Raw genomic sequence first — 55,686 nt, 5'->3', positions numbered from 1 at the left:
GCCCTTCCAGCACCATCGCGTTGGCCAGGCCGCCCGCCTCGCACATCGTCTGCAGCGCGTACCGGGCCCCGCGCATCCGCATCGCGTGGACCAGCGTGGTCGTCAGCCGCGTGCCGCTCGCGCCGAGCGGGTGCCCGATGGCGATCGCACCGCCGTGGACGTTGACCTTGGAGAGGTCGGCGCCGGTCTCCTGCCGCCAGGCGAGGACGACGCTGGAGAAGGCCTCGTTGACCTCGAAGAGGTCGATGTCGTCGAGGTTCAGTGAGGCCTTGCGGAGCACCTTCTCGGTGGCGGGAATGACGCCGGTGAGCATGAGCAGCGGGTCGGATCCGGTGACGGCGAAGCTGTGCAGCCGGGCCAGCGGCCGCAGGCCGAGGCGGGCCGCGGTCTCGCTCGACGTGATGAGCACGGCGGACGCGCCGTCGTTGATGGGGCTGGCGTTGCCCGCGGTCACGTTCCAGTCGATCTGCGGGAAGCGCTCGGCGAAGTCCGGGTCGTAGTAGGAGGGCTTGAGCCCGGCGAGGACCTCCGTGCTGCTGCCGGGCCGGACGCACTCGTCGCGCGTCACGCCGTCCAGCGGCGCCACCTCGTCGGCGAACAGCCCGTTCTCCCATGCCGCGGCGGCCTTCCGGTGCGACTCCACCGCGAAGGCGTCCATCTCCTCGCGCGAGATCGACCACTTGGCCGCGATGAGCTCGGCGCTGATGCCCTGCGGAATCAGCCCCTCGGGATACCGCTCGGCGACTCCCGGCCCGAAGGGGTCCTTGCCCGCCGGCACGTTCGACCACATCGGTACGCGGCTCATGGACTCCACCCCACAGGCCACGACCAGGTCGTACGCCCCCGAGATGACGCCCTGCGCCGCGAAGTGCACGGCCTGCTGGGAGGAGCCGCACTGGCGGTCCACCGTCGTCGCGGGCACCGACTCGGGGAAGCCCGCCGAGAGGACGGCGTAGCGGGTGGTGTTCATGGCCTGCTCGCCGACCTGGTCGACGGTGCCGCCGATCACGTCGTCGATCAGCGCGGGATCGACGCCGGAGCGCTCGACGAGGGTACGGAGCGTGTGGGCGAGGAGTTCCACGGGATGGACGTGGGCGAGCGCACCGTTCGGCTTGCCCTTGCCAATCGGGGTGCGTACGGCTTCGACGATGACTGCGTCACGCATGGTCTGGCCCCTCGGAGTCATGGGTTTGTTTTCCAAACTCGCTAAGTGACTCCACAGTAGCCCAGTGGGTTGGAAGAACCAACCCACCCCCTAGACTGGGTCGCATGAAGGACGCCCGCCCCTGCTCGATCGCCGACACGCTCGCTCTCGTCGGCGAGAAGTACTCCCTGCTGGTCCTGCGCGAGGTAACTATGGGCGCCACGCGCTTCGACCAGCTGGTCCGCAACATCGGCGCCCCGCGCGACGTGCTCACGACCCGCCTGAAGCGGCTGGTCGACGCGGGCGTACTGGAGAAGGTCGCCTACAGCGAGAAGCCGCGGCGCTTCGAGTACCGGCCCAGCCGGGCCGGTCTGGAGCTGGAGCCGGTGCTCCTCACGCTCATGGCGTGGGGCGACCGCCATCTCAACGACGGCGATCGCCCCATGGTGCTCGAACACGTCGGCGGCCCCGGACACACGGGCGGCCACGAACTGGTCCCCGTCGTCACCTGCGCGGAGTGCGGCGAGAAGGTCCGGCACGACGACCTGACGGCCCACCCGCAGGTCCCGGGGTGGACGGTGACGGGACCCGCGGTGGCATGAGCCAGAAGCGGCTTACGTCCCCCGGTACACGTCGAGCCGCCCGCACATCCCGAACTTCCCGTACGCCGACGGCTGTTCGGCCCGCACGGCGGCGTCGGCCAGGTGGGACACGTCACCCCGCTCCAGCCGGTCGAGCTGCTCCCCGGTCGCCGCGGCCGCCGCCTCGGCACCCCGCCGCCACCGCTCACGCCACTCGGCGAGCCGGGGGCGTACGAGCTCGGCGGCGGCCCGGTGGAACGCGGCGAGCGGCTCGGGCCCGTCCGCCTCGCGCAGCGCCTGGTAGCCCTCCAGCGCGAGGTCACGCCGGACGCGGGCGATCCGTTCCTTCTCCTCCTCGGGCGCGTCCGCCGGAATGACGGTCGCGGCGGCGTACGTCTCCGGATCGGTCAGGTACTTCGGCGGCAGCGTGAGCACCGCGTCCCCCGCCTCCGGAAGCCCGCTGTTCTGCATGAGCACGGTGATGCGCAGATCGTCCTCGTTGACGAGCCGGTGGATCGTGCCGGGCGTGAACCAGGCCACCGTGCCGGGCGCGAGCGGCGTGACCTCGTACCCGGAGGTCGTCAGGGTCTGCACCGCGCCCCGGCCGTCGGTGACGACGTACGCCTCCGAACAGGTCAGGTGCAGATGGGGAGTTCCGCCGCACGCCCCGTCCGCGGCGGGCCAGTCGTAGACCGAGAGATGCGAGACGGCGACGCCTCCGGGGAGTCCGGCGAAGCCCTCGGCCGCGCTCACCACGGGTGCTCCGCCAGGTACTTGGCGATCTCCTCGCGCTCCCAGGCACCGTCTGCGACGACGACGCGGTAGCGCCGGGTGAGGGTCTCGCCGGGCGCGAGCTCCAGCTCGTCGAAGAAGGCGAAGGAGGGGGCGACGGCCGCGAAGGGCTCGTTGCGGACGAACCAGTGGGCCGGGTGCGCGCCGCTCTCGCCCGTGTGGTCGTTCTCCGGGGCGTGCGCGAAGACGAGCGTCGCGAACCCGTCGGTGACGTCGTGCTCCCCGGAGTACGCGAGCCAGGGCGCCTGCTGCCCCATCACGTCCGGCCCTTCGCCATCGGGGCCGATGATGCGCCCGTCCCGGAAGGCGCGCGGGCCGCGCCAGAACAGGCCCGTGTACCCCGCCATCTCCCGCCCGGCCGTCGTGGGACTGCCGAAGCGCAGGGGTTCGTCGCGGCGGTTCGTGACGGCGGTCGTCCAGGTCAGCGCCCAGGATCCGGACGCCGCGTCCACGTCGTGCACCTCGACGCGGCGCTCCTCCTCGGCCCACAGCGAGCCGTCGTACGGATGCCAGGTGAGCCGCTCGGCGATGACCGCGCCGTCACCGCCGACGGTGTCGACCTGGTCGAAGGTGACGTGCGCCATCGACCCGACGCGCTCTGGGAGTTCGAGATATCCCTTTCCGTGAACGTATGTGTTGCCGCCCCACAGGTTCGACCCCGACAGATGCGAGGCGGTCATCTGCAGGCCCTTGTGCCAGCGGTGGTCGTTGGGCCGGTAGTCCGTGACAACGTTGCCCGCCAGCGTCCTGAGCGGATGCAGATACGGCTTCGGGGCCTCCCAGGCGGCCTCGGGACCGTAGACGTAGCTCAACAGGTCGACGCCCGTGGTCGGTTCGGTGATCGTGATGCGGTCGCCGTGGGCGTGGACGATGCGCAGGCCGTCCGGTGCGGTCATGCCGATGCCTCCTCGTACGTCGCGGGTGCCCAGCCGGGCGCGCCACCATGCAGGGCGATGTAGTAGGGGTCTCCGGGGCCGATCTCGCCGGCGCGGACGGTCGTGTCCGTGAACGCCGACTTGTAGAGCGCGGTGATCAGCTCCAGACTCGTGCGCCCGTCGGCGCCGCTGCTGCGCGGCCGCTCGCCCGCGCGCATGCTGGCGACCAGGTCACGCAGCTGGGCCAGGTGCGAACTCGGCACGTCCACGCCGAAGGCCTGCCAGGCCGCCACGTCCTCGGCCGCCGCGTCCGGCACGGGGGTGATACGCCAGTTGTCGTTGCTGTGCCCGTAGAGATGGGTGAGCTCGACCGTCGCACGCTCGCAGTCGATGCGGATCCGGCTGACCTCGTCCGGGCTGAGCACGCTGTTGACGATGGTCGCGAGCGCTCCGCTCTCGAAGCGTACGAGGGCCGTCGAGACGTCCTCCGTCTGCACTTCGTGCACCAGCCGTCCGGCCATGGCCCGCACCTCGCTCCACGGTCCGAGCAGGTCGAGCAGAAGGTCCATCTGGTGGATGCCGTGTCCCATGGCGGGCCCGCCGCCCTCGGTCTCCCACTTACCGCGCCAGGGCACGGCGTAGTAGGCGGCGTTGCGGTACCAGGTGGTCTGGCAGTGCGCCACGAGAGGCCGGCCCATGGCCCCGTCGGCGATCAGGCGCCGTACGTGCCGGGCGCCCGAGCCGAAGCGGTGCTGGAAGACGATGGAGGCATACGGACCGCCGTCGGTGCCCTCCTCCGCCTCGACCGCGTCGAAGTCGGCGAGCGTCGGCACCGGCGGCTTCTCGCACCACACCCAGGCGCCGGCGCGCAGCGCGGCGACCGTCTGCTCGCGGTGCAGGGTCGGGGGGGTGCAGATGGAGACGAGGTCCGGGCGCTGTTCGGCCAGCATCCGGTCGAGATCGGTGTATCCGTGCGGGACACCGCCGTCCGCGCAGAAGCGCTTCACCGCGTCGGCGTCGATGTCGACCGCGGCGACGATCTCCACCTCGCCCTCCGCGGCGAGTGCGGCGAGCGCGGGCAGATGGCTGCCGGAGGCGATGGCTCCGGTACCGATGACGGCGGCCTTGATGCGGCGGCCGGCGAGCGGTGCCGCGAGCCGCCTCTCATGTTCGGTGCTCTCGTGCTGCCGGCTCTCGTGCTCGATGTTCTCGTGCTCGGTCGTCTTACTGGTGGTGGCGTCGCGGGGGGTACGCATGGACGTGATCAGCACTCCATCGGACGTGACAGCGGATCTGGCAGACGCCTGCCCATCGCGGTGACCACAAGTGGCCTTCCCGACAGCAAGCGCTTTCACTCCTCGCGGAAACGTAAGCGGCGGCATCGCGGCGGGTCAACACCCTGGTCACCGTCGCGGGGTCTCCGCTGTGGAGGCCCAGGCGTCGCACGCTTCCCACGGGGCGCTACGCTGCCCCGGGCGCGCCTGATCACCGCAAACGACAACACGGCACGTCCGTCCGGCCATTCGCTCCCCTCCCGCCATCAGCACTTGGATCACGTAACTTCATGTCTTGGTTTGAATCCCTCATCCTCGGACTCGTCCAGGGGCTGACCGAGTTCCTGCCCATCTCCTCCAGCGCGCACCTGCGGTTGACCGCGGCGTTCGCGGGCTGGGAGGACCCGGGAGCCGCCTTCACGGCGATCACCCAGATCGGCACGGAGACGGCGGTGCTGATCTACTTCCGCAAGGACATCGTGCGGATCATCTCGGCGTGGTTCCGCTCGCTCACGAACAAGGCGATGCGGAGCGACCACGACGCGCAGATGGGCTGGCTCGTGATCATCGGCTCGATTCCGATCGGTGTGCTGGGAGTCACGCTCAAGGACCAGATCGAGGGCCCGTTCCGCGATCTGCGCATCACCGCGACCACGCTGATCGTGATGGGCATCATCCTGGGTGTCGCGGACCGGCTCGCGGCGCGCGACGAGACGGGCGGGAAGCACCGGGCGATCAAGGAGCGCAAGACGCTCCAGGAGCTGAGCGTCAGGGACGGTCTGATCTACGGCGTCTGCCAGGCGATGGCACTCATCCCGGGCGTCTCCCGCTCCGGCGCCACCATCAGCGGCGGCCTCCTCATGGGCTACACCCGCGAGGCCGCGGCCCGCTACTCGTTCCTGCTCGCCATCCCGGCGGTGCTCGCCTCGGGGCTCTTCGAGCTGAAGGACGCGAGCGAGGGCGGTCACGTCACGTGGGGCCCCACGATCTTCGCGACCATCATCGCCTTTGTGGTGGGTTACGTAGTAATCGCATGGTTCATGAAGTTCATTACGACCAAGAGCTTCATGCCCTTCGTCTACTACCGCATCCTGCTCGGCATCCTCATCATCGTCCTGGTCAGCATGGGCGCGCTGAGCCCGCACGCGGCGGAGTCGGCGGGCTGACGGTAGCCCGCCTCCCCAGTTGAAAAGCCCTGTACATGACGAAGCCGCCCGCCTGATTCCCCCGTGGCGGGCGGCCCGTGCTCGGTGTCCAGAGTTCGGACTCGGCGGCGGCGACGTAAGTGTCCTGGGCCGCTGGACGACACCGGCCTGAGCCGGCGACGGGATTCGAACCCGCGTCTCTCTCTTGAGAGGAGAAGTAGCCGCTGCCTTCGCACCTGGACGTGAACCACCGTAGCGGGGCGGGGTCTTGGGGGCACCTGAATAAAACGCAGCGGTCCTACGACGGCTCGCCGGCGGACGATCTGCCGGCCCGCCGGGTCACCCCTCCGGGAACGCCTTCGCCCACGGCTCCCGCTCGATCCGCAGCCCGTTGGCCACGTACGCGATGGTGCGATACCAGCCCGCCAGGACCAGGAACTCCAGCGCCTCGGGTTCGTCGAGGTGGGCGCGGAGGGCGGCCCAGGCCTCGTCGGTCAGCCGGGCCCTGTCGTGGAGTTCGTCGACGGCCCGGAGGAGGGCCGTCTGGCGCGGACTCCAGGCCGGATCGGCCGGGGCACCGGTCGCGGTCAGGGGGATCTGCTCGGCGCTCAGGCCGGCGGCCTCGGCGTACGTGGCCATGTGGACGCCCCATTCGTACGCGCAGCCGCAGCGGGCCGCGACCCGGGCGATGACCAACTCGCGATCGGCGTCGGAGAGCAGGCCGTGGACGAGCAGGCCCGCGCCGAGGGCTCGCATGCGGGAGGCGAGGTCGGGGTGGCGTTGCAGGACCTTGAAGAGCATCAGGGGTTCGCGGGTGACGCCGGGCGGCATCCAGCGGCGTAACGCGCGGTCGGTTTCGGGATCGTAGGGCGGCGTGACGCCGTCGATGCGCTGCTTCATGCCTCCCCACCCTTGCGCTTCTAAAATCGAAGCGCAAGGGTGGGAACGCAAAGGAACGGACGGAAAGTTGTCGGTTAAGTGAGGCAAGGCGCGGCAACCGGCGCGGAGGGGAGGCACCTTGGGCACGGCACCCCGTCCCGGCCGCCCCGTGCGCGGTTCGGCCACCGGCCGTCCCGTGATGGCCGCGCTCGACCTCCTTGGCCGCCGCTGGACGCTCCGCGTGATCTGGGAACTGCATTGGAGTGGCACGCCGATCGGTTTCCGCGATCTCCAGCGCCGCTGCGACGCCATGTCCTCCAGCGTCCTGTCCGCCCGCCTCAGCGAACTCCGCGAGGCAGGCATCGCGACCCCGACGGACGACACGACCTGGCGCCTCACTCCCCTCGGCGAGGACCTCGTGACAGCCATGGGCCCGCTGCTGGACTGGTCGCGCACCTGGGCCGAACAGCGCTGAGGCGCGCAGCCGACCACGCCGTTATCCAACTCAACAGGCCCTAAACGTTTATGGCGTGACCAACCACATACGGCATGGGTAGTCATCCGGTAGCGGACCGTCAGTCCTTGGCCCTACCCTGGTGCGCATGTCCCCCAATTCCGTGACCCCTGGTTCCGCGCGGTCTGCTGCCGTGCTGAATGAGCAGATCCGCGCGTTATGGATACGCGCGGGCGGCTCCTTGTCGGCCCAGGAGAGGGCCGAGTACGAGCTGCTGGTCGTGGAGTGGGCCGCGGCGGTACGCGACGAGGTCATCGAGGCGGCGTGAACCCTGGGGCACTGTGCGCTCCGGTACGGGGCCTTGCCTCGGCCCCTGCGCCCGGTGGCGCGGGGCGGCGATGGGCGCCCCGCGGCGGCCGGTTGGAGAGCCTCGGCGCCCTGTCCGGCCCCGAACGCTCGGCCCGGTCCGCAGAATGACGATCCCTGCCTGAGCCCTGGTCCTAGTCCGGCTCCGGACCGCTCCCGGTCGAGTCCCCCGCCCGCACCTGCTCCCGCACCGCCGCGGCCGGCGGCGTCGCATGCTCCACCCCCACAATCCACCCGGCCGCGTACGGCGCCGCCGCCTCTCCGGAGGGCCCGGGTCGCGACGGCCGATACGGCCGGGTCGCCCCATCGCACGGCTTGCCGCTGAGGTCAGTTCGGCGGGACGACGGTGATGACGACGTTGCCGGTCTTCCGTCCGGTCTCGACATACCGGTAGGCGTCGACGATCTGCTCCAACGGGTAGCGCCGGTCGATGACCGGCCTGAACTCTCCCGTCTCGATCAGGTCCCGGAAGTACCGCACCATCTCCTGGTCCTGCACCGGAAAGGGGAACTTCACCTTCCTGCCGCGGAACAGGGGCGTGACGAGCGGCAGGAGCAGGTTCTGGCACCAGGGACCCAGTTCCGAGGACAGATACACCCCGCCGGGTTTCAACAGCCGCCTGCACCGGCCGAACGTGCTCTTGCCGACCGCGTCGAACACCGCGTCGTAGCTTTGCTCGTCCCTGGTGAAGTCCTGGGCCGTGCGGTCGACGACCCGGTCCGCGCCCAGGCCCTTCAGCAGCTCCAGGTGCGCCGTGTCACACACGGCGGTCACGGTGGCCCCGCGATGTTTCAGAAGCTGCACCGCCGCCGAGCCGATGGCGCCGGTCGCGCCGTGGACGAGGACGTCCTGCCCGGCCCGGATGCCCGCCTTCCTGATGAACGCCAGCGCGTAGTGCGCGCCCTCGGTACCGGGAGCGGCCTCCTCGAAGGTCACGCCCGTCGGCATGGTCGCGATGGCACCGCCCTGAGGAACCGACAGGTACTCGGCATGGCTTCCGAACGCGCCCTCGTTGTACCCGAACACCCGGTCGCCGACCGCGAAGGACGTGACGCCGCTGCCGACCGCTTCCACCACTCCCGCGTACTCGGTGCCGAGCACGGCACGCCGCGGGCGGGCGAGGCCGGTCAATGCGCGCATGAAGAAGGGCCTGGCCGCCCGGTAGGCACAGTCCGTCCGGTTGACCGTCGTCGCGTGCACCTTCACCAGAACGTCCTGGTCCTCGATCGAGGGTTTGTCCACCTCGGCGACGCGGACCACGTCGGGCGGCCCGTACCGGCTGTGCACTGCTGCTTTCATGGGCGAACCCTAGCCGCGATGCCGGGCGACGACAGCGCTGTCCCACGAGGCGGCAGGACGGTTACGGTCGGGGCCATGGACAGTGATGTCGATGATCTCCTGGCAGAGCAGATCGCCTACTACCGGGCCCGTGCGGGCGAGTACGACCGGGTCTATGCCGAGCGCGAGGACCTGCGAGGGCTGCTGGCCGCGGCCGACGAGCTGCCGATCGTGGGGGACGTGCTGGAGCTGGCCTGCGGGACGGGTCAGTGGACCCAGGTGCTGGCCGGGCGGGCCCGCTCGGTGACCGCTGTCGACTCGGCGCCCGAAGTGCTGGGCATCGCCCGTGAGCGGGCCGCGTCTCCCAAGGTCCGGTTCCTCCAGGCCGACGTGTTCACGTGGCAGCCGCAGCGGCGCTACGACACCGTGTTCTTCGCCTTCTGGCTCTCTCATGTCCCGCCGTCCCGGATGGCCGACTTCTGGAACACCGTCGCTGCCGCACTCGCACCGAACGGCAAAGCGGTCTTCATCGACGAAGGCCCCGCCGAGGCCGCGCGCGAGGACGTCGCCGCGACGGTGCGCCGGCTCGACGACGGCAGCCGGTACCGCATCGTGAAGGCCTTCCACGACCCTGCGACGCTCACCGGCGATCTTGCCGGGCTTGGGTGGTCGGCCGACGTCCGTTCGCTGGGCAACTTCATCGTCGGCATCGCTGAACCGACCGCCAACGCCGGCTGAGTAACCGGAAGCGCATGGGGGCAGGTTCCGTTCGTCCATACGGCGCACGGCCAGTGAATATCCCGGTAAACCCCTTGGCGCGATCCTCCCCGTGGCCAACACTGAGCCGATGACGCAGCGTGTGGAACTGGCGGCCGTGATGGACAAGCTCGCGGTCGACGGACTGATCACCGAGTACGCGGTGGCCGTCGACGACGGGGACTGGGAGGCCTACCGAGGGCTGTTCACGCCGGACGGGCGGGCCGACTACCGGTCGGCGGGCGGTATCGAGGGGAACGCCGAGGAGATCGCCGGGTGGCTCGCCCAGACCATGGAGATGTTCCCGATGCGACAGCATCTGATCGTCAACCGGCTGGTGCGGTTCGGGCTGCTGGAGCAGGACACGGGCGACACGGCCCGGGTCCAGGCCGACTTTGTCAATCCGATGCGGTTCGCGGGACACGACGGCGGATCCACCGAGCCGGACCTCGTGTGCGGCGGCCGCTACGACTTCGGGCTGCTGCGTACGTACAACGGCTGGCGGCTGCGCGAAGTGGTCGTCCATGAGAAGTGGCGCCGGGCCGCTCAGACACGGCAGGAGCCCGCCGCCCACTGAGCCGCCGGATGCCCCCTCCGCGAGCAACTCCCGTCCGAGCGGGCACCCGTCCGCGAGCGTCCGAGCGGGCACCCGTCCGCGAGCATTCCCACTCGAGCGGGCGCCCCGCACGAGGGCCTGCCCGCCTGAGCCGGTGCCCCCTTACGGAGATCGTCCCGGTGCGCGCACACTGGAGGCACGCACCGGGCGTCCGGGGGTCGAGGGAGGCGCTGCATGAAGCTGTCCGCCGCTGACTGGCGCCGACGTCTCGGCTCGCGCTGGTGGCGCGGTGCCGCGGCCGCACTCGCCGGGGCGCTGCCGATGCTGAGCTTCCCCGCGCCGTCCCTGTGGTGGTTCGCGTTTGTCGCGCTGGTGCCGTGGATCCTCCTCGCGCGGTCGGCTCCGACGGGCCGGCGGGCGGCGTACGACGGCTGGCTGGGCGGGCTCGGCTTCATGCTGGCCGTGCATCACTGGCTGCTGCCGAGTCTGCATGTCTTCACGCTGGTCCTAGCGGCGCTGCTGGGCGCGCTCTGGGCTCCGTGGGGCTGGCTGACCCGCCGGTTCCTGGCCGGAGTGCCCTCGCCCGGCCGGATCGTGGCGGCCCTCTTCGTGCTGCCCTCGGGCTGGCTGATGGTCGAACTCGTGCGCTCCTGGGAGGGGTTGGGCGGGCCCTGGGGTCTGCTCGGGTCGAGCCAGTGGGACGTGGAGCCCGCGCTGCGGCTGGCCTCGGTGGGCGGGGTGTGGCTGCTCAGCTTCCTGATCGTCGCGGTGAACGTCGCGGTCGCCGTCCTCGTCGCGGTACGGCAGTCCCGTATCCACGCGGTCGCCGGACTGGTCGCGACGGCCGCGGCCACCTCGGCGGCGTGGGTCTGGTCGCCGCGCCCGGACGTCGACGACCAGGTACGGATCGCCGTCGTACAGCCCGGCGTGATCGACGGCGTCGGCAAGGCGGAGAAGCGGTTCGCGAGCGAGGAGGCGCTCACCCGGCAGCTGGCCGGGCAGGACGTGGACCTCGTCGTGTGGGGCGAGAGCAGCGTCGGCTTCGACCTCGCCGGACGGCCCGATCTCGCGGGCCGGATCGCCGCGCTCTCCCGCGAGGTCGGCGCCGACATCCTGGTCAACGTGGACGCACGCCGCTCCGACCGGCCCGGCATATACAAGAGCTCGGTCCTGGTGGGTCCGCAGGGCCGGACCGGCGACCGCTACGACAAGATGCGGCTCGTGCCGTTCGGCGAGTACGTTCCGGCCCGTTCCGTCCTCGGCTGGGCCACCTCGGTGGGCAAGGCGGCGGGCGAGGACCGCATGCGCGGCACCGAGCAGGTGGTGATGAACGTCGGGAACGGGCTGCGGGTGGGCCCGATGGTCTGCTTCGAGTCGGCGTTCCCCGACATGAGCCGCCGTCTGGCACGGGACGGCGCCGATGTCCTGCTGGCGCAGTCCTCGACGTCGACGTTCCAGCAGAGCTGGGCGCCCGAGCAGCACGCGTCGCTGGCGGCGCTGCGAGCCGCCGAGACGGGCCGGCCGATGGTGCACGCGACGCTCACCGGCGTCTCCGCGGTCTACGGCCCGAGCGGTGAGCGCGTCGGCTCCTGGCTCGGCACCGACGCGAGGACGTCCGCGGTGTACGACGTGCCGCTGGCACACGGTGTCACCCCGTACGCGCGGTTCGGCGAGTGGCCGGTGTACGCGGCCCTGCTGATCCTGGCCGCCCTGGGCGCCACCGAGGGCGTACGGTCGCTGCGGCTCAGGCGGAGCGCTCCGTCACCGCACGTACCACCCGCTCGCACAGCTCATGGGTCGCCAGCGCATCCCGGGCACTGAGCACCTTGGCCGCGCGCACGGCATCGAGGAAGGCGAGCACGGCCTGCTCGATACCGCGCTGCCGGGCCACCGGCACCCAGTCGCCGCGGCGTCGTATCGTCGGCTGCCCCTTGTGGTCGATGACCTCGGCGAGATTGACGACCTGACGCTTCGTGTCCTGTCCCGACACCTCGAGGATCTCCTCGTTCGAACCGCTCAGCCGGTTCATCACCCCGAGCGCGGTGAACCCCTCCCCGGCCAGCTGCAGCACGACATGGTGGAGCAGTCCGTCCTCCACGCGCGCCCGCACGGTCACGTCGTCGACCGGCCCCGGCACCAGGAACCGCAGCGTGTCCACGACATGGATGAAGTCGTCGAGGATCATCGTGCGGGGTTGCTCCGGCAGGCCGACGCGGTTCTTCTGCATCAGGATCAGCTCGCGCGGATGGTCCGCGCACTGCGCGTACCCGGGCGCGTAGCGCCGGTTGAAGCCGACGGCCAGGCTGGTGTCCCGCTCCTCCGCGAGCCGCACCAGCCGTTCGGTGTCGGCGAGTTCGTACGCGATCGGCTTGTCGACATACGTGGCCACGCCCGCCTCCAGCAGCCGGGTCACGATCTCGGGGTGCGCGTGCGTGGGCGCGTGCACGAACGCCGCGTCGAGGTCCTGCGCGAGCAGCTCGGAGAGGTCCGTGTGACGCTGCCCGGCCGGGAGGTGGAAGCTGTCCGCCACCCGCGTCAGCGTGGCGGGCGTCCGCGTGTGCACATGCAGTTCGACCCCCGGCCGGGTGGCCAGCACCGGCAGATACGCCTTCAGCGCGATGTCGCCGAGTCCGATGCAGCCGACCTTCACAGGGGTCTCCTCCACGAGTCCGAGGGGTCAAGGGCCTACGCGCGTCTCGTCGGAAGCATACGGCGACTGCGGCGGCCGCCAGTCGGCGATTCCGTCGAAACTCCGCAGGAAGAGGGCGGGTCCGGCTTTGGACACCACGGCGACCGTGGCATTGCGCAGGGCCGTCCCGGGACGGTTCCGCACCATGTCGACGCGGGCGACTCCGACGGCCTTGCGGGCGATGGCGGTCGTACGGGGCTTGCGTGCCGCCGTGTAGGCCACCAGGTCGGACCTGTGCGGGGCGGCGATGACGGCCGGGATCGGGTCGTGCCAGTCGCCGAAGAGCCATAAGAGTTCGGCCCGTTCGTCGTCGGGTGCCCGGCCTCCGGCGCAAAACCCGGTGAGGACCCGTCTCCTCTCGGCGATGATGCGGGCATGACGACTGAGCGCAGCGAACCCGCGACCGACGCCGGTGAACGAGCCATGCTGGAGGGCTGGCTCGACTACCACCGCGAGACCCTCGCGTGGAAGTGCGAGGGCCTGGACGACGCCCAGCTCAGAACCGCCGCGGTGCCGCCCTCCGAGCTCTCCCTGCTCGGTCTGGTCCGGCACATGGCGGAGGTGGAACGCAGCTGGTTCCGCAAGGTCCTGGCGGACGACGACCCCGGGCCGATCTACTACAGCGACGAGGACCGGGACGGCGAGTTCCACCTCACCGAGGAGGACACCTGGGAGGAGGCGTACGCCACCTGGCAGCGGGAGATCGGGATCGCCCGGGAGAACGCGGCACGCTTCGCCCTCGACGACCTGTCCGAAGGCAGGAGCAGATTCACCGGCAAGCCCTTCAACCTGCGCTGGATCTACACCCACATGGTGGAGGAGTACGCGCGCCACAACGGTCACGCAGACCTGATCCGCGAGCGGATCGACGGGGCCACCGGCGACTGAGGGCACGCCGCCCGGACGTTCACCCATGCGGGGCATCCTCCGCTTGTCAGCTCCCCAAATGGGGGCGGACACAGCAGAGTTGAGCGGGTGCATCGAACCGCGACCACCGCAACGCTCCTGGTCACCGTGGCCGTCTCGGCTGTCTCGGGCTGTGTGACCGTCCAGCGACCACCCTCGCCGGGCGTACCGTCCGCGCCCTCCCCGGCCCCGGAGCCGCGCCCGGACGGCAGAGCCGAGACCCCGGTCGTGCAGGCTCCCGCCCGTGAGGCCCTGGAGCTCATCGGCCCGTCCCGGCGCCCCTCGGCCCCCGCGGCCACGCCCCGCCGTACGCCGGCTTCGACCCCCGCCGCGGCCCCGGCGGACCCCCCGCGCCGGCCCCCCGCCGATCCGCCCCGGCGCCCGAAGCCCCAGCGGCCCGAGCACCATGCCGTACCGCGGCTGCCCGTGCCCACAGCTCCGGTGGACACGGACGTGTGCTCCTTGGGCCGGGCATACGGCGGGTGGAAGGCGGACAGCCCGGAGGCGGCCATCTGCCAGGAGGTGTACGGGCGTTGACCACCGCGGGCCGCGAGCTCTGACGTATCAGCACGGCCCGTCCCCGGCGGTGTTGTCCGTGCCCCCGTCGCCAACGTCCCCGGACGGACGCCTAGGGCCGCTGCCGCGGCGGCCCCAGTGTTTCTCCTCCCGGCCCTCTCCCCTGCCCCGGCGTCGGCTCGGGTGCCCCGCCCGACGGGCCCTCCTCGTCCAGCCTCAGCTCCAGGCGCCCGATGCCCGCCCGGATCCCGTCCCCGTAGGCGTCGTCGCCGAGGACGCCCACGGTGTCGCGGGCCCGGCGCAGATGGCTGCGGGCGGCCTCGGAGCGGCCGAGCTTCACATAGTCGGCGGCGAGGTTCAGATGCAGGGAGGGGTAGAAGGCCCGAACCGCGAGGGACTGGTGGTGCTCCGCGAGTCGCGCGTCCGTGAGCTCGTCGGCCGCCGACAGGGCCCGAAGGTCCCAGGCGAGTTCGTCCGAGGGGTCGTCCTGCGCGTCGGCCATGTAGTGCGCGAGCGTGCAGCGGTGCAGCGCGTCGCCCTCCTCACCGATCTCCGCCCACAGGTCCAGGAAGCGGCTTCTGGCCTCCTCACGGTCACCGCCGTGGAGGAGCATGGCGACCTGCCCGATCCTGGTCATCATCGCGTCCGCCGCCGCCTGCTCCTGCTGCTCCGCCACCGGGCCGTCCTCCACGCTCGTCCGCCGGCCGCCACACCCGCACCGGCCGTTGCCACCTCTCCCGACGCTAACGGCAGGCACTGACAATCGAGCTCAGGCGGCCCCGCAGACCCCGTACGCCGCTGGGCCAGGCCGGTGACGGAGGGGGAGGGGCAGGTGACCGACGAGCCAGGCCGGTGACGGACGGGCCGGTGCCCCACGGGCCAGGCCAGTGTCCGACGGACCGGTGACCGACGGGCCAGGGCCGGTGCCCGACGAACCGGTGGCCGACGGGCCGACCGTGGCCGGACGGGCCAGTGGCCAACGGGCCGGCTCCGGCGCGCGGCCGGACCGGCCCTGCGGGCAGCGTGTCAGCCCAGGTCGGGGATCCGCCAGTCGATCGGGGCGTGGCCCTGCTTGGCGACCGCCTCGTTGATCTGCGTGAAGGGACGCGAGCCGAAGAACTTCTTCGCGGACAGCGGCGAGGGGTGCGCACCCTTCACCACGATGTGCCGCTCCTCGTCGATGAGCGGGAGCTTCTTCTGGGCGTAGTTGCCCCACAGGACGAAAACGGCCGGGTCGGGCCGGCCGGCCACGGCCCGGATCACCGCGTCCGTGAACTTCTCCCAGCCCTTGCCCTTGTGCGAGTTGGCCTCGCCGCCGCGGACCGTCAGCACCGCGTTGAGCAGCAGGACGCCCTGCTCGGCCCACGGCATCAGATAGCCGTTGTCCGGCACCGGGTGGCCGAGCTCCTCCCGCATCTCCTTGTAGATGTTGCGCAGCGAGGGCGGGGTCTTCACGCCGGGGCGGACCGAGAAGCACAGGCCATGGCCCTGACCCTCGCCGTGGTACGGGTCCTGGCCGAGGACGAGCACCTTCACACGCTCGTACGGCGTCGCGTCGAGCGCGGCGAAGACCTCCTCGCGCGGCGGGTAGACGGGACCCTTCGCGCGCTCCTCCTCGACGAACTCGGTGAGCTCCTTGAAGTAGGGCTTCTGCAGTTCGTCGCCCAGGACGCCGCGCCAGGACTCGGGCAGCATGGCGGTGTCGGTCACGTGAACTTCCTCCGGTGTGCGCTCACTTCACGGCCGCGGAGCGTGCGGCCATGGGTGGCCGCGCAAGGCGCGGCCACCGTCAGAGCACAGAACCTACAGGCGCCCACTGACAGTCGGGCCCGAGGCCAGGGCTACCAGCTGGTCTTCCAGTACAGCTCCGACATCACCATCATCGTCGCCGGGTCGATGGCCGACTCGGCACCGCCGATCTCCTCGTTCGCGGCCACGTGCTGCTTGCCCTGCCAGAGCGGCAGCAGCCGGGCGTCGTCCAGGAGGATCTGCTGGGCCTCCTTGAACTCCGCGGCCACGGCCCCGCGGTCGCTCTCCTGGCGCGACTCGGGGATCAGCTCGTCGGTGATCTTCGGTGCGTCGTACGGGGTGCCGAGCGCGTTCTGCTTGCCCACGAAGGGGGCGATGAAGTTGTCAGCGTCGGGGAAGTCGGGGAACCAGCCGCGCCCGAACACCGGGTACTCGCCCTTCTGGTACCCCTCCACGTAGTTCTTCCAGGGGCGGCTCTTGAGCGTGACGGTGAACAGGTCGGTCGCCTCGAGCTGCCGCTTCAGCTCCTCGAAGGCCGGCTTGGTCTGGGAGCCGTAGCGGTCGGTCGTGTACCAGAGCTGGAGCGGGACGCGCTCGGTGATGCCGTCCTCCTGGAGCATCTGCTTGGCCTTGGCGGTGCTGGGTTCCCCGAAACTGTCGAAGAAGCCCGTGGTGTGGCCGACCAGACCCTTGGGGATCATGGAGTACAGCGGCTCGACGGTGTCCTTGTAGATGTTGTGGGCGAGCGCCGGCCTGTCGATGACCTGGGCGATCGCCTTGCGGACCGCGGGCTTCTTGGCCCACGGGTCCTTGGGGTTGAACACCAGGTAACTGATCTCGGTGGTGGGGTTCTCGATGAGCTGGAGCCCCTCCTTCTTGTTGTTGGCCTGGATGTCCACGATGTCCGAGGCGCCGAGACCGCGGTAGACGACGTCGATCTGCTTGTCCTTGAGGGCGTCGACCACCTCGGACGACCCCGGGAAGTAGCGGATGGTGACGGCGCTGTTCTTGAGGTCCGCGATGCCCTTGTAGTTGCCGTTCTTGACGAGCTTGGCCTGCTTGCCCTCCTCGTAGGACTCCAGGCTGTACGGCCCCGCGCCGGTGATCTTGCCGTCCTCGCGGAGCTTGTCCGCGGGGTACTCCTCAGGATCCACGATCGCCATGGCGGGCGTGGACAGCACGAAGGGGAACGTCGCGTCGGGCTGGCCCAAGTGGAAGACGACCTCGAGGTCGTTCTTCACCTCGACCCGGTCGAGGCTGGTGAGCAGGCCGGCGGGGCCGCCGTTGACGTTGATCTTCTTGATCCGGTCGATGGAGTGCTTGACGGCCTTGGCGTCCAGCTTGTGTCCGTCGGAGAACTTCAGGCCCTCGCGCAGCTTGCAGCTGTACACCGTGCTCGAGCTGTCGGTGAACTGGCAGCTCTCGGCGGCGTCGGGCTCGGGCTCGGAGGCGCCGGCGGGGAAGTTCAGCAGGGTCTGGTGGACGTTGCGGAACAGCTCCCACGAGCTGTCCCAGGAGGCCGCTGGATCCAGCGTGCTCGGCGCACTGGTCGTCCCCACCACGATCGGCCGCCCTTCGTCGGAGGAGTCCGAGGAGAAGAGACCGCATCCGGCGACCAGGGATATGGACGTGAACGCCCCCAGCTGACGCAGGTATCTGTCCCGCTTGAACACGCGCACGCTCCTCGATCGGCCATACCACAAGGGTGGCCAGACGATACCGCAGCGCCCGGCCGGTTGGGCCTCCACCCTGGCAGGGCTCTTGATCAGCGAGTATGTCCGTACGGTGTCGAAACGGTGTCCTTCCTTTTCAGGCCCCTCACCGGGGGGGCGCCCGCGCGGTTTCGGCCAGACCGCCCGGGCGCCTTCCCCCGCTCTCGGCTTAGCTCGAGCGGGGGACCCCGCCGCCGTCAGCCGACCCCGGCGTTGAGGAAGATCCCGCCGTCGACCACGAGGGTCTGCCCGGTGATCCAGTCCGACTGTTCCGAGGTGAGGAACGCGGCGGCGCCCCCGATGTCCGACGGCATCCCGAGCCGGCCGAGCGGATAGGCCGCGGCCGCCTCCGCCTCCCGGCCCTCGTACAGGGCCTTGGCGAACTGCGTCTTGACGACGGCGGGCGCGATGGAGTTGACCCGCACCTTGGGTGCGAACTCGTGCGCCAGCTGGAGCGTCAGGTTGATCATGGCGGCCTTGCTGATGCCGTACGCGCCGATGAAGGGCGAGGCCGAGACGCCGGCGACGGAGGAGATGTTGACGATCGCCCCGCCGTTCTCGCTCTGCCAGGCCCGCCACGTCTGCTGCGCGAAGCCGAGCGCCGAGACGACGTTGGTCTCGAACACCTTGCGCGCCACGCCCAGGTCGAGCTCGGCGATCGGGCCGAACACCGGGTTCGTACCGGCGTTGTTGACCAGGAAGTCGACGCGGCCGAACGCCTCCATGGTGCGCTCGACGGCGATGGCCTGGTGGGCCTCGTCGTGGGCCTTGCCCGCGACGCCGATGACTCGGTCGGCGCCGAGCTTCTCGACGGCCTCCTTGAGCGCGTCCTCGTTGCGGCCGGTGATGCACACCCGGTCGCCGCGGGCGAGCAGCGCCTCGGCGACGCCGTAGCCGATGCCGCGGCTCGCGCCGGTGACGAGGGCGACCTTGCCCGAGAGTTCCACAGTCATGTCCCTGTCCCCCGGCCCTAGTTGAGCGGTCCGCCGGCCACGTACAGCACCTGGCCGGAGACGAATCCGGCGGCGTCGCCCGTGAAGAACGCGATCGCGTTGGAGATGTCGTCCGGGTTGCCGACGCGCTGGACCGGAATCTGGGTGGCGGCCGCGGCCTGGAACTCCTCGAAGCCCATGCCGACCCGCTCGGCGGTGGCGGCGGTCATGTCGGTGACGATGAAGCCGGGCGCGACGGCGTTCGCGGTGACGCCGAACTTGCCGAGCTCGAAGGCGAGCGTCTTGGTGAAGCCCTGCAGACCGGCCTTGGCCGCGGAGTAGTTGACCTGACCGCGGTTGCCGAGCGCCGAGGACGAGGAGAGGCTGACGATCCGGCCGAACTTGGCGTCCACCATGTACTTCTGGACGGCGCGCGTCATCAGGAAGGAACCGCGCAGGTGCACGTTCATGACCGTGTCCCAGTCGGACACGCTCATCTTGAACAGCAGGTTGTCGCGGAGCACGCCGGCGTTGTTCACCAGGATCGTCGGCGCCCCGAGCTCCTCGGCGATCCGCGCCACGGCGGCCTCGACCTGCGCCTCGTCGGAGACGTCGCAGCCCACCACGATCGCCTTGCCGCCGGCGGCGGTGATCTTCTCCACGGTGTCCTTGCACGCGGCCTCGTCGAGATCGATCACCGCGACGGCGCGGCCCTCGGCGGCCAGTCGTACGGCGGTCGCGGCGCCGATACCGCGCGCGGCACCGGTGACTACGGCGACGCGCTGCTCAGTGGTGGACATTGCTGGTTCTCCTCGCCCTTGGAAAGCCTGTTCGACAACCTTGCGGAAGCCTGGAAAGCCTGCGGCTCGCACGGCACGCACCTTTGGTGAGCAACCGCTTAGTACCTTCAGCAGACGTGACGCTAGAAGCCTTGGCACCCAGTGTCAACGGCATGCCCTGTCCGTGTGATCCATTACCTGACCAGCAGGTCGAGCAGCCGCCCCACCTCGACCGCGGGATCCGCCGTGAGCCCGGTGTGCACGGGCCCCGGCTGCACGACCGTGGAACGGGGCGCGATCAGCCAGCGGAAGCGCCGTCCGGCGTCGTCGCGCGCGGCCTGTCCCGCCGCCTCGCCCCCTGCGCAGACGCCCTCGACGGCCCGCAGGGCGGCGCGCACGCCGGCCGCGTCCGCCTCCGGGTCGAGGGCCCGCAGCCTGGTCTCGTCGAGATGGGTGCGGGCGGCCACGAAGGACTTCGCGCGGCAGTACACGAGCACGCCCGCGTTGAAGCACTCCCCCCGTTCGACACGCGGCACGACGCGCAGCAGCGCGTACTCGTAGACGTCACGGCCGTCGCGCTCGGTCACTTCGACCCCTCCTCGATACGGATGCGCTCGTGAATAGTGGCGGCGCGGGCAAGCAGCGGCTTCGCATACGCATGCCTGAGCGTGTCGGCCGAGTCGAACCCCGGCTCGTCCCGGATCCACTCCTCAGGGATCGCCGCGGTCACCTCGGCGAGCAGCTCCTCGGTCACCCGAGGCGCCAACTCCGCGGCAGCGGAGGCGATATCGGGGCCGAAGGGCGCGAGGGCGTGGTCGGAGGCGTCGTACGGCTTGGCCGCGGAGGCCTGCGCGAACGGCCAGTTGTGGTGCCAGATCATGGTGGCCCCGTGGTCGATGAGCCACAGATCGCCTTGGCGGACAAGCATGTTAGGGTTCCGCCACGATCGGTCGACATTGTTGACCAGCGCGTCGAACCAGACGATCTTCCCGGCTTCTTCCGGGCTCACCTGGTGCGCGAGGGCGTCGAATCCGATCGCCCGGGAGAGAAAGTCCATCCCGAGGTTCAGCCCGCCGCTCGACTTAAGCAATTCCTGTACCTCCTGGTCCGGTTCGCCGAGTCCGATGACCGGATCGAGCCCGATCGTGACCAGTCCCGGTACGCGCAGGCCCAGGCGACGGGCGAGTTCACCGCAGACGACCTCCGCGACGAGGGTCTTCCGTCCCTGTCCGGCGCCGGTGAACTTCATGACGTACGTGCCGAGATCGTCGGCCTCGACGAGCCCCGGCAGCGAGCCGCCCTCACGCAACGGCGTGATGTAGCGGGTCGCGCTGACTTCCTTGAGCATCGCCCCAGGTTACTGGGGCGTTCCCCGTCCACTCACGCGAAGGGATCACCTGTGTCCGCCGAAGACCTGCCCCTGCAGTACGCCCGTACGAAACGCTTCTCCCTCGGTGTGCCCCGCGGCTTCACTGTCTCGCCCGACGGCGACCGCGTGCTCTTCCTGCGCACGGCGAGCGGCCGCTCCACGACGGGCCTGCTGTGGCTGTACGAGGACGGCGAGGAGCGGCTGCTCGCGGACCCGCTCGCGCTCGGCGACGGCGGAGAGGTCCCGGAGGCCGAGCGGATCCGCCGCGAGCGGGCCCGCGAGACGAGCGCCGGCGTCGTCTCGTACGCCACCGACGCGGCCGTCCGTCTGGTCGTGTTCGCGCTCTCGGGCACCCTGTGGGCCCTGCGCACGGACGAGGGCACCCCGCGCCGGATCCCCACGCCGGGCCCGGTCGTCGCCCCGCGCCCCAGCCCCGACGGCTCCCGCATCGCGTACGTCAGCGAGGGCGCCCTGCGCGTCGTGCGCACCGACGGCACGGACGACCGCGCGCTGGCCGAGCCGGAGGACCCGGAGGTGACGTACGGGCTCTCCGACCACGTCTCGTCCGAGTCGCTGAACCGTACGCGGTCCTTCTCGTGGTCGCCTGACGGGGACGCGCTGCTGGTGGTGCGGGTCGACAACTCGCCCGTCCAGCAGTGGTACATCAGCGATCCGGCGCAGCCCGAGCGTCCGCCGCGCGCGGTCCGGTACCCGGCGGCGGGTACGGCCAACGCGGAGCTGTCGCTGCACGTGCTGGGACTCGACGGCCGGCGCGTCGACGTGGACCTGCCCAAGGAGGCCGAGTCGCACCCGGCGGGCGAGTGGACCGACCCGGCCTTCGAGTACGTCGTGCACGCGAGCTGGGACAGTGCCGGGCCCTCCGCCGTCGTGCAGACCAGGGACCAGCGTTCGGCGTACCTGCTCCGGATCGACCCGTCGACAGGCGCGACCACGACGCTGCACCGCCAACGGGACGCCGCCTGGCTGGAGTTCGTACCCGGCACACCGGTGCGTACCCCCGCCGGCGGCCTCGTCGTGACCACCCAGGAGGGGACCCGCGGACTGCTGATGACGGGGACGGGCGTGCGCACACCTGAGGGCATGTACGTCCATGAACTGCTCGGCGTGACAGGCGATCGGCTCTACTTCACGGCGTGCGAGGAGCCGACCGAGGCGCACGTCTGGTCGTACGAGCCGGGGAGCGGCTTCGCGCGGCTGACCGACGAGCCGGGCGTGCACAGCGCCGCCGTCGGCGGTGACACGGTCGTCCTGGACAGCCGGACCATGGACGGGCAGACGGTGACCGTGCTGCGGAACGGCGAACCGGCCGGGCGGATCCGGGTGCTGTCCGAGCGGCCCGTGACCGAGCCGCGCCCCCGCTTCCTGACACTCGGCGAGCGGGAGCTGCGGGCGGCGCTGTACCTGCCGGAGTCGTATGAGCCGGGCGCGCGGCGCCTGCCGGTGGTCGTGCACTCGTACTCGGGGCCTGGTTTGCAGACCGTCGTGAAGGCGGCCGCCTGGCACCACGCGGTGAACCAGTGGTTCGCCGAGCAGGGCTTCGCGGTACTGACCGTCGACGGACGGGGCACCCCGGGGCGCGACCGGGCATGGGAGAGGGCCGTCCACGGGGACCAGCTGACGCCCGTGATCGAGGACCAGGCGGACGCCGTGCGCGCGGTGGCGGAGCTCTTCCCGGAGCTGGACACGGGCCGTGTGGCCATCCGCGGCTGGTCCTTCGGCGGCTACCTCTCGGCGGGGGCCGTACTGCACCGGCCCGATGTGTTCCACGCGGCCGTCGCGGGCGCGGCCCCGACCGATCTGCGGCTGTACGACACGCACTGGAAGGAGCGGTTCATGGGGCACCCGGACGTGCAGCCGGAGAACTACGAACGCTGCTCACTGGTGGCGCACGCGCACAAACTCACCCGCCCGTTGATGCTCGTCCATGGGATGGCCGACGACAATGTGGCGCCCGCACACATGCTGCGGTTCTCGGCGGCGCTGCTCGCGGCGGGCCGTCCGCACACCGTGCTCCCGCTGGCGGGCGCGACCCATCTGGTGACGCAGGAAGGTGTGACAGACAGCCTGCTCCGGCTGGATCTCGATTTCATCAAGAAGGCGCTGAATTCCTGAGCCACCTGAACTACCAGGGTGAAGGACCCGTACCTCTGGTTGGATCAACGCACATCTGAACAAACGCGCATCTGCACATCTGTGGAAGGGACCGCCACTATGTCCAGCGAATCGCTTCAGCCTGCGCCGGCGCTCTGCCGTCGCACCCTCTTGGCGGCGCTAGGCGGGGCCGGTATCGCCGCCACGCTGACCGCGTGCGGAGGCTCCGACGACAGCTCGTCCGGCTCGTCCGGCTCATCCGAGTCATCCGGCTCCAGCGGGGAAGCGCTGGCCAAGACCACCGACATACCGGAGGGCGGCGGCAAGGTGTTCGCCGACCAGGGCGTGGTCGTCACGCAGCCGACGGCCGGCGAGTTCAAGGCCTACTCGACCGTCTGCCCGCACCAGAAGCAGCGCGTGAACGCCGTCGACAACGGCGTCATCACCTGCCCCGCCCACGGCAGCCAGTTCAGCGTCACGGACGGCAGTGTGAAGAAGGGGCCCGCGACCAGCGCGCTGACCGCCGCGAAGGTCATGGTCGACGGAGACTCGATCATGCTCATGTGATCCTGCGCGGGCGCTTGAAACAGGCCAGCACCTCGTCCGTGGTGGTGACGGTGGCCACCAGGGCGAGCGTGTTGCGGATCATCGCGGGGGTGTAGTCGGAGGGCACCCCCGCGATGGCGTCCCTGGGCACGACGGCGGTGTAGCCGCGGTTCACGGCGTCGAACACGGCGTTGGGTATCGCCACGTTGGCCGAGACACCGGTGACGATCAGCGTGCGGCAGCCGAGATTGCGCAGCATCGGGTCGACGTCGGTGCCGGCGAGGGGCGACAGACCGTGCAGACGGCGTACGACGAGGTCCTCCTCGGCGACCTCGATGGGCGGTGCGACGCGTACCGCGGTGGTTCCCGCCAACTGCTGCACCGGCAGGCGTTCGGCCGCGCGGAACAGCCGGGCGTTGTGGTTGGCACCGCGGCCGTCGGGACGGCGTTCGGCGATCGCGTGCATGACCTGTACGCCGCTGTCGTGGGCCGCGGCGACGAGGCTGGCGACATGGGCGAGCGCGCCCGAGGCGCGGGCCTCCTTGGCGAGTTCGGGCAGCGCGCTGTCCGGGCCGACGACGCCCTGCTGGCACTCGACGGTGAGCAGGACCGTGGTCGCGGGATCGAGGAGTTCGCTGAGCTCTTCGTACGACGGCATGGCTCCCCCTGTCGCGGGCTTGGCGGGCGAGCGTAGCCACCATTGCGCGCGGACGGAAGACGGCCCATGCTTTTCTGACGCCACGTCAGAAAAGTCGGAGAAGAGGGAACCGTATGGCCGTCACTCAGCGCCGGGGCCGAAGGATCATGATGACATCCGACGAGCTGGACGAGTTCCTGACCAGCCAGCGCACCTGCCGCGTCGCGACCGTCTCCGCAGACGGCGCCCCGCACGTCAGCACGCTCTGGTTCGCCTGGGACGGCACCTCCCTCTGGCTGTACTCGATCACGCGCAGCAAGCGGTGGGCCGACCTGCGGCGCGACCCCCGGGTCGCCGTGGTCGTCGACACGGGCGAGGAGTACGCGGAGCTGCGGGGCGTCGAGCTGTCGGGCACGGTCGAGTTCGTCGGCGAGGCGCCGCGCACGGGCGAACCCTGCCCCGAACTCGACGCCGTGGAGCGGTTGTTCGCCCGCAAGAACTTCGGTCTGGACGAGATGCCGCACGACGGCAGGCACGCGTGGATGCGCCTGACGCCGGAGACCACGGCGTCGTGGGACTTCCGCAAACTCGCTTCACTGTGAAGGCCCACACCAGTCACCAGTTCGCTTCGCTGTGAGGATCCCCTCGATCACCAGCTCGCTTCGGCGTGAGGATCCCCCCGATCACCAGCTCGCCTCGCAGTGACAGCCCACCGTGACTACTCGCGCTCCGCTCCCGCCGACCGCAACGCCTCCACCGCCGCCCGGATCGACGGGCGGCGGTCCGCGTCCGCGCGCCACACCGCGTACACGTGCCTGGTGACGCGGTGGCGGACCGGCACGGTACGCACGCCGGCCGGCACCGGACCGCGCCCGAGGCGGGGCGCGACGCACACACCGAGCCCGGCGGCGACCAGCGCGAGCTGCGTGTGGTGCTCCTCCGCACGGTGTGCGACGACCGGCTCGATGCCCTTGGCGCGGAGCGTGAAGAACAGCCACTCGTGGCAGAACTCGCCCTCGGGCCAGGCGATCCACTCGTCGTCCGCGAAGTCCTCGAGGTCCACCTCGGCCCGGTCGGCGAGCGGATGACCGGCGGGCATCGCCACATCCGCGGGATCGTCGAGGAGCGAGGCCTTGGCGAGCCCCTCGGGCACGGGCAGCGGCTTGTTGTACCAGTCGAGCACGACCGCCATGTCGACGTCGCCGCGGATCACCGCGGAAACGCCGTCCGCGGGCTCCAACTCCTGTGAACGGAGCCGCAGTCCCGGGTGCTCGGCCCGCAGCGCCGCGAGCGCGGCGGGGAACAGCCCGCGCGCCGCGGTCGGGAACGCGGAGAGTCGCAACTCCCCCACCACCTGCCCGCGCTGCGCCTCCAGATCGGACTGGGCGAGCTCGACCTGGGACAGGATGCGCGCGGCATGGTCGGCGAGCAGCCGTCCCGCGTCGGTCAGTCGCACGCCCCGCCCGTTCTTGGCGAGCAGCTGCTGCCCCACTTCCCGCTCCAGCTTGGACATCTGCTGGGACACCGCCGAGGTCGTCACATGCAGCCCCTCGGCCGCGCCACTGACCGAGCCGTGCCGGGCGAGGGCGTCGAGAGTGCGGAGGCGCTCCAGGTTCAACATATAAGCAATGCTACGAGATACTCGGCGACAAATCTCGCTTGTGCTACGAGATCGCCTCCGTCATCGTGTTCGGCATGAGCGCCGCCGCCGATTCCCGCACCTCTCCGGCCCCGCCCCTTGCCGCGGCACCGCACCGTCGCGCCGCTCTCGACCGGCGCGTTCGCTTCGGGATCCTGACCCTGATCTGGGGCTTCAGCTTCCTACTGATCAAGGTGGGCACGGAAGGGTACGCGCCCTTCCAAGTGACGCTCGGGCGACTCGTGTTCGGGACCCTGGTGCTCGCGGTCGCGATGGTCTGGAAGCGGGAGCGGCTGCCACGCGGGGCCCGGACCTGGGGGCATCTCACCGTCGCGGCGTTCCTGATCAACGCCCTGCCGTGGTCACTGTTCGCGTACGCCGAGCTGACGATCCCGTCCACACTGGCAGGGATATGCAACGCGACGTCGCCGCTGTGGGGCATGGCCCTGTCGCTGGTCGCCCTCTCGGAGGACCGGCCCACCCGCAGCCGGGTCGCGGGCCTCGGCATCGGCTTCCTCGGGGTCCTGACGGTGCTCGGCGCCTGGCAGGGCTTCCACGGCCTCGAAGCCAAGGGCACCACGATGGCGCTGCTGGCCTCGCTCAGTTACCCGATCGGCTGGATCTACGTCCGCCGCACACTGGCCGGCTCCAGCCACTCGAACCTGTCACTGACCGGTGCCCAACTCCTCCTGGCCACCGCTCAGTTGGCTGTGGTCACCCCCCTCTTCACCACGCTGCCGACCCGCTTCGCGGTGGTGCCGCTGCTCGCGATCGTCGCGCTCGGCACTCTGGGCACGGGCGTCGCCATGCTGGTCCAGTACGGCCTGGTCGCCGAGATCGGCCCCACGACGGCCCAGATGGTCACGTACTTCATCCCGGTCATCGCCACCGCCGCGGGCGTCGCGATCCTGGGCGAGTCGCTGACCTGGTCGACGCCGGTGGGCGCGGTCATCGTGCTGGCGGGCGCGGCACTCACGCAGTCCAGGCCCAAGGCCTCGCCGTAACCGTCCACGACGACGGCACAGGACTCGGCCCCGTACGCCCATCCCCTTCGTCCGGCCCTTGAGGATTCAGACGTAGCGGCGCGCGGGTGCTGGTCCGACAGCGGCAGCAACCGCATCCGCCACCGTCCCGACCTCATCCGGCGCGAGCGTCGAGACCGTGATCCGCAGTCCGGGCGGCGCGCTCATCCGGAAGCGGGCCCCGGGTGCGACGGCCCACCCGGAGTGCAGCAGCCGCGCGACGGCCCCGGTCTCGTCCGGAACGGGCACCCACACGTTCATCCCGCTGCGCCCATGCGCCTCGATGCCGTGCTCCGCGAGCGCGCCGATCAGCGCGTCCCGCCGCCGCCCGTACGCCGCCGCGACGGCGCGCACGTCCACCGCACCGTCCGACCACAGCCGCACGAGGGCCCGCTGCAGCAGCCGGCTCACCCAACCCGGTCCCAGGCGCTGCCGCCCCTGAACCCGGTCCATGGTGACGGAGTCGCCGGTGAGCACGGCGAGCCGCAGATCGGGCCCGTACGCCTTCGCCGCCGAGCGCGTGAACGCCCAGTGCCGGGTCACACCGGCCAGCGGATGCAGGGGCAGGTCGACGATGCGATGCCCGTGGTCGTCCTCGATGAGCAGGGTCCGCGGGTACTCCTCGAGCACGGAACGCAGCGCACGCGCGCGCGTGGCGCTCAGCGCGGCACCGGTCGGGTTCTGCGCGCGGTCGGTGACGACCAGGGCCCGGGCCCCGGCAGCCAGGGCGGTCCGTACGTCGTCGGGCATCGGCCCTTCGTCGTCGACGCCGACCGGAACGGCCCGCAGCCCGAGCGCCGGGACCAGATCGAGCACACTGCGCCAGCCGGGATCCTCGACGGCGACCGCGTCTCCGGGCCTGAGGTGGGCGGCCAGCACACGCTCGATGCCGTCGAGTGCCCCCGAGGTGACCACGACCGGCCCGTCCGGTACGCCGTCCGCGACCAGGTCCGCGCGCGCGATCCGCGCCAACTCCGGTTCCACGGCGGCCGCTCCGTAGAGCACCGGTTCGCGGTCCGCGAGTGCCGCGGCCGCCGTGAACGCCTCGGCGAGCGCGGGCAGCAGAGCCGGGTCCGGGTTGCCGTCGGACAGGTTCCGCACCCCGGGCGGCACATCCAGGCGGGACAGCTCGCGAGCGGTCGTCACCGGTTTGGGCCGTACGCGACTGCCGCGTCGGCCCGCGGTCTCGATCACCCCACGCTCACGCAGCGTGCGATAGGCGGCCGCGACGGTATTGGGATTCACGCCCAACTCGACCGCCAACTCCCGCATGGGCGGCAGCAGTTGACCGGGCTCCAGCTCCCCCGAACCCACCGCTCGCTCGACACTGGCCGCAATCTCGGCTGCGCGTTTTCCCTCGATCCGATACTCTCCTAGCACAAAGAAGAGTATGCACTAGTGCAATATGCCACGCAAGGCGAGCGCGGCGTACACCGCATACACGCGAGAACAGACGACGGCAGATGCCGACAGATGACGACGGAGACCTGGAGAGCACCATGACGGAGACGGCCGCCCCGCACCCCGCCACGTACACCCCGACCGACCGCACCGTCCCCACCCGCTCCCGGGAGCGTGCCGCGTACGAACACGAGATGGTGCACTCGATCCTCGACGAGGGGTACGTCTGCCACCTGGGCTTCGTCCGCGACGGGGCGCCGGTCGTGCTGCCCACGCTGTACGGCCGGGTCGGCGAGCGGCTCTATGTGCACGGCTCGACGGGTTCGCGTCCGCTGCGGATGGCGGGTCAGGCCGACCCCGGCCTGCCGGTCTGCCTCACCGTCACGCACGTCGACGGGCTGGTGCTGGCCCGCTCGGCCTTCCACCACTCGATCAACTACCGCTCCGTGGTGGTGCACGGCGTCGCCCACCAGGTGACGGACCCGGACGAGAAGCGGGAGGCCCTGGACGCGCTGGTCGACCATGTGGTGCCCGGCCGCTCGTACGACTCCCGGCCCGCCAACGCCAAGGAGCTGGCCGCCACCGCCGTACTGCGCCTGGAACTCGCCGAGGTCTCCGCCAAGCTGCGCACCGGCGGCCCGAACGACGAGCCCGAGGACCTCGGCCTGCCGCACTGGACCGGAGTCCTCCCGCTCCGCAAGGGATACGGCACTCCGGTCCCCGCGGACGACCTGGCCCCCGGAATCGAGGTCCCCGACTACCTGGCGACCCTCTGATGCTCATACACCCCTGGGACGCACCCCGCGACGACACCGAGTGGCAACAGTGGCTGGCCGCCCACGACTTCGGGCAGCTCGCCGTGAACGGCCTGCCCGGCGAGCCGCCGCACGTCCAGCCGATGCACTTCGCGTACGACCCCGAGCGCGGACCGCACGGCGTGGCCCTCGCCCATCTGGCCCGCCCGAACCCGCTGTGGCCCGCCCTCCTGGCGAACCCGGTCGTGACGCTGAGCGTCGTCGACGACTACGTGTACGTGCCGGGCCCCTGGCAGGCTCCGCCGGACACCCCCTCCGAGCACGGGGTGCCGACGAGCTTCTACGCGGCCGTCCAACTCCGCTGCACCGCCCGGGTGGTGGACGACCCGGCGGAGAAGGCCGAGCTCCTCAACCACCAGGTCGGCCACTTTCAGCCGGAGGGCGGCTCGGCCCGCGCGACGGCCGGCGAGGCCCCGTACGGCCGCCTCCTGTCCGGGATCCGCGGCCTGCGGCTCGAAGTCACCGACGTACGGGCGAAGTTCAAGTACGCGAATCACAAGCCGGAGGAAATCCAGAACCGCATTGTGGCCGAACTGACCACAAGAGACGGTCCGGGTGACGCGACGGCACGGGAGCACCACCTGCGGCGACGCAACGGGTGAGGTCGGGGCGGCACCGGACCACTCGGAGGTGACCGGCCGTGTGGGCCTTACGGGGGTGGGGCCCACACGGCCGGTACCGGCAGCCCCTCAGACGGGTACCAGCGGCTCTTCGGCCCCGTACCGGCAGCTCGTCAGAGCAGCGCCGGCTCTTCCCGGGGCTCCCTCCTCGCGGCCCCCGCGCCCCTCGCCTTCGCGACCGCGAGCCCTGCGACCGACCCGAGCATCAGCAGCGTGCCCGCGACGGTCGCGGCGGTCAGCCGTTCACCGAGCAGGCCCACGGCCAGTACCGCCGCGCTCACCGGCTCGAGGAGCATGATCACGGAGACGGTCGCCGAGCGGACGACGGCCGCGCCCGCGAAATACAGGGCGTAGGCGAAGGCTGTCGGGACCGCGGCGATGTACGCCACCAGCGCGATGACCCGGACCGGTTCGGCCGTGTGCGGCACCAGCCCCTCGGCGAGACCGAACGGCAGCAGGCACAGACTCGTGACGGCGAACGCCCCCACCGTGGTGGAGGAGACGTCGGCGCCGCCGTCGCGCCCCCACCACCGGGTCAGGAGCGTCATCACGGAGTACCCGGCGGCGGACACGACGGCGAGCCCGACACCCGACGGCCGGACCGTCGCGCCCCCGCTGCCGAGCACCAGCACCGCGAGCCCGGCGAGCGCGCCGACGACGGCACCGACACCGCCGCGCCCGAGCCGCTCCCCCATGGTCAGCCGTGCCCCGAGCGCGATGAGCACCGGACCGGCGCCGAGGGTGACGACGGTGGCCACGGCCAGCCCGGTGGACTCCACGGCGGCGAAGTACGCGGTCTGGAAAATCGCGAGCCCCAGGCCCGTTGCTCCGGTCCGCAGCAGGCTCGTACGAAGGCGGAGTCGTTCGGTGGAGCGCGGCCGCCGCCGCAGCAGCCGGACGGCGAGCAGCAGGGCGAGTCCGCCCGCGCAACGCCAGAAGGACAGGGCCACGGGGCCCATGTCGCTCGCGCGGTAGACGAGTGAGGCGACCGCGCCCGCGGTGCCCCAGGCGGCACCGGCGACCGTCAGATAGAGGAGGCCTCGCCCGATGGGCAGGCCGGAAGCAGCATTCGACACGTGTTCTCTCCGCAGATCCGCAGAAGTTCGGGAAGGACCACGTCGCGCGTCGTGCACCGTGCATGCGGCACGTCGGCGCGGAAGGTCCTCGGACTTCGTCTGCGGGCAGCACCGTTCGGCCCGACCGACGGTCAGGCGTGAATTACCGGAGGGCCCGCCTCAGGCGGCCGGAGGCGGAAGAACGAGTGCGTCCGAATGCATGATCAGCAGCCTAGGTGGCGCGGCCCCGCGCCGACAACTCCCTTTCGGCCTCGCCTCCGCCGCTCGCCACCGGCGTCTGCGAGGCCTTGGCGGGCGTGGACGACTGCGCGATGAAGGCGCCGCACAGGACCACCGCGCCGCCGATGATCTGCGGTGCGGAGAGGTGCTCACCGAGCAGGACCCAGGCGAGTACGGTCGCGATGACCGCTTCCAGACAGGCCACGACACCGGCCACCTGCGGCGAGAGCCTGCGCACGGACTGTACGCCGGTCACGTAGGCGACGACGGTCGCGATCAGCACGATCCAGCCCAGCAGCAGCGAGGCAGCGACGGACGTGCCGTCCAGGTCCGCGCTGCCCCCGAGGACCGACCAGTCCATCCCCCACGGCCGCGCCACGACCGTCAGGACGAGCGCACCGACGAGCAGTCCGTACGCGATGACGCCGAGCGGATCCGGTGCCTCCTCGCCCGCGTCGCTGCCCTGGTCGGACAGGACGAAGTAGCCGACCTGGCAGCAGGCGGCGCCGAGCGCGAGCAGCAGTCCGAGGACGTCGAAGCTCAGCCCGGTCCACACCTCGACGACACAGGCGAGACCACCGACGGCGAGCACGACTCCGAGGGCCGCGGCACGGGTCACGGGCCGCCGCTGCACGAACCGCACCCAGCCGAGTACCAGCGCGGGCGCCAGGTACTCGACGAGCAGCGCCACCCCGACGGGGATCCGGGAGATCGAGGCGAAGTAGAACGCCTGGACGCCGGCCACGGCGAGCAGTCCGAACCCGGCGAGCAGCGCGGGGCGCTCGCGCAGCAGCCCCCGGTGCCGCACGGCCAGCGGCAGCATCACCAGAGCGGCACCCGCGACACGCAGCCACACCACGTGCAACGGGTCGAGGCCCGCCTCGATCAACGGCTTGGCCGCGACCCCGGACCCTCCGAAGGCGACCGCCGACGCGAGCGCGAGCCCCAGGCCGACGCCCCGTCCGCGGTTGCCCTGACTGCTCTCAGACGTATGCACCGGCACATGATGACAGGCGACGACATGAGCGTCACCCCCAATGACACCTGTCTCAACGACTGGACGCGCCGCGCCGACGCACACCATGAAGTCGCCTGTGGCCCAGGGCTCGGCCCACGCTCGACTCGGTTCACCGGAGTTCGACGAGGAATCCGGAGCTCCGGTGAAGAGCCGGAGCCCGATCAAGAGCCGAAGCCCGATCAAGAGCCGAAGCTCGATGAAGAGTCGGAGCTCGATGAGGAGCCGAAGCTCGATGAAGGTGAAGGAGACCCGGCCCGGCTCGGCGCCCGGTCGGCCTCAGGCCCTCAAGCCCTCAGGTCCTAAGACCCTCAGGCCTCGATGCCCTGCCCCGCCGCGCTGTCGATGCGTGCCAGCAGCTCGCGCACGTCGACCCCCGCGCGCCCCAGCACCTCCACGGCCCGCGACTCGGGCTCGGCGACGATCGACGCGAGCAGATCGACCGCGTCCGCGAGTTCGTCACCCCGCCGCACGGCCCGCTCGTACGCGGCTTCCACGGCGCCTGCCGCCACCGGCGACCACCCGTCCTCGGTCACCGTCGGCACGGCACCGGAGTCCTCTACGGAGCCCTGCCAGCGCAGTCCGTAGCCGATGCTGCGCTGGACGAGATAGCCGAGCAGCCGGGCGACCTGCGGGTCACTGTCGAAGACCGCGCGCACGTGGGGGTCGGACTCCAGGAGTGTATGCAGCAGATGAGCCGTGTCGATCAGCCGGTCCCCGTCCCGAAGCGCCCTTCTGCGCGCACCGGCGACCACCGCTGCCAGTTCCTCACTGAGCCTGGCCTCGATGTCCACGCGGATCGGACCACGCTCGGCGGCCTGCTGGTGGGGGATTCGGGGTTGCACATCCCCTACCCCATCAGTCCCTTCAACTCTGGACATCCTCGTGGGGAAGCATCTTCGCGTCCGACACAGGGTGGGCGTCCCTGCCTGACTCTCCTCCTTACGGATGACTATCTCGCGGTTTTCCCTGATGGGGCGCGCGCCGCCTTGCCCCGCGCCCCTCGCGCAACCGCGTCGCTCCGGCGCTCGTCCACAGGAGCATGGAGAGCAGGTGCTGGCTGGTGGCCCTGCCGGCGATCGACGGCAGACAGTACGTGTACCGGGTCTACGCCCCCGAGGACGCGCTGCTCGCCGACCTGTTCTGGGAGGCGTGGCACTGCCACGACGAAGGCCCCTTCCCGCGCGCGTGGGACCTGTTCGACGCTGCGGTGATACGGCGGGTCGGCTGAGCCCGGCCGTCTCCCCAACTCCCCCTCCCCGGGGCCGTGGGGACCGCACTTCCACACTTCCTGACGGTTCATCAGTATTGAATGTTCAAGGCCCTGCGGCTACGTTCCGCGACACCGTAGCCCGCTGCGCCCGGCGCAGCACCCGAGACGAAGGGGTGGTCGCATGGCCGAAGTCAGCGCGGAAGCACGGATAGAGGCGCCCGCCGAGAAGGTCTGGGCGCAGCTCACGGACTTCTCCTCGTACGGCGAGTGGAACTCCACCCACACCAGCTTCCCGAAGGGCGGCCCCGAGACCCTCGAAGTCGGCGGCACCTTCGAGGAGAACATGAAGCTCATGGGTTTCCCCGCCGAGGTCAACTGGACCATCGAGGAACTGGAGGCGGCCCGCACGCTCGCGATCCGCGGCAAGGGCCCGATGGCCGTGACCGTCGCCACGCGCTACACGCTGACACCCGACGGCGAGGCCACGAAGGTCCGTATCGACGGCGAGTTCACGGGCGCCGCCGTCTCCCTGATGGCGGGCAAGCTGAAGGACTCGGCGACGGCAGCCCTGAACGAGTCCCTGCGCAAGCTCGGCGGGCTGGTGGCCTAGCGCGGCAGCACACCGCGCCTGCGCCAACACACGCTTAGGGGGTACTTCGAAGTCGAAGTACCCCCCATTGGCGAGCCATCAGTCCTCGTCGGCGAGGATCAGATACAGCTTCTTGCGCGCTTCGTTGATGACGGACAGCGCCTTCTCGCGCTGCTCCTTGCTGCCGGTCTTCCAGACCTGCCCGAACGCCTCCATCAGGCCGAAGCCGGCCTGCCGGATGTCGCTCAGCGCCTCCCAGTCGACACCGCGCCCGGCGTCCTCCCAGGGCGCTTCCGGACCCTCGTCGGCCGCGGCGCGACCCGCCTCGGTCAGCGAGAACAGCTTCTTGCCGCCCTCGGTCGCGCTGCTGATCAGACCCTCGTCCTCCAGCAGCTGAAGGGTGGGATACACCGAGCCGGGGCTGGGCTTCCACGCTCCACCGCTGCGCTCGACGATCTCCTGGATCATCTCGTAGCCGTGCATGGGCCGGTCCTTGAGCAGGGCCAGAATCGACGCGCGTACGTCGCCGCGCCGCGCCCTGCCGCGCGGTCCGCCCCGGCCTCCGCGCCCACCCCAGGGACCCGGGCCGGGGCCACCGAAACCGGGCCCGAAGGGACCGAAGGCCGCACGCAGCCCCTCGAAGCCGCCCCGACCGGGGTGGCCGGGCCCGCCGTGTCCACGTCCATGACCGGGGCCGAAGCCCGGTCCGTATTCCTCTCCGTGGGAACGCATCGCAATCACTCCATTCCATCGTTGATCGGTCGCGATGCGTCAACGATATATCGGAATAGTTCGGTGGGCAAGCCCCTGCCGACATGTCCCCACCGACAGAGCCGACGTGCGCCCACCGACAGCAGAGGGCCGTCGCCCACCCCCCAACCACCCCGCCATCCCGGTCCACCCATCCCGGATTGGCCTTGGCCCACGCCTCTGATCGGCGCCTAGCGTCTGCCTCATGCGGATTCGAATCGTCGACGCCTTCACCGACCGCCCCTTCGCCGGCAACCCGGCCGGGGTTCTCCTCCTCGACGCCTCGACGTCCTTCCCGGACGACGCCTGGCTCCAGAACGTGGCCCTGGAGGTCAACCACGCCGAGACGGCGTTCGCCCACCCCCTCCCGGAGGGCGGCGAGGCCGACTGGGCGCTGCGCTGGTTCACCCCCGCCGCCGAGGTCGCGATGTGCGGCCACGCGACACTCGCCACGGCTCATGTGCTGGCCACCACGGGCGCCGCCCAGGGCCCCGTACGGTTCGCGACGAGGAGCGGCGTGCTCATCGCCACGGCGCAGGACGACGGTTCCATCACGCTGGACTTCCCGACGGCTCCGCTCACCCCGGTCGAGGTCCCGCAGGGCGTCGCCGAAGCGCTGGGCGCCGAGCCGCGCACCACCCACGACACGGGACCGAACATCGGCGACCTGCTGATCGAACTCGCCGACGAGAAGACCGTGCTGGGCCTGACCCCCGATCTCAAGTCCCTGGCCCGCTACTCCGAGCGCGGCATCATCGCCACGGCCCGCGCCGAAGACCCCTCCCACGGGTACGACTTCGTCTCCCGCTGCTTCTTCCCGAACCTCGGCATCGACGAGGACCCGGTCACCGGCAGCGCCCACACGGCGCTGGCCCCCTTCTGGTCCGAGCGTCTCGGCCGCACCGACCTCACGGGCCTCCAGGCCTCGCCCCGCTCCGGCCGCGTCCGCACCGCGCTCCACGGCGACCGCACCCTGCTCATCGGCCGCGCGGTCACCGTCATCGAGGGCGAACTTCTCGCGTGAACCACCCTGAGCGCGCGTAGGCGGCACGAAGCCCGCCTGAGCACGTGAACAGCACAGGGGGCGTACGACCGTCTCGTACGCCCCCTTCACATGCCCTTCTGCCCGCCGTCCGCATCCGCTCACGCGGTCGGCAGCCACCCCACCTTCCCCGCCAGCAGCGCGTATCCCACGAAGGCCCCGATGTCGAGGAGCGAGTGGGCGACCACCAGCGGCCCGACGCGGCCCCAGCGCCGGTACAGGTAGACGAAGACCACGCCCATCACCATGTTGCCGATGAACCCGCCGATGCCCTGGTAGAGGTGGTACGAGCCGCGCAGCACCGAGCTGGCCACCAGGGCCGTGACCGGCGTCCAGCCCAACTGGCCGAGGCGGCGCAGCAGATACCCGACGACGATGACCTCCTCCAGGACCGAGTTCTGGATCGCGGAGAGGATCAGCACCGGGTACTTCCACCACACGTCGGGCAGCGCCTCGGGCACCACGGTGAGGTTGAAGCCAAGCCCGCGGGCCGCCAGGTAGAAGGCGATGCCCGAACTGCCGATCACCGCGGCGATCGCCGCACCGCGGGCGAGATCCGGCCACGGTCGGGTGCGGTCGAAGCCGATCACGCGCAGCCCCTTGCCCTCGCGCAGCAGGAAGTGTGCGACGAGGGCGACCGGCACCAGCGCGGTGGCGATGCCGAACAGCTGCCATGCGAGATCAAGCCAGGGACGGCCGGGTGCGGCCGAGGCGTTGAGCGTGGCCGCCTGGTCCTTGAGGCCCCCCGGTTTGGTGACCGACCCGACAAAGCTGATCAGCGCGGAGACCCCGCTCGCCCCGAGCGAGACCCCCAGTACGAGGAGCGTCTCGTCGCGGAAAATCCGTCGCACAGGCCGCTCCTCCGGAAAAGAATCGGCCATCGGCCCCGCCTCCGCCTGCACTCCTGCCTCCAGTTGAGTAATCCCGCCTCATCCCCATCTTCGCCCCGCTAGGGTCTCGAAAGAAGTTGCGAAGATCGTGCGCGACAAGCCGTCGGGGGACGGACGCCGTGGGGACGTACCTCCCCCTGTGCCATACCATTCGGCCATTTCCCGGCTCCAAAGACTCCAGGTTCGACCGAGGAGGGGCACGACCGCCATGGGACGTCACAGCTTGCCCGACGGGTTCCGGACGGGCGCCACCGGCCCCCGGCCGCGCACACGGCGCCGCAGCGTGGCGCTCGCGACGGCCCTCGTGCTCGCCGTCGCCGCGGGCACGGCGGCCGCGGTCGAGGGCGGCCTGCTCTCCTTCGGCTCGTCCTGCTGGGACAGTGCCGTACGCCTCAGGATCGCCGCCGCTCCGGACATCACGCCCGCACTGAAGGACGCGGCCGAGTACGCCCGGGACAACGACGTGACGTCCGACGGCAACTGCCTCGACGTCCAGGTGACCGCACGGGAGGCGTTCAAGGTCACGGACGCCCTGCGGTCGAAGGACAAGGGCGCCACCGACTTCGAGGCATGGGTGCCGGACTCGGGCGTGTGGGTGAACCGGATCATGGCGGACGACAGGTCGACTCCGGTGACACCGGCGGGGAACGTCGCGTCGTCCCCCGTCGGCGTCGCCATGATCCCGACGGCCGCGAAGTCCCTCGGATGGCCCGCCAAGACGTACAGCTGGACCGAGTTGGCGAGTGCGACGACGACGAGCGACAGTCTGAAACTCGGGGCGGGCGACCCCGCGCGCAGCGCGACCGGCCTGCTCGCCCTGACTCAGCTCACCCACGCCGCGGCCAAGGCCAAGGACGGCGACACCCAGGCGGCCGCCACCACGAAGGCCCTCTCACAGCGCATCTCCGACAGCGACAGCCAGGTCCTCGACACCCTCCCGCGCGACCTCTCCGGCACCGAGCAGGGCAACCCGAAGCGCAACCAGGCGCTGATCCTCTCCGAGCAGGCGGCGTTCGCGTACAACGCGTCGGCGGACAGCGGCGACGACCTCGACCTCTTCTACCCGAAGGACGGCTCGCCCCGGCTCGACTACCCGTTCGCGCTGGTCGACGAGCCCTCGCTGACCACGGACGAGAGCCGGGCCGCGCTGCGGTTCATGACCCTGCTCGGCGAGCCCGACGGCCGGAAGATCCTGGAGAAGCGCGGCTTCCGTACGGACGACGACGAGATCCCGGACAGGCTGGTCACGCAGGCCGGCGGCCGCGCCCCGCAGCCATACCGGGAATTGCCGGCCGAACCGGCCTCGGACAAGGAGATCGAGGAGGCCCTCGGCATGTGGACGATCACGGTGCAGAGCGCCCGCCTCACCACGGTCGTCGACGCCTCCGCCTCCATGTCGGATCCGGTGCCGGGCACCAGCGAGTCCCGTATGGAGGTGACCAGGGCAGCACTGCTGCAGGCCCTGGCCACCTTCACGCCGGAGGACGAGATCGGGCTCTGGAAGTTCTCCACGAAGCTCGACGGCAAGCGCGACTACCGCGTCCTCGTACCGACCGAGCGGCTCGGCGACCGTGCGGGCGACGGCACCCAGCGGGACCGGCTGTCGGCGGCCTTCAGCGGCCTGAAGCCGGTCCCGGACGGCGCGACCGGCCTGTACGACACCGCGCTGGCCGCGTACAAGGCCGCCATTGCCTCCTACGCGCCGGGGAAGTTCAACGCGGTCGTGCTGCTGACCGACGGTGTGAACCAGGACCCGGGGAGCATCTCGCGCTCCAGCCTCGTCGCCGAGCTCCAGGAGCTCAGCGACCCGGAGCGCCCGGTGCCGCTGATCGCGGTCGCCGTCGGCCCGGAGGCCGACAGGGACGAGCTCGACGACATCGCCGAGGCGACCGGCGGCTCGGGTCATCAGGTCACCGACCCGTCCCAGATCCACTCGGTGATCCTCAAGGCCGTCGTGCGGGCGGGCAGCCAGAGCTGATCGCCCGTCACCTCAGCGGAACGGCGGGCTCCGGTAACCCGACCGGCCAGGTGTGCACCGGCTCACCTAGGTGCATCAGCTCGCAGTACCGTTTCGTCGTGGCGGCCAGCGCGGCATCCCGCCCCATACCGCTCTCCAGCGCCCGGTGGAACGTACGGGACTGCCAGGACGCTCCGTTGACCCCGCGCTTGCACCGCTCCTCGATCACACCGAGGTAGAGGTCCCGGTCGGCTGGCTCGACGCCCCACGCGTCCAGGCCCGCCGCCGCGAGCGGCAGCAGTTCGTCCCGTACCAGCTGCACCGCGGGCACCCGGGTGGTCCCGCCGTACCTGCCGCGCCGCGGCCACTCCATCCGCGCGTCGATGCCGTACCGGCAGGCGTGGTCGAAGTTGGCGGCGGCCGCCTCGAAGGGCAGCCGGTTCCACACGGGCCGCGTCTCCTCGGCGAGGGCGCGTACGAGCCCGTAGTAGAAGGCTGCGTTGGCGATGACGTCGGTGACGGTGGGGCCCGCGGGCAGCACGCGGTTCTCGACGCGCAGATGCGGGACGCCGTCGTCGATGCCGTACACCGGACGGTTCCAGCGGTAGATGGTGCCGTTGTGGAGCACGAGTTCGGCGAGCCGGGGTATGCCGCCCTCGTCGAGGACGCTCTGCGGGTCCTCCTCGTCGCAGATGGGCAGCAGAGGAGGGAAGAACCGCAGGTTCTCCTCGAAGAGGTCGTACGCCGACGAGATCCACCGTTCCCCGAACCAGGTGCGCGGACGGACGCCCTGCGCCTGGAGCTCGGGCGGACGGGTGTCGGTGGACTGCAGGAACAGCGGGGGCCGCGACTCGCGCCACAGCTCACGGCCGAACAGGAAGGGCGAGTTGGCGCCGATCGCGACCTGTACGGCGGCCACCGCCTGCGCCGCGTTCCACACATCGGCGAAGCGTCCGGGCGTGACCTGGAGGTGCAACTGCACGGAGGTGCAGGCCGCTTCGGGCGCGATGGACGCCGAGGTGCAGCTGAGCCGCTCCACACCGTCGATGTCCAGCGCGAAATCCTCACCGCGGGCGGCCACGATCTGGTCGTTGAGCAGCGTGTAGCGATCCACGTCGGAAAGGTTCGCGGAGACCAGGTCGTCACGCGCGAGTGTCGGCAGAATGCCGATCATCACGATTCCGGCATCTACCTCGTTGGCCTTCCGATGGGCATATGCAAGCGAGGTGCGCAACTCCTCGGCGAGCCGGTCGAATACACGCCCGCCGAGCCGATGGGGAGCAATGTTGACTTCCAGATTGAACATGGCGAGTTCTGTTTGGAAATCACGGCTCGCGATGCGTTCGAGTACTTGCGCATTCATCATTCTCGGCATGCCGTCGGGCCCTGCGAGATTCAGCTCGATCTCCAGGCCCATGAGATTCTTGGGTCGGTCGAACCGCTTCTCCGCCAGCAACCGCGCCAGCCCCGCCAGGCACTGCTGGAGCTTGGCGCGGTAGCGCTGCCGATCGGACAGGCCGATCGGCCCCGCCACGACCTTCTCCCCCATCGAAGTGTCCCTCCTCGACTGGGCAGCCCGACGAACCGGCCGCTGGTGTCCCGGGTCACGGGGGATGATGCCCAGGCAATGTGATCGATAACGCCCTGGACAGGCCCCCCGGGCGCTACTCTGAACGCAGTTGCCCACAGGCACATTCACTAGGCATGGGGCAGCGAGCGGTTTCGACGATCGGCAGTGTCGTGAAAAACGCCGACGAGAACCGGCCGTCCACTTCGGAGGCATATTCCGAGGTCATCGACGGGTACCCGCGGTGAACCAGGACCAAACACGCGTAACGGCGACCGAATTGTCTCTTGCCTTTAATGTGCGGAACGGCTAGATGAAACATCGTCTGAACACGTTTCGTATAAACTCCGCGAACGAGGCAGAGAGTTGGCGCTCGCGGTCATTGCCCCCGCCCCTCTGACCCCGAGAGCTGACAGTGTCGTCCGCCCCCGCCCTCGCGCCGCCATGCCTGTCGAATGAGAGGCGACCCACCATGCCGCTGCATGTCCCCCCGGCTCCCGCGCCCGCTGTACGCACCGTCCTCACGGCCCTCGGTTCCCCCACCGCGGTCCGCGAGGCACGCACCCCGTCCCTGCGCAACGCGCAGGGACCCGCCACTCCCGAACTCCCGCTGCCCGTCCACGTCCTCGACCGGATCGGCCCGGCGGGCGCCTCGGCCACCCGCCTCGCCGGATGGCGCTTCCTGATCCGCTGCGGCGAACGCGCCGTAGCGGCCGCCGAGACGAGGCTGACCCCCGACGGCTGGGCCTTCTCGCACTTCTTCGAGGGTCCGTACGTCACCGCCACCGAGCGCGCCCTGCGCCAGGCCGAGACGATGACGGGCTCGTACCAGGCCCGTCTGCTGTCCGTCCCCGAGCTCTACATGCTCACGCTGTGGCTGCACGGCGACTGCACGGCCGACGGCTCCGAGGGCCACCCCGCCGCCACCGACCTCCTGGTACCGCTGGCACCCGCCCCGCCCGGCATCGCCGCGCACCGCCCGCACCGCGTTTCCGAGCTGCTGCCTGTGCTGACCCACCGGCTCACGTCCACGCAGACGCCCGGCCCGCTGCTCGGCTCACCCGCCTGAGCGCACCTCCGCTTCCGTGCCCCGCGGCCCCACCCCGGCCGCGGGGCACGCTGCTGCCCGCGGTGAGCCGGGGAGACGCCATTGCGCGGAGTGACGCCAGGAGGACGCAGCGCACGCCCAGTCCTTCTGGACTAGCCCCATCCGACCACTGAGAACCACCCGAAGAGGCGCCCCAGTTGGAATGAACCGTCCGCACGGGTGATGCGTCCTGAACCTGTGAGGAGCGCTGCCGCAAAATCCCTGCGGATTGACGTCCGTAGGGCAACACTGGGTTCCGGACCATCTGACAAACGGGGGGCGGCCATGAGCACCACTTCGAGCCGCAGGACAGACACGACATCGATCACCGACCTCACACCGAAGCGAAAGATCCCATCAATGTGCCAGCACCAGCCGCCGTGCCCGACAGCCGACTCCGCCGACCGGGAAGCAGCGCTCCTCGTGGCGCACCACCCGGAGCAGGGATGGAGCCTGCTGTGCAACGGCGTCCTGCTCTTCGAGGACACCGGTGAGCTCCTGCCGGACGGCCGGATCATCGCGCCGCACCGACCTCTGGTCATCGACGTGATGACGGCCGCCTGAGCGGCCCGGCGCACCACGGGCGACCGACAGGCCGCCCGGAGACATGAGGGGCCGGCCCGGGGAAGCAGACCCGGAACCGGCCCCGACGCATGTCCAGAGGTGATTACTCCTCGTAGGCATCCAGCGGCGGGCAGGAGCAGACCAGATTCCGGTCGCCGTACGCCTGGTCGATGCGCCGCACCGGCGGCCAGTACTTGTCGGCGGTCGAGACACCGTCCGGGAAGACGGCCTCCGCCCGGCTGTACGCGTGCTTCCACTCGCCGCCCAGCGCGGCCGCCGTGTGCGGGGCATTCCGCAGCGGGTTGTCGTCCGCCGCCCATTCGCCCGAGCCGACCTTCTCGATCTCCGCACGAATGGCGATCATCGCCTCGCAGAACCGGTCGAGCTCGATCAGGTCCTCGCTCTCCGTGGGCTCGATCATCAGCGTGCCGGCCACCGGGAACGACATCGTCGGCGCGTGGAACCCGTAGTCGATCAGCCGCTTGGCGACGTCGTCGACGCTCACACCGGTCGCCTTGGTCAGCGGCCGCAGATCGATGATGCACTCGTGCGCCACGAGCCCGGCAGGACCGGTGTAGAGCACCGGGTAGTGCGGCTCGAGACGCTTGGCGATGTAGTTGGCGCTGAGCACGGCGACCTGCGTGGCCCGCTTGAGCCCCTCACCGCCCATGAGACGGACGTACGCCCATGAGATGGGCAGGATGCCCGCCGAGCCCCAGGGAGCGGCTGAGATCGGGCCCACGCCGGTCTCCGGGCCCGCGGCCGGCTGCAGCGGGTGGTTCGGCAGATACGGCGCGAGATGCGCGCCCACCCCGACAGGACCGACGCCCGGACCGCCGCCGCCGTGCGGGATGCAGAACGTCTTGTGCAGATTGAGGTGCGAGACGTCACCGCCGAAGTGGCCCGGCTTGGCGAGGCCCACCAGCGCGTTGAGGTTGGCCCCGTCGACGTACACCTGGCCGCCCGCCTCGTGCACCTGCGCACAGATGTCGGCGACGTGCTCCTCGAACACACCGTGCGTCGAGGGGTACGTGATCATCAGCACGGCAAGCTCGTCGGCGTACTGCTCGATCTTGGCGCGCAGGTCCTCGACGTCGATCTCGCCGTCGTCCGCGGTCTTGACGACGACGACCTTCATGCCGGCCATCACGGCGCTCGCCGCGTTCGTGCCGTGCGCGGACGACGGGATGAGGCAGACGGTGCGCTGCTCGTCGCCGTTGGCCCGGTGATAGCCGCGTACGGCCAGCAGGCCCGCGAACTCGCCCTGGGAACCGGCGTTGGGCTGCAGCGACACCTTGTCGTAGCCCGTCACCTCGGCGAGCCGCTCCTCCAGCTCACGGATGAGCGTGAGGTAGCCCTGCGCCTGCTCGGCGGGCGCGAAGGGGTGCAGCTGCCCGAACTCGGGCCAGGTGACCGGCTCCATCTCCGTGGTCGCGTTGAGCTTCATCGTGCAGGAGCCCAGCGGGATCATGCCGCGGTCGAGCGCGTAGTCACGGTCGGCGAGACGGCGCAGGTAGCGCAGCATCGCGGTCTCGGAGCGGTACTGGTGGAACACCGGGTGCGTCAGATACTCGTCGGTGCGCAGCAGCGCGGCCGGCAGTGTGTCCGCCGCCGTCGCGTCCAGCGCCGCCACATCGCCCTCGACACCGAACGCGGCCCAGACGGCGTCCAGTTGACCCCGCGTGGTGGTCTCGTCGCAGGCGAGGGACAGGTGGTCGGCGTCCACGAGGTGGAGATTGACACCGCCCTCGCGCGCGGCCGCGACGGTCTCGGCGGCCTTGCCCCGCACCCGCACGGTGAGCGTGTCGAAATACGCCTCGTGGACGACCTCGACACCGCCCGCCTTCAGACCCGCGGCGAGGATCGTGGCGTACCGGTGGGTGCGCTGCGCGATGGACTTCAGGCCCTGGGGCCCGTGGTAGACCGCGTACATCCCGGCCATCACGGCGAGCAGCACCTGAGCCGTACAGATATTGCTGGTCGCCTTCTCGCGGCGGATGTGCTGCTCCCGCGTCTGCAGGGCGAGCCGGTAGGCCTTGTTGCCGTCGGCGTCCAGGGACACGCCCACGAGCCGGCCGGGCAGGCTCCGCGCGAACTTCTCGCGCACCGCCATGTACCCGGCGTGCGGCCCGCCGAAGCCCATCGGCACGCCGAAGCGCTGCGTCGTACCGATCGCGATGTCCGCGCCGAGTTCGCCGGGCGAGGTGAGCAGCGTCAGGGCGAGCAGATCGGCGGCGACGGTGACGATCGCACCCAGCTCGTGCGCCTGCTCGACGACGGGCTTGATGTCCCGTGCGGCGCCGGAGGCGCCCGGGTACTGGAGGAGCACGCCGTTGATCTCACGCTCGGCCAGCTCGGCCGGAATGCCGTCGCTCAGGTCGGCGACGACGACCTCGACGCCGGTCGGCTCGGCGCGGGTCTCGATCACGGCGATGGTCTGCGGAAGGGCGTCCGCGTCGACCAGGAACAGGCCCTTCTTGTTCTTGCCCATGCGCCGCGACAGCGCCATGGCCTCGGCGGCCGCCGTGCTCTCGTCGAGCAGCGAGGCGCCGGAGGTCGGCAGGCCCGTCAGGTCGGCGACCACGGTCTGGAAATTGAGCAGCGCCTCGAGCCGGCCCTGCGAGATCTCCGGCTGGTACGGCGTGTACGCGGTGTACCAGGCCGGGTTCTCCATGACGTTGCGCAGGATGACGGGCGGTGTGAACGTCCCGTAGTACCCGAGCCCGATCATGGAATCCAGCACCTGGTTACGGTCCGCGAGGGAGCGCAGCTCGGCCAGCACCTCGGCCTCGGTGCGCGCGCCCGGCAGTTCGAGCGCGTCGGCGTTCTTGATCACATCCGGGACCGCGGCGGCCGTCAGCTCGTCGAGCGAGCCGTACCCCACCTGCGCGAGCATCTTGGCCCGGGCCTCGGTGTCGGGCCCGATGTGGCGCTGCTCGAAGGGGATTCCCGCTTCGAGCTCGGAGAGCGGAACGCGATGGTCGGTCATGTACGGAGGCCTCCTGGTCTGACGACCTTCGAGGGGCACCACGGCGCGGGTGCCCCGACGGCCTCCCCCTCTGTCATCTCAACCTGAGAGTTTCACCGGCCCGCCACGAAGGCACGCCGGCTTTCACCGTCGGTGAGAGCGGAAACCGTCGACACCCGCTCTGCTTTCCAGAGTGACCTCGTCCGTGCGGTACGTGAGCCTGAGAGATTCCGGGGAGGATTTGCTCCTTCGGCGCCTCCGATGAAGCCTGGAGGACTCTCCCGCACGGGGTCAGCAGCCGTTGCCCAGCGTACCAGCGGGGTTCCCTCGAGTGGCCGCCCTGCTCAAAGTGCTCTTTCGTAGTGCTTACGGATGAGTTGCGAGCAGTTGGAGGGCCCGTGCAGACCGACATCGATCCGCGCAACCTGATAGGCCGCAAGGCGTTCGACCGCAACGGCACCAGAATCGGCACCGTCGACGAGGTCTACCTCGACGACGCGACCGGCGTACCGGAGTGGGCGGCCATCCGCACCGGCCTGTTCAGCAGGGATGCCTTCGTCCCCCTGGAGCCCAGCGAGCTGGTCGACGGCGCGTTGCGCGTCCCCTTCGAACGCGCCCTGATCAAGGACGCCCCCGACTTCGGCGTCGGCCGCCACCTCTCCCCCGAACAGGAACTCCAGCTCTACCACCACTACGGCCTCGACGTGGCCCCTCCTCCCCCCTTCCCGGACCACGACTTCGGCCATCTGGCAGGCTCGGACGAAGCCCCGTAGAGGGACGGGAAACGGCTGAGGCCGAGAGACGGCCGGTCTTTGTCCTTCAGAGTCAGTCCTTCAGGGGCGCGGGGCTGTGACAATGTGCGGCTCCGCCGCGCGGGCGCGACCGGCCACAGTCGACCCGCACGTACGAACGCACCCCAGTCACCCCTCCCCGCCCGCCGCAGGCGAACCCACACCCCCAGGTCTTCGCTCCACCAACGGCAACGGATCCGCGACCTCCAACAACGGATCATCGGTCCGAAACGTCCGCACACGCCCCGGCTCGGAGTCAGGCGTCTCGAACCGCACAGTGACCCTCCCCAGCCCACTCCCCTGCACCCACCCGTGCCCGAACTCGGCATGCCGTACATCGTGCCCCGCATGCCACCGCCGCTCGGCGGGCACCTCGGGCTCCTCCACCGACTCCTCCATGCCCTCTTCGGCCACCTGCGGCAGCGCGTCCGCAGCCGCCCGCGCCTGGGCGAAGAGATCCTCCTGCGTGTAGTCGGCAAGCCCGGAAACCCCGACCCCCAGCAGCCGTACACCTCCCGTGGTGTCCACGGACTCCAGCAACCGCGCGGCGGCCTCCCGCACCACCGCCGGATCGTCCGTGGGGCCCCGAAGCGTCTCGGACCGGGTCAGCGTCGAGAAGTCGTACCGCCGCACCTTCAGCACGATGGTCCGCCCCGACAGGTGCGCTCCCCGCAACCGCTGCACACACCGGTCGGCAAGCCTCTGCACCTCCATCCGCACCCGCACCCGGTCGTGAATGTCCACGTCGTACGTGTCCTCGACGGACACCGACTTCGTGTCCCGCTCGGCCACCACGGGCCGCTCGTCGTGCGCCAGCGCCATGGCGTACAGCCCGACCCCGTGGGCCTTCCCCAGGAGCCGTACGAGCTCGTCCTCGCCCGCCTCGGCGATCTCGCCGACCGTGGTGATCCCGGCCCGCCGCAGATGGTCTCCGGTGGCGGGCCCCACGCCCGGCAGCGTGCGCACCGACATGGGGGCGAGCAGCGCCCGCTCGGTGCCCGGCTCTATCAGCACGAGCCCGTCGGGCTTGGCCTGCTCGGAGGCGATTTTCGCTAGCATCTTGGAGGCGGCGAGTCCCACGGACCCGGTCAGCCCCGTGACGGCCCGGATGTCCGCGCGCAGCTTCACCCCGGCCAGCCGCGCCGATTCGTCGTCCCAGGCCGCCTGTCCGGCCTCCAGGTCCACGAACGCCTCGTCCAGGCTCAGCGGCTCCACCAGCGGCGACAGGTCCCGCAGCAGCCCCATCACCTGCTCGCTGATCTCCTTGTAGAGCCCGAAGCGGGGTACGAGATACGCGGCGTTCGGCGCCAGCCGGCGGGCCTGCGCCATGGGCATCGCCGAATGCACCCCGAAGACCCGGGCCTCGTACGAGCAGGTGGCGACCACACCCCTTGGTCCGAGCCCGCCCACGATGACCGCCTTCCCACGCAGGCTCGGCTTGGCTGCCTGCTCCGCCGAGGCGAAGAAGGCATCCATGTCGAGATGCAGGATCGTGGGCGCGGTTCTCACATGTCCGATGCTGCCCTACGCCACTGACAATGCCCCGGTACGCCGGGACACTCCCTGCCCGGCCGTGGTCAGACCGCGCGGTTGCGGCGCCGCGCCAGCTCGTCCGCGGGGTTGTGCCCCACGAGCGTCTCGCCCGTGTCGACGCGCTCCCCGTGCAGCTGCGAGAGCGCGCTCTCCACGTCCCGCCACACGACGCCCACGGCGATCCCGAAGATGCCCTGGCCGCCCTGGAGGAGCGCGTGGACCTCGTCGGGCGAGGAGCACTCGTAGACCGTCGCCCCGTCGCTCATCAGCGTCATCCGCTCAAGGTCGCGGAATCCGCGCTCTCGGAGGTGCTGGACCGTGGTGCGGATGTTCTGCAGGGAGACACCGGTGTCGAGGAACCGCTTGACGATCTTCAGGACGACGACGTCCCGGAAGCTGTAGAGCCGCTGCGTCCCCGACCCGTAGGCGGGCCGCACGCTCGGCTCGACCAGCCCCGTTCTGGCCCAGTAGTCCAGCTGTCGGTAGGTGATACCCGCGGCCGCGCACGCTGTGGGACCGCGATAGCCGATCTCCTCGGACGCCGCCCCGCCCTCGCCCGGCACCGACGTCGGCCGCTGTACGTGATCGGCCGCGCTGCTGTGAAGCGGGTACGGGCCGCTCTCCCCCAGACCGTGTCCGCGGGCACCCCCAGCCGTACCGTCGCCGCTGCTTCTCACGCCGACCTCCGTCCTTGACCTGCCTTCTCGACGGTAGGCAGCCACCAGGGGCGCGTCAACGACCGCCACACTCGGCACGCCGAGTGATAATCACCCTAAGAGTGGTTTCCCGTGTCCCACCGCGGGGAAAGGCTAGCCGAATGCTCTCGGGACGACGGCCGTACGGCCTGTCGTCCGGCGGTCCCGGAGGGTCACGGGACGGTGGCGGCAGAAGCTCACTGGCTGTTGGTCCCGAAGTCCTCGGGCGAGATCTGGTCGAGGAACTCGCGGAACTTCTCCACTTCGTCCTCCTGCTCGTCCGGGATCGCGATGCCGGCGTCGTCCAGGACCCCGTCACTGCCGTAGATCGGCGTCCCGGTACGCAACGCCAGCGCTATGGCGTCGGACGGCCGGGCACTGACCTCGACCCCACTGGCGAACACCAGCTCCGCGTAGAAGACGCCTTCCCGCAGGTCCGTGATACGTACTTCGGTCAGCTCCTGGCCGACGGCCTCCAGCACGTCCTTGAACAGGTCGTGGGTCAGCGGTCGCGCGGGAGCCATGCCCTGCTGTGCGAAGGCGATCGCCGTCGCCTCCCCCGGCCCGATCCAGATGGGGAGGTAACGGTCGCCTCCCACTTCACGCAGGAGCACGATCGGTTGGTTGGAGGGCATTTCGACCCGGACACCTACGACGTCGAGCTCGTTCACACAGCAACCCTAGGCCGTGCCCGGCATCTTTGGGTAGTCGAGCACGGAATGGGCGCCCGATCCGGCGCCCCGCTCGCACCGTCGCATCAGGGCAGCCGCACCCCGAGCGCGGACTGCACCAGCGCGGCGTGCAGCTTCACCGCGAGCCCCGCCAGCTCCTTCGTCCGCGCCTCCGCGTGCACCCTGGTCTGCGGATTGCGATGGCGCCTCAACGGGGCCACCACCTGGTCGACGAGCCCCGCCTCGCGGTCGGCGGCGGCCTTCACGGCACGCAGATGCCGCGGCTCGATCCCGAACCGCCCGAGTTCCACGACCAGCCCGGCCACGGTCACCGCCTCGGCGTCGTACACCCCGTCCGACAGCGGGGTGATGAGCCCGTACGACTCCCACTCCTCGAGCTCCTGCTCGCCGATCTCCGCGGCGGCCATCAGCTCGGCCCGCCCGATCCGGGCCACCGCCGGCCCCTCGGGCTCGCTGAGGAGCTCGCCGTCCCGCTGGCGCCCCACGGACGGCAACGGCAGTGCCTCACCCCGTTCCATGGCGTCCAGATGCTCGCGGATCACCTTCAGGGGCAGATAGTGGTCCCGCTGCATCCTCAGGACGTGACCGAGGCGCTCGACGTCGTCCGGGCTGAACTTCCGGTACCCGGACGGGGTCCGCTGCGGCTCGATGAGCCCCTCCGACTCCAGGAAACGGATCTTGGAGATGGTGACTTCGGGGAACTCCTCGCGCAGCACGTTCAGCACCGTGCCGATGCTCATCAGCCCGTTGTCCGTGGCGGCGGTGCCGTGTCCGGCACCGCCGCTCGGTGTTCGAAGCATGGACCTTCCTGAGGGTCCCCCCGGACGGAGTCTGGGGAAGGGTCAGATGCCCCGCTGGCTCGCGTAGAAGACCAGCCGGTACTTGCCGATCTGCACCTCGTCACCGTTCGACAGCGCGACCTGGTCGATCCGCTCCCGGTTGACGTACGTGCCGTTGAGGCTGCCGACATCCGCCACCGTGAACGAACCGTCGGGGGCGCGGCGGAACTCCACATGGCGGCGCGACACGGTCACGTCGTCCAGGAAGATGTCGCTCTGCGGATGACGGCCGGCGGTGGTCAGCTCGCCGTCCAGCAGGAAGCGGCTGCCCGAGTTGGGTCCGCGGCGCACCACCAGGAGCGCCGAGCCGAGCGGCAGCGCGTCGACGGCGGCCTGCGCCTCGGGAGAGAGCATCGGCATCTGCGTCTGGCCGGTGGCCTCGGCGTCGTAGGCCTCAAGGCCGGAGATGGAGATCGTCGAGGTGGTCTCCGACGGGCGCTCCGGGGTCGCACCGGCCCGCAGCGGCGCACCGCAGTTGGAGCAGAAGCGGCTCGCCTCCGCGTTGCGGTTACCGCACCTCGTACACACCAGGGCCGACATGGACGGATCCTCCTGCCGCGGCTGCCCCGCGGGAGCATTGGACGCATACGGGTCGGAGCCGAACCCTCCACCCGTACTTGAGGCTGACGGTTCCCCGAAACCTATGCGTCCCGACTGGGCAGGGTCAACAGACGGCGCGCCCTGACCACCGGAAATGTCACCGCCCGGACCACCGACCTGATCCCGGAAGAGCGGACGATCTCCCTGCCCCTCGGCGTCTGAGGGGCGCGGTGCGCGATGCCGGGCAGTGGCATTGTCGCTGCCCTCTCGCGCGCTCTTGCCGAACAACTTCGCAAACAACTTCACGGGCGATTCCCCTTGACCGAAACAGACCCGCCCGTGGGGCAGGACGAACCCTGACTACACACACCGGTCGAGCCGGACATCATCACAACGTCCGTGTCCACCAGACAGTTTCCACCACGCACCACCCATTCGGTGCGTCGACCCCCCGCAACCTCATGCCCTCGCGGAGCGGCCCCCAAGCGCCTCCCGTTCACTGGGAGGACGACCGAGCGTAGTCAGGCCGCTTCGCTGGTCGCAAGGCGTCCACGACGATCTTGTCCGAGCGTTCCACCGTGACAGTGGCCTGCTCCTTCTCCAAAGTCTGCACCACTCCGCCAGGGATGTTGAGCGCCGGTTCGAGGTCCTGAGGCTTGCCGATGACCTTGAAACGATAGGGGGCGCTGATCTTGTTCCCATCGACGGCGACTCCACCGCTCACGTCCGTCAGATAGGTACCGGCGACGACCCGTACGCCATTGACCTGGATCGCCTCCGCGCCGGCCGCGCGCAGCTCCTGGATCGCGTCGAGCAGCATGTCGGCCTCGACCGTCCCCTTCTCGTCGTCGATGGTCACCGTGATGCCAGGGCCCTGCGCCGCCACGGTGCCCGCCAGAATGCCGAGCTGCTTCTCCTTCTCGACCGTCTGTTTGCGGGCCTCCTCGGCCTGGTCCGAACTGTTCTCCAGCTCGGTGCGCTGATCTTCGAGCCCCTGCTTCTCCTCTTCCAGACGCTGCGTACGGTCGTCCAGTTCATCGAGGATGCGTACGAGATCTTCCTGACGCGCGCCGCGGAGGGCGCCGTCGCTGTCGCTGTTGGACGCCACCTGGACGGCGAGACCGAAGCCGAGGCCGAACAACAGGAGGGCGACGATGAGTTGCGCACGCGAAACGCGCGGCGGCCACAGACCCTTCATCAGCCGCTGACGGCCGGTCAGGACCGGCTTGTCCTGCTCCGCCTCGGCCCTCGGCGTCTCCGAGGACTCCGCGGGCACCTCTTCGGGCAGTTCCTTGCGCAGTGGGTTCTCGGGGGTCTCGTCCTTGTCGCTCATCGGCCTCACGCCCGGAACACGTGCCGGCGGATCGCCGCGGCGTTGGAGAAGATACGGATACCGAGGACGACCACCACACCAGTGGACAGCTGGGCGCCCACGCCCAACTTGTCGCCCAGGAAGACGATCAGCGCGGCCACGACAACGTTGGACAGGAACGACACCACGAAGACCTTGTCGTCGAAGATGCCGTCGAGCATCGCGCGCAGGCCTCCGAACACGGCGTCGAGCGCCGCCACGACGGCGATCGGAAGATAGGGCTCGACCACCGCCGGGACCTCGGGCCGGACCAACAATCCAGCCACGACTCCCACGACGAGGCCCAGTACGGCGATCACGATGTGCCTTTCTCTGTACTCGGTTCTGCTGTTCTTACGATCACACTCGGTGCGGCGGGAAGCCGGACGTCGTCCTCGACGGAAATGCTGGTCCGGATCCCGAAGTTCTCCTGCAGGGCGTGCAGATACTGCCCGTCGCCGCTGTTCTGGAACTTGGTGCTCAGCCGCCGGCCGTCCCCTACGGCCAGCACCGTGTAGGGCGGCACCAGCGGCTTGTTGTCGACCAGTATCGCGTCACCCGCGGCCCGGATCGCGGACAGTGCCGTCAGCCGCTGCCCATTGATCGCGACGGCCTCGGCACCCGACTCCCACAGCCCGTTGACCACGCGCTGCATGTCACGGTCACGTACACGTCCGGTGTCGGAGAACCCCGACGTCTCACGGGCGTCTCCGTCACCACTCTGGTCGGCTTCCTTGGCGTCGTCCACGACGAGTTTCACACCGGGACCGTGCACCTCGACCGCCCCCGCCAGGATGGCCACCAGCTCGCCCTGGTCGCCGCCGTGCTTCTTCAGCGCCTCGCGCTGCCGCGCACTCACGTCGTCGCGGAGCTTGTCGATGCTGTTCTCGAGTTTGTCGGCCGCCGACGTCTCGCGGTCGATGCGGTCGATGAGTTCCTCGCGCTCCTTGGCGACGACCGGAGCCGCTATCCGCGCCTGCGCCGCCCCCACGGTCACCACGAGGGCCGCGAGCACCAGACCGGCCGCGAGACCGAGCTTCGCCCGCAACGTCTTCGGCATGCCGCCGGTGCCTTCGGCCTCCTTGCGGGCGGCCGCCTCCGCGTACCCGTCGTCGAGGCTGTGGTCCATGACGTTGGTGAGCAGCGACATGGAGGCGTCCGGACGCGTGGGGCGCGTGGGGGTACTCCGAACGGGGTGCTGCTGCGGCATGCCGCACATCGTCGCACGTCGCGGCCAGTACCTCCGAATGGCCCCACCGGTGTGCCGGACGGGCCCCTTCGAGGGCACCGTCCGGCATGCGCGCGTGCCGCTCAGCGACCGGCGCTGTCCACCACCGACGACCACTCGTCGAGCAACGCCTGCGCCGACGCGTCGTCGGGCCCTTCGGCCCACAGATGCGTGACCGCCTCCGCCGGGTCCGGAAGGACCATCACCCAGCGCCCATCGGTCTCCACCACACGTACGCCGTCGGTCGTGTCCACGAACCGGTCACCGGCCGCCTCGACGACGCGCCGCATCACAAGTCCCTTGACCGCCCAGGGAGTCGCGAGATCACGCTTGAGGACGTGCGCCCGCGGAATCCGCGCATCAATCTGGCTGAGCGTGAGCTGCGTCCGCGCCACCAGACCGATGAGCCGTACGAAGGCTGCCGAACCGTCGAAGACGCTGCTGAACTCCGGCACGATGAAACCGCCGCGCCCGTCGCCTCCGAAGATCGTCGACTCCTCGCGCCCGACGCGCGTCAGATCGTCGGGAGACGTCGTCGTCCAGTCGACCTGGGTTCCGTGGTACGCCGCCACCTGCTCGGCGATCCTCGTGGTGGTCACCGGCAACGCCACCCGCCCACTTCGCCGTTCGGCGGCCACCAGATCGAGCATGACGAGCAACGCCCGGTCGTCCTCGATGATCCGGCCCTTCTCGTCGACGAGCGACAGCCGCTCGCCAACCGGATCGAACCGCACCCCGAACGCGGCGCGCGCGGACGCCACGATCTCCCCGAGCCGCACCATCCCCGACCTGCGCGCGTCCGCAGTCTCCGTCGGACGCGACTCGTCCAGACCGGGATTGATGGTCAACGAGTCGACCCCGAGCTTGCCCAGGAGGCTGGGCAGCACCAGCCCGGCGCTGCCGTTCGACGCGTCCACGACCACCTTCAGCCCGGACTCGGCGATCCCGGTGGTGTCGACATTCCTCAGCAAGGACCCTGTGTACGAGTCGAAGACGCTGGCAGGGAAGTGCAGATCCCCGATCTCGCCCGGGAACGCGCGCCGGTACTCCTGCCGCGCGAACACCCGGTCCAGCTTCCGCTGACTCGCCTGCGAGAGATCAGCCCCGCGCCCGTCGAAGAACATGATGTCCACGGAGTCGGGCACGCCTGGCGTCGTCCGGATCATGATCCCGCCGGCACTGCCCCGCCCAGTCTGCTGCCGTGCCACCGGCAGCGGTACGTTCTCCAGGTCTCGTACGTCGATGGCGCTGGCCTGCAGCGCCGAGATGACCGCCCGCTTGAGCGCACGGGCACCTCGCGAGTGGTCGCGTGCCGTCGTGACGGTCGAGCCCTTCTTGAGCGTCGTCGCATACGCCCCCGCGAGCCGTACAGCGAGCTCGGGAGTGATCTCCACGTTGAGGATCCCGGACACCCCGCGAGCTCCGAAGAGATGAGCCTGGCCCCGGGACTCCCAGATGACCGACGTGTTGACGAAGGCACCGGCCTCGATGGTCTTGAACGGGTAAACCCGTACGTTCCCCTGCACGATCGATTCTTCGCCCACGAGGCACTCGTCCCCGATGACGGCGCCGTCCTCGATGCGCGCGGCCCGCATGATGTCGGTGTTCTTTCCGACGACGCAGCCGCGCAGATTACTGTGCTGGCCGATGTACACGTTGTCGTGCAGCACGGCCTTGTGCAGGAACGCCCCGGTCTTCACGACCACATTGGAGCCCACCACGGTGTGCTCGCGGATTTCCACGCCGGCCTCGACCTTGGCGTAGTCGCCGATGTAGAGCGGCCCGCGCAGCACCGCGTCCGGATGCACTTCGGCACCCTCGGCGACCCACACACCGGGCGAGATCTCGAAGCCGTCGAGTTCGACGTCGACCTTGCCCTCCAGGACATCGGCCTGCGCCTTCACATAGCTCTCGTGCGTGCCTACGTCCTCCCAGTAGCCCTCGGCGATATAGCCGTAGATCGGCTTGCCTTCCTTCATCAGCTGGGGGAAGACATCGCCTGACCAGTCGACGGAGACATCGGCCTCGACATAGTTGAAGACCTCGGGCTCCATGACGTAGATACCGGTATTCACCGTGTCCGAGAAGACCTGGCCCCAGGTCGGCTTCTCGAGAAAGCGCTCGACCTTTCCCTCTTCGTCGACGATGGTGATGCCGAATTCCAGCGGATTCGGGACCCGGGTCAAACAGACAGTGACCAGCGCGCCCTTTTCCTTGTGGAAATTGATCAGATCGGTGAGATCGAAGTCGGTCAGAGCGTCACCGGAGATCACCAGGAAGGTGTCGTCCTTCAACGCCTCCTCGGCGTTCTTGACACTGCCGGCAGTACCGAGTGGCTTCTCCTCATTGGCATAGGTGAGCTCCATTCCGAGCTCTTCACCGTCACCGAAGTAGTTCTTGACGAGAGAGGCCAAGAACTGGACAGTAACGACGGTCTCGTTGAGCCCATGCCGCTTGAGCAGCCGCAGCACGTGCTCCATGATCGGGCGATTGGCCACGGGTAGGAGCGGCTTGGGCATGCTTGAGGTCATGGGGCGAAGGCGTGTGCCTTCGCCTCCGGCCATCACGACGGCCTTCATGTCGGAAGCGTCCTCCTTGAAGAGACGACGGTCTAGCCGACTTCACCCGTCAGATTGTCCCGCACATTCTGCTTGCGGGCCATCAGAGGCCACTAACGGCCGCCCATTCGGCGAGCTCAATCGGCCATGGTGTCCGCGCGGACAAGGCGGCGGACCTGAACCACGTAGAGGATCCCTGCCCACCAGTAGAGCGTTGTACCCCATCCTGCGAACGCCCATCCGAAAATAGCAGCGAGTGATGCAAGCCATCCACTTCCGTCACTGAGCAGCAGCAACGGGAAGGCGTACATCAGGTTGAACGTAGCAGCCTTCCCAAGGAAGTTCACCTGTGGCGGCGGATAGCCGTGCCGCCTGAGGATGCCCACCATCACCAGCAGAACCAGCTCTCGCGCGAGCAGGACAGCCGTCAGCCAGAGCGGCAGAATCTCGCGCCAGGTCAGGCCGAGCAAAGTCGACAGAATGTAGAGCCGGTCGGCCGCGGGGTCCAGCAGCCGGCCCAGGCTGCTGATCTGGTTCCACCGGCGGGCGAGCTTGCCGTCCAAATAGTCGCTGATGCCGCTCAGCATGAGCACCAGGAGTGCCCAGCCGTCACTCTTGGGCCCGCCGAACTCCGGCCTGAGGATCAGCCACAGGAAGAGCGGCACGCCTGCAAGACGCGCCATGCTGAGGATGTTCGGGATGGTGAGGACCCGGTCTGTCTGGACGCGGGTCTCCTGGACCTCCACCCGGGGGCCTCCTGTGGGAACGTGCCAACGATGCCCCCTGACCCTACCCTCAGCCATCTGTCCGCAGTGCGGAGGGGTTCGGGTAGCGTCCCGGAAAACAAAAAAGCTTCGGCCCTCGGACTTATCGTCCAAGGACCGAAGCTCTAAAATTTGTTCGGCGGTGTCCTACTCTCCCACAGGGTCCCCCCTGCAGTACCATCGGCGCTGTAAGGCTTAGCTTCCGGGTTCGGAA

56 protein-coding genes, 1 tRNA gene, 1 rRNA gene, 1 pseudogene and 1 riboswitch (1 of these 60 only partly in view) are annotated in these 55,686 nt (G+C 70.1%); of the genes and pseudogenes, 22 read left to right on the top strand and 37 right to left on the bottom strand.

The features are described 5' to 3' along the window. Positions 1–1,165 carry the 5' portion of a thiolase family protein gene (locus GAS53_RS41090; RefSeq protein ID WP_151482865.1) on the bottom strand. Its footprint begins 5 nt before the window's first position, so the window shows 1,165 of its 1,170 coding nt (coding positions 1–1,165); the start codon lies at positions 1,163–1,165; its stop codon lies off the left edge, out of view. Between the two features lie 104 nt (positions 1,166–1,269). Between GAS53_RS41090 and GAS53_RS41085 the strand changes: the two genes are divergently transcribed. Then, positions 1,270–1,746: a winged helix-turn-helix transcriptional regulator gene (locus GAS53_RS41085; protein WP_151482864.1), complete on the top strand. Its 477-nt coding sequence runs from the start codon at positions 1,270–1,272 to the stop codon at positions 1,744–1,746. A 12-nt stretch (positions 1,747–1,758) separates the two neighbouring features. Here GAS53_RS41085 and GAS53_RS41080 read toward each other — a convergent pair whose 3' ends face one another. From GAS53_RS41080 to GAS53_RS41070, 3 genes are read right to left on the bottom strand one after another with little or no spacing between them, the layout of a single operon-like run. After that, on the bottom strand, positions 1,759–2,478 hold the full coding sequence (locus tag GAS53_RS41080; protein WP_151482863.1) for a cupin domain-containing protein: 720 nt from the start codon (positions 2,476–2,478) through the stop codon (positions 1,759–1,761). Next, the gene (locus GAS53_RS41075) at positions 2,475–3,413 is read right to left on the bottom strand and encodes a DUF6807 domain-containing protein (protein ID WP_151482862.1); all 939 of its coding nucleotides are present in this window, start codon (positions 3,411–3,413) and stop codon (positions 2,475–2,477) included. The genes GAS53_RS41080 and GAS53_RS41075 overlap by 4 nt, the downstream gene beginning before the upstream one ends. Continuing rightward, positions 3,410–4,648, bottom strand: a complete 1,239-nt coding sequence (locus tag GAS53_RS41070) for a Gfo/Idh/MocA family protein (protein ID WP_151482861.1) — start codon at positions 4,646–4,648, stop codon at positions 3,410–3,412. The genes GAS53_RS41075 and GAS53_RS41070 overlap by 4 nt, the downstream gene beginning before the upstream one ends. Before the next feature lie 308 nt (positions 4,649–4,956). On the opposite strand from GAS53_RS41070, the gene GAS53_RS41065 reads away from it, so the two are divergent. After that, positions 4,957–5,832: an undecaprenyl-diphosphate phosphatase gene (locus tag GAS53_RS41065; RefSeq protein WP_151482860.1), complete on the top strand. Its 876-nt coding sequence runs from the start codon at positions 4,957–4,959 to the stop codon at positions 5,830–5,832. Between the two features lie 153 nt (positions 5,833–5,985). Here GAS53_RS41065 and GAS53_RS41060 read toward each other — a convergent pair. Together GAS53_RS41060 and GAS53_RS41055 are read right to left on the bottom strand one after the other, a co-directional pair. Further along, positions 5,986–6,045 (bottom strand) — tRNA-OTHER (locus GAS53_RS41060). Between the two features lie 105 nt (positions 6,046–6,150). Beyond that, positions 6,151–6,711, bottom strand: a complete 561-nt coding sequence (locus GAS53_RS41055; protein WP_151482859.1) for a carboxymuconolactone decarboxylase family protein — start codon at positions 6,709–6,711, stop codon at positions 6,151–6,153. A gap of 178 nt (positions 6,712–6,889) precedes the next feature. On the opposite strand from GAS53_RS41055, the gene GAS53_RS41050 reads away from it, so the two are divergent. Then, on the top strand, positions 6,890–7,165 hold the full coding sequence (locus tag GAS53_RS41050) for a winged helix-turn-helix transcriptional regulator (protein ID WP_151482885.1): 276 nt from the start codon (positions 6,890–6,892) through the stop codon (positions 7,163–7,165). Positions 7,166–7,292: 127 nt separating this feature from the next. Further along, positions 7,293–7,472, top strand: a complete 180-nt coding sequence (locus tag GAS53_RS41045; protein WP_151482858.1) for a hypothetical protein — start codon at positions 7,293–7,295, stop codon at positions 7,470–7,472. Positions 7,473–7,837: 365 nt separating this feature from the next. Here GAS53_RS41045 and GAS53_RS41040 read toward each other — a convergent pair whose 3' ends face one another. After that, positions 7,838–8,809 carry an NAD(P)-dependent alcohol dehydrogenase gene (locus GAS53_RS41040; RefSeq protein ID WP_192583495.1) on the bottom strand — a complete coding sequence of 324 codons (972 nt, stop codon included), beginning with the start codon at positions 8,807–8,809 and terminating at the stop codon, positions 7,838–7,840. Positions 8,810–8,884: 75 nt separating this feature from the next. Between GAS53_RS41040 and GAS53_RS41035 the strand changes: the two genes are divergently transcribed. The 3 genes from GAS53_RS41035 (at position 8,885) to lnt (ending at position 11,921) form a co-directional block, all read left to right on the top strand. Next, positions 8,885–9,526 (top strand): class I SAM-dependent methyltransferase, encoded by a 642-nt coding sequence (locus GAS53_RS41035; protein WP_151482857.1) that lies wholly within the window; start codon positions 8,885–8,887, stop codon positions 9,524–9,526. Positions 9,527–9,635: 109 nt separating this feature from the next. Continuing rightward, a complete protein-coding gene (locus tag GAS53_RS41030) occupies positions 9,636–10,121 on the top strand; it encodes a nuclear transport factor 2 family protein (RefSeq protein WP_151482856.1) in 486 nt (161 codons plus the stop codon). 213 nt (positions 10,122–10,334) lie between these two features. Then, complete coding sequence (gene lnt, locus GAS53_RS41025; RefSeq protein ID WP_151482855.1) at positions 10,335–11,921, top strand: apolipoprotein N-acyltransferase; 1,587 nt, start codon at positions 10,335–10,337, stop codon at positions 11,919–11,921. On the opposite strand, the gene GAS53_RS41020 is transcribed toward lnt, so the two are convergent. Together GAS53_RS41020 and GAS53_RS41015 are read right to left on the bottom strand one after the other, a co-directional pair. Continuing rightward, positions 11,845–12,750 (bottom strand): Gfo/Idh/MocA family protein, encoded by a 906-nt coding sequence (locus GAS53_RS41020; RefSeq protein ID WP_151482883.1) that lies wholly within the window; start codon positions 12,748–12,750, stop codon positions 11,845–11,847. The two genes, lnt and GAS53_RS41020, sit on opposite strands and share 77 nt — an antisense overlap. Positions 12,751–12,777: 27 nt before the next feature. Next, a pseudogene (locus GAS53_RS41015) lies at positions 12,778–13,119 on the bottom strand (hypothetical protein); the annotation flags it as partial. A 45-nt stretch (positions 13,120–13,164) separates the two neighbouring features. Between GAS53_RS41015 and GAS53_RS41010 the strand changes: the two are divergent. Together GAS53_RS41010 and GAS53_RS41005 are read left to right on the top strand one after the other, a co-directional pair. Next, on the top strand, positions 13,165–13,677 hold the full coding sequence (locus GAS53_RS41010; RefSeq protein ID WP_151482854.1) for a DinB family protein: 513 nt from the start codon (positions 13,165–13,167) through the stop codon (positions 13,675–13,677). 87 nt (positions 13,678–13,764) lie between these two features. Beyond that, positions 13,765–14,232 (top strand): hypothetical protein, encoded by a 468-nt coding sequence (locus tag GAS53_RS41005; RefSeq protein ID WP_151482853.1) that lies wholly within the window; start codon positions 13,765–13,767, stop codon positions 14,230–14,232. A 91-nt stretch (positions 14,233–14,323) separates the two neighbouring features. Here GAS53_RS41005 and GAS53_RS41000 read toward each other — a convergent pair whose 3' ends face one another. The 7 genes from GAS53_RS41000 to GAS53_RS40970 all read right to left on the bottom strand — a co-directional run bounded on the left by GAS53_RS41000 (position 14,324) and on the right by GAS53_RS40970 (position 20,731). After that, positions 14,324–14,887 (bottom strand): hypothetical protein, encoded by a 564-nt coding sequence (locus GAS53_RS41000; RefSeq protein ID WP_151482852.1) that lies wholly within the window; start codon positions 14,885–14,887, stop codon positions 14,324–14,326. 350 nt (positions 14,888–15,237) lie between these two features. Continuing rightward, complete coding sequence (locus tag GAS53_RS40995; protein WP_151482851.1) at positions 15,238–15,921, bottom strand: uracil-DNA glycosylase; 684 nt, start codon at positions 15,919–15,921, stop codon at positions 15,238–15,240. Positions 15,922–16,052: 131 nt separating this feature from the next. After that, positions 16,053–17,633: an ABC transporter substrate-binding protein gene (locus GAS53_RS40990; protein WP_151482850.1), complete on the bottom strand. Its 1,581-nt coding sequence runs from the start codon at positions 17,631–17,633 to the stop codon at positions 16,053–16,055. Between the two features lie 236 nt (positions 17,634–17,869). Continuing rightward, a complete protein-coding gene (locus tag GAS53_RS40985) occupies positions 17,870–18,625 on the bottom strand; it encodes an SDR family oxidoreductase (RefSeq protein ID WP_151482849.1) in 756 nt (251 codons plus the stop codon). A 17-nt stretch (positions 18,626–18,642) separates the two neighbouring features. Then, positions 18,643–19,404, bottom strand: coding sequence for a 3-oxoacyl-ACP reductase FabG (fabG, locus tag GAS53_RS40980; RefSeq protein WP_151482848.1), 762 nt, complete (start codon positions 19,402–19,404; stop codon positions 18,643–18,645). A gap of 173 nt (positions 19,405–19,577) precedes the next feature. Beyond that, positions 19,578–19,970: a DUF3037 domain-containing protein gene (locus GAS53_RS40975; RefSeq protein WP_151482847.1), complete on the bottom strand. Its 393-nt coding sequence runs from the start codon at positions 19,968–19,970 to the stop codon at positions 19,578–19,580. Beyond that, positions 19,967–20,731 (bottom strand): HipA family kinase, encoded by a 765-nt coding sequence (locus GAS53_RS40970; protein WP_151482846.1) that lies wholly within the window; start codon positions 20,729–20,731, stop codon positions 19,967–19,969. The genes GAS53_RS40975 and GAS53_RS40970 overlap by 4 nt, the downstream gene beginning before the upstream one ends. Before the next feature lie 51 nt (positions 20,732–20,782). On the opposite strand from GAS53_RS40970, the gene GAS53_RS40965 reads away from it, so the two are divergent. Both GAS53_RS40965 and GAS53_RS40960 read left to right on the top strand, forming a co-directional pair. After that, the gene (locus GAS53_RS40965) at positions 20,783–22,885 is read left to right on the top strand and encodes a S9 family peptidase (RefSeq protein WP_151482845.1); all 2,103 of its coding nucleotides are present in this window, start codon (positions 20,783–20,785) and stop codon (positions 22,883–22,885) included. A 99-nt stretch (positions 22,886–22,984) separates the two neighbouring features. Beyond that, positions 22,985–23,431 carry a Rieske (2Fe-2S) protein gene (locus tag GAS53_RS40960; protein WP_151482844.1) on the top strand — a complete coding sequence of 149 codons (447 nt, stop codon included), beginning with the start codon at positions 22,985–22,987 and terminating at the stop codon, positions 23,429–23,431. On the opposite strand, the gene GAS53_RS40955 is transcribed toward GAS53_RS40960, so the two are convergent. Beyond that, positions 23,424–24,068, bottom strand: coding sequence for a cysteine hydrolase (locus GAS53_RS40955; protein WP_151482843.1), 645 nt, complete (start codon positions 24,066–24,068; stop codon positions 23,424–23,426). The two genes, GAS53_RS40960 and GAS53_RS40955, sit on opposite strands and share 8 nt — an antisense overlap. Positions 24,069–24,181: 113 nt before the next feature. Here GAS53_RS40955 and GAS53_RS40950 point away from each other — a divergent pair, with 113 nt between their 5' ends. Continuing rightward, positions 24,182–24,649, top strand: coding sequence for a pyridoxamine 5'-phosphate oxidase family protein (locus GAS53_RS40950; protein WP_151482842.1), 468 nt, complete (start codon positions 24,182–24,184; stop codon positions 24,647–24,649). 116 nt (positions 24,650–24,765) lie between these two features. On the opposite strand, the gene GAS53_RS40945 is transcribed toward GAS53_RS40950, so the two are convergent. Then, positions 24,766–25,668, bottom strand: coding sequence for a LysR family transcriptional regulator (locus GAS53_RS40945; protein ID WP_151482841.1), 903 nt, complete (start codon positions 25,666–25,668; stop codon positions 24,766–24,768). Positions 25,669–25,742: 74 nt separating this feature from the next. On the opposite strand from GAS53_RS40945, the gene GAS53_RS40940 reads away from it, so the two are divergent. After that, the gene (locus GAS53_RS40940; RefSeq protein ID WP_192583494.1) at positions 25,743–26,690 is read left to right on the top strand and encodes a DMT family transporter; all 948 of its coding nucleotides are present in this window, start codon (positions 25,743–25,745) and stop codon (positions 26,688–26,690) included. A gap of 66 nt (positions 26,691–26,756) precedes the next feature. Here GAS53_RS40940 and GAS53_RS40935 read toward each other — a convergent pair whose 3' ends face one another. Then, entirely contained in the window at positions 26,757–28,088 is a 1,332-nt protein-coding gene (locus GAS53_RS40935) for an aminotransferase class I/II-fold pyridoxal phosphate-dependent enzyme (RefSeq protein WP_151482839.1), read from the bottom strand. Positions 28,089–28,171: 83 nt separating this feature from the next. Here GAS53_RS40935 and GAS53_RS40930 point away from each other — a divergent pair, with 83 nt between their 5' ends. Together GAS53_RS40930 and GAS53_RS40925 are read left to right on the top strand one after the other, a co-directional pair. Continuing rightward, entirely contained in the window at positions 28,172–28,885 is a 714-nt protein-coding gene (locus GAS53_RS40930; RefSeq protein WP_404829399.1) for a pyridoxamine 5'-phosphate oxidase family protein, read from the top strand. Further along, positions 28,885–29,526, top strand: a complete 642-nt coding sequence (locus GAS53_RS40925; protein ID WP_151482838.1) for an FMN-binding negative transcriptional regulator — start codon at positions 28,885–28,887, stop codon at positions 29,524–29,526. The genes GAS53_RS40930 and GAS53_RS40925 overlap by 1 nt, the downstream gene beginning before the upstream one ends. A gap of 131 nt (positions 29,527–29,657) precedes the next feature. On the opposite strand, the gene GAS53_RS40920 is transcribed toward GAS53_RS40925, so the two are convergent. From GAS53_RS40920 to GAS53_RS40910, 3 genes are all read right to left on the bottom strand, one after another. Then, complete coding sequence (locus GAS53_RS40920; protein ID WP_151482837.1) at positions 29,658–30,620, bottom strand: DMT family transporter; 963 nt, start codon at positions 30,618–30,620, stop codon at positions 29,658–29,660. Positions 30,621–30,831: 211 nt separating this feature from the next. After that, a complete protein-coding gene (locus GAS53_RS40915; protein ID WP_151482836.1) occupies positions 30,832–31,842 on the bottom strand; it encodes an EamA family transporter in 1,011 nt (336 codons plus the stop codon). Between the two features lie 323 nt (positions 31,843–32,165). After that, entirely contained in the window at positions 32,166–32,699 is a 534-nt protein-coding gene (locus GAS53_RS40910; RefSeq protein WP_225859400.1) for a Clp protease N-terminal domain-containing protein, read from the bottom strand. Between the two features lie 197 nt (positions 32,700–32,896). On the opposite strand from GAS53_RS40910, the gene GAS53_RS40905 reads away from it, so the two are divergent. Both GAS53_RS40905 and GAS53_RS40900 read left to right on the top strand, forming a co-directional pair. After that, a complete protein-coding gene (locus tag GAS53_RS40905; RefSeq protein WP_151482834.1) occupies positions 32,897–33,085 on the top strand; it encodes a hypothetical protein in 189 nt (62 codons plus the stop codon). Between the two features lie 163 nt (positions 33,086–33,248). Continuing rightward, positions 33,249–33,677 carry a type II toxin-antitoxin system Rv0910 family toxin gene (locus GAS53_RS40900; protein WP_151482833.1) on the top strand — a complete coding sequence of 143 codons (429 nt, stop codon included), beginning with the start codon at positions 33,249–33,251 and terminating at the stop codon, positions 33,675–33,677. 78 nt (positions 33,678–33,755) lie between these two features. Here GAS53_RS40900 and GAS53_RS40895 read toward each other — a convergent pair whose 3' ends face one another. Next, complete coding sequence (locus GAS53_RS40895) at positions 33,756–34,388, bottom strand: PadR family transcriptional regulator (RefSeq protein WP_151482832.1); 633 nt, start codon at positions 34,386–34,388, stop codon at positions 33,756–33,758. A 223-nt stretch (positions 34,389–34,611) separates the two neighbouring features. Between GAS53_RS40895 and GAS53_RS40885 the strand changes: the two genes are divergently transcribed. After that, a complete protein-coding gene (locus tag GAS53_RS40885; RefSeq protein ID WP_151482830.1) occupies positions 34,612–35,430 on the top strand; it encodes a PhzF family phenazine biosynthesis protein in 819 nt (272 codons plus the stop codon). Between the two features lie 119 nt (positions 35,431–35,549). Here the strand turns inward: GAS53_RS40885 and GAS53_RS40880 are convergent, their stop codons facing one another. Then, complete coding sequence (locus GAS53_RS40880) at positions 35,550–36,350, bottom strand: CPBP family intramembrane glutamic endopeptidase (protein ID WP_151482829.1); 801 nt, start codon at positions 36,348–36,350, stop codon at positions 35,550–35,552. A gap of 196 nt (positions 36,351–36,546) precedes the next feature. On the opposite strand from GAS53_RS40880, the gene GAS53_RS40875 reads away from it, so the two are divergent. Continuing rightward, on the top strand, positions 36,547–38,316 hold the full coding sequence (locus tag GAS53_RS40875) for a substrate-binding and VWA domain-containing protein (RefSeq protein ID WP_151482828.1): 1,770 nt from the start codon (positions 36,547–36,549) through the stop codon (positions 38,314–38,316). A gap of 7 nt (positions 38,317–38,323) precedes the next feature. On the opposite strand, the gene GAS53_RS40870 is transcribed toward GAS53_RS40875, so the two are convergent. Continuing rightward, the gene (locus GAS53_RS40870; protein WP_151482827.1) at positions 38,324–39,844 is read right to left on the bottom strand and encodes a glutamate-cysteine ligase family protein; all 1,521 of its coding nucleotides are present in this window, start codon (positions 39,842–39,844) and stop codon (positions 38,324–38,326) included. A gap of 490 nt (positions 39,845–40,334) precedes the next feature. Between GAS53_RS40870 and GAS53_RS40865 the strand changes: the two genes are divergently transcribed. Continuing rightward, positions 40,335–40,931 carry a hypothetical protein gene (locus GAS53_RS40865; protein WP_151482826.1) on the top strand — a complete coding sequence of 199 codons (597 nt, stop codon included), beginning with the start codon at positions 40,335–40,337 and terminating at the stop codon, positions 40,929–40,931. A gap of 378 nt (positions 40,932–41,309) precedes the next feature. Beyond that, positions 41,310–41,513, top strand: coding sequence for a DUF5999 family protein (locus GAS53_RS40860; RefSeq protein WP_151482881.1), 204 nt, complete (start codon positions 41,310–41,312; stop codon positions 41,511–41,513). A 103-nt stretch (positions 41,514–41,616) separates the two neighbouring features. Here GAS53_RS40860 and gcvP read toward each other — a convergent pair whose 3' ends face one another. Next, on the bottom strand, positions 41,617–44,502 hold the full coding sequence (gcvP, locus tag GAS53_RS40855) for an aminomethyl-transferring glycine dehydrogenase (protein ID WP_151482825.1): 2,886 nt from the start codon (positions 44,500–44,502) through the stop codon (positions 41,617–41,619). A 177-nt stretch (positions 44,503–44,679) separates the two neighbouring features. Next, positions 44,680–44,775, bottom strand: a riboswitch (glycine riboswitch). Between the two features lie 104 nt (positions 44,776–44,879). Here gcvP and GAS53_RS40850 point away from each other — a divergent pair. Then, positions 44,880–45,254, top strand: a complete 375-nt coding sequence (locus tag GAS53_RS40850) for a PRC-barrel domain-containing protein (protein WP_192583493.1) — start codon at positions 44,880–44,882, stop codon at positions 45,252–45,254. A 147-nt stretch (positions 45,255–45,401) separates the two neighbouring features. Here the strand turns inward: GAS53_RS40850 and GAS53_RS40845 are convergent, their stop codons facing one another. From GAS53_RS40845 to rrf, 11 genes are all read right to left on the bottom strand, one after another. Beyond that, complete coding sequence (locus GAS53_RS40845; protein WP_151482823.1) at positions 45,402–46,781, bottom strand: DNA polymerase IV; 1,380 nt, start codon at positions 46,779–46,781, stop codon at positions 45,402–45,404. 68 nt (positions 46,782–46,849) lie between these two features. Further along, the gene (locus GAS53_RS40840; RefSeq protein ID WP_151482822.1) at positions 46,850–47,482 is read right to left on the bottom strand and encodes a MerR family transcriptional regulator; all 633 of its coding nucleotides are present in this window, start codon (positions 47,480–47,482) and stop codon (positions 46,850–46,852) included. 215 nt (positions 47,483–47,697) lie between these two features. Then, positions 47,698–48,171 (bottom strand): bifunctional nuclease family protein, encoded by a 474-nt coding sequence (locus GAS53_RS40835; protein WP_006123076.1) that lies wholly within the window; start codon positions 48,169–48,171, stop codon positions 47,698–47,700. A gap of 86 nt (positions 48,172–48,257) precedes the next feature. Further along, positions 48,258–48,992 (bottom strand): transcriptional regulator FtsR, encoded by a 735-nt coding sequence (ftsR, locus tag GAS53_RS40830; protein WP_151482821.1) that lies wholly within the window; start codon positions 48,990–48,992, stop codon positions 48,258–48,260. A gap of 42 nt (positions 48,993–49,034) precedes the next feature. After that, entirely contained in the window at positions 49,035–49,919 is an 885-nt protein-coding gene (locus GAS53_RS40825; protein ID WP_225859401.1) for an FHA domain-containing protein, read from the bottom strand. A gap of 148 nt (positions 49,920–50,067) precedes the next feature. Beyond that, the gene (locus GAS53_RS40820) at positions 50,068–50,904 is read right to left on the bottom strand and encodes a DUF881 domain-containing protein (RefSeq protein ID WP_151482819.1); all 837 of its coding nucleotides are present in this window, start codon (positions 50,902–50,904) and stop codon (positions 50,068–50,070) included. Between the two features lie 5 nt (positions 50,905–50,909). After that, on the bottom strand, positions 50,910–51,242 hold the full coding sequence (locus tag GAS53_RS40815; RefSeq protein ID WP_003988855.1) for a small basic family protein: 333 nt from the start codon (positions 51,240–51,242) through the stop codon (positions 50,910–50,912). Further along, positions 51,239–52,141, bottom strand: coding sequence for a DUF881 domain-containing protein (locus tag GAS53_RS40810; RefSeq protein ID WP_151482818.1), 903 nt, complete (start codon positions 52,139–52,141; stop codon positions 51,239–51,241). The genes GAS53_RS40815 and GAS53_RS40810 overlap by 4 nt, the downstream gene beginning before the upstream one ends. A 92-nt stretch (positions 52,142–52,233) precedes the next feature. Then, entirely contained in the window at positions 52,234–54,729 is a 2,496-nt protein-coding gene (locus tag GAS53_RS40805) for a mannose-1-phosphate guanyltransferase (protein WP_151482817.1), read from the bottom strand. A gap of 116 nt (positions 54,730–54,845) precedes the next feature. Then, the gene (locus GAS53_RS40800) at positions 54,846–55,454 is read right to left on the bottom strand and encodes a CDP-alcohol phosphatidyltransferase family protein (protein ID WP_151482816.1); all 609 of its coding nucleotides are present in this window, start codon (positions 55,452–55,454) and stop codon (positions 54,846–54,848) included. Between the two features lie 152 nt (positions 55,455–55,606). After that, positions 55,607–55,686, bottom strand: a 5S ribosomal RNA gene (gene rrf, locus GAS53_RS40795); the annotation flags it as partial.

The sequence above is a fragment of the Streptomyces albicerus genome (assembly GCF_008905045.1).
Taxonomy (GTDB): domain Bacteria; phylum Actinomycetota; class Actinomycetes; order Streptomycetales; family Streptomycetaceae; genus Streptomyces; species Streptomyces albicerus.
This window is presented reverse-complemented; position numbering and strand designations above follow the sequence as displayed.

Excerpts from the sequence above, each read along its gene's own strand:
- GAS53_RS41085 (WP_151482864.1), top strand. The coding sequence starts at position 1,270 with ATGAAGGACGCCCGCCCCTGCTCGATCGCCGACACGCTCGCTCTCGTC.
- GAS53_RS41075 (WP_151482862.1), bottom strand. The coding sequence starts at position 3,413 with ATGACCGCACCGGACGGCCTGCGCATCGTCCACGCCCACGGCGACCGC.
- GAS53_RS41070 (WP_151482861.1), bottom strand. The coding sequence starts at position 4,648 with ATGCGTACCCCCCGCGACGCCACCACCAGTAAGACGACCGAGCACGAG.
- GAS53_RS41065 (WP_151482860.1), top strand. The coding sequence starts at position 4,957 with ATGTCTTGGTTTGAATCCCTCATCCTCGGACTCGTCCAGGGGCTGACC.
- GAS53_RS41055 (WP_151482859.1), bottom strand. The coding sequence starts at position 6,711 with ATGAAGCAGCGCATCGACGGCGTCACGCCGCCCTACGATCCCGAAACC.
- GAS53_RS41050 (WP_151482885.1), top strand. The coding sequence starts at position 6,890 with ATGGCCGCGCTCGACCTCCTTGGCCGCCGCTGGACGCTCCGCGTGATC.
- GAS53_RS41045 (WP_151482858.1), top strand. The coding sequence starts at position 7,293 with ATGTCCCCCAATTCCGTGACCCCTGGTTCCGCGCGGTCTGCTGCCGTG.
- GAS53_RS41040 (WP_192583495.1), bottom strand. The coding sequence starts at position 8,809 with ATGAAAGCAGCAGTGCACAGCCGGTACGGGCCGCCCGACGTGGTCCGC.
- GAS53_RS41035 (WP_151482857.1), top strand. The coding sequence starts at position 8,885 with ATGGACAGTGATGTCGATGATCTCCTGGCAGAGCAGATCGCCTACTAC.
- GAS53_RS41030 (WP_151482856.1), top strand. The coding sequence starts at position 9,636 with ATGACGCAGCGTGTGGAACTGGCGGCCGTGATGGACAAGCTCGCGGTC.
- lnt (WP_151482855.1), top strand. The coding sequence starts at position 10,335 with ATGAAGCTGTCCGCCGCTGACTGGCGCCGACGTCTCGGCTCGCGCTGG.
- GAS53_RS41010 (WP_151482854.1), top strand. The coding sequence starts at position 13,165 with ATGACGACTGAGCGCAGCGAACCCGCGACCGACGCCGGTGAACGAGCC.
- GAS53_RS40985 (WP_151482849.1), bottom strand. The coding sequence starts at position 18,625 with ATGACTGTGGAACTCTCGGGCAAGGTCGCCCTCGTCACCGGCGCGAGC.
- fabG (WP_151482848.1), bottom strand. The coding sequence starts at position 19,404 with ATGTCCACCACTGAGCAGCGCGTCGCCGTAGTCACCGGTGCCGCGCGC.
- GAS53_RS40970 (WP_151482846.1), bottom strand. The coding sequence starts at position 20,731 with ATGCTCAAGGAAGTCAGCGCGACCCGCTACATCACGCCGTTGCGTGAG.
- GAS53_RS40960 (WP_151482844.1), top strand. The coding sequence starts at position 22,985 with ATGTCCAGCGAATCGCTTCAGCCTGCGCCGGCGCTCTGCCGTCGCACC.
- GAS53_RS40955 (WP_151482843.1), bottom strand. The coding sequence starts at position 24,068 with ATGCCGTCGTACGAAGAGCTCAGCGAACTCCTCGATCCCGCGACCACG.
- GAS53_RS40950 (WP_151482842.1), top strand. The coding sequence starts at position 24,182 with ATGGCCGTCACTCAGCGCCGGGGCCGAAGGATCATGATGACATCCGAC.
- GAS53_RS40945 (WP_151482841.1), bottom strand. The coding sequence starts at position 25,668 with ATGTTGAACCTGGAGCGCCTCCGCACTCTCGACGCCCTCGCCCGGCAC.
- GAS53_RS40940 (WP_192583494.1), top strand. The coding sequence starts at position 25,743 with ATGAGCGCCGCCGCCGATTCCCGCACCTCTCCGGCCCCGCCCCTTGCC.
- GAS53_RS40930 (WP_404829399.1), top strand. The coding sequence starts at position 28,172 with ATGCCGACAGATGACGACGGAGACCTGGAGAGCACCATGACGGAGACG.
- GAS53_RS40925 (WP_151482838.1), top strand. The coding sequence starts at position 28,885 with ATGCTCATACACCCCTGGGACGCACCCCGCGACGACACCGAGTGGCAA.
- GAS53_RS40905 (WP_151482834.1), top strand. The coding sequence starts at position 32,897 with ATGGAGAGCAGGTGCTGGCTGGTGGCCCTGCCGGCGATCGACGGCAGA.
- GAS53_RS40900 (WP_151482833.1), top strand. The coding sequence starts at position 33,249 with ATGGCCGAAGTCAGCGCGGAAGCACGGATAGAGGCGCCCGCCGAGAAG.
- GAS53_RS40895 (WP_151482832.1), bottom strand. The coding sequence starts at position 34,388 with ATGCGTTCCCACGGAGAGGAATACGGACCGGGCTTCGGCCCCGGTCAT.
- GAS53_RS40885 (WP_151482830.1), top strand. The coding sequence starts at position 34,612 with ATGCGGATTCGAATCGTCGACGCCTTCACCGACCGCCCCTTCGCCGGC.
- GAS53_RS40875 (WP_151482828.1), top strand. The coding sequence starts at position 36,547 with ATGGGACGTCACAGCTTGCCCGACGGGTTCCGGACGGGCGCCACCGGC.
- GAS53_RS40870 (WP_151482827.1), bottom strand. The coding sequence starts at position 39,844 with ATGGGGGAGAAGGTCGTGGCGGGGCCGATCGGCCTGTCCGATCGGCAG.
- GAS53_RS40865 (WP_151482826.1), top strand. The coding sequence starts at position 40,335 with ATGCCGCTGCATGTCCCCCCGGCTCCCGCGCCCGCTGTACGCACCGTC.
- GAS53_RS40860 (WP_151482881.1), top strand. The coding sequence starts at position 41,310 with ATGTGCCAGCACCAGCCGCCGTGCCCGACAGCCGACTCCGCCGACCGG.
- gcvP (WP_151482825.1), bottom strand. The coding sequence starts at position 44,502 with ATGACCGACCATCGCGTTCCGCTCTCCGAGCTCGAAGCGGGAATCCCC.
- ftsR (WP_151482821.1), bottom strand. The coding sequence starts at position 48,992 with ATGCTTCGAACACCGAGCGGCGGTGCCGGACACGGCACCGCCGCCACG.
- GAS53_RS40820 (WP_151482819.1), bottom strand. The coding sequence starts at position 50,904 with ATGAGCGACAAGGACGAGACCCCCGAGAACCCACTGCGCAAGGAACTG.
- GAS53_RS40810 (WP_151482818.1), bottom strand. The coding sequence starts at position 52,141 with ATGTGCGGCATGCCGCAGCAGCACCCCGTTCGGAGTACCCCCACGCGC.
- GAS53_RS40805 (WP_151482817.1), bottom strand. The coding sequence starts at position 54,729 with ATGAAGGCCGTCGTGATGGCCGGAGGCGAAGGCACACGCCTTCGCCCC.